The organism is Nonomuraea sp. NPDC050227 (genome assembly GCF_044459705.1).
Lineage (GTDB): Bacteria > Actinomycetota > Actinomycetes > Streptosporangiales > Streptosporangiaceae > Nonomuraea.
In genome coordinates this window covers 1-57,164 of the sequence record NZ_JBITJF010000015.1, presented here as the reverse complement: position 1 = coordinate 57,164, position 57,164 = coordinate 1, and the positions used below count along the sequence as shown (strand labels likewise).

Annotated in this window: 47 protein-coding genes and 1 pseudogene (1 of these 48 running past the window's edge); 31 read left to right on the top strand and 17 right to left on the bottom strand. The window is 73.6% G+C overall.

The features are described 5' to 3' along the window. A protein-coding gene (locus ACIBK9_RS43250; protein ID WP_397164783.1) for a TetR/AcrR family transcriptional regulator crosses the window boundary here: on the bottom strand, window positions 1–13 show its 5' end (the start). Its footprint begins 587 nt before the window's first position; only the first 13 of its 600 coding nucleotides appear in the window; it begins with the start codon at window positions 11–13; the stop codon falls past the left edge of the window. A gap of 72 nt (window positions 14–85) precedes the next feature. On the opposite strand from ACIBK9_RS43250, the gene ACIBK9_RS43245 reads away from it, so the two are divergent. Together ACIBK9_RS43245 and ACIBK9_RS43240 are read left to right on the top strand one after the other, a co-directional pair. Further along, on the top strand, window positions 86–889 hold the full coding sequence (locus tag ACIBK9_RS43245) for a class I SAM-dependent methyltransferase (RefSeq protein ID WP_397164781.1): 804 nt from the start codon (window positions 86–88) through the stop codon (window positions 887–889). 71 nt (window positions 890–960) lie between these two features. Then, window positions 961–4,122, top strand: coding sequence for a hypothetical protein (locus ACIBK9_RS43240; RefSeq protein ID WP_397164779.1), 3,162 nt, complete (start codon window positions 961–963; stop codon window positions 4,120–4,122). A gap of 77 nt (window positions 4,123–4,199) precedes the next feature. Here ACIBK9_RS43240 and ACIBK9_RS43235 read toward each other — a convergent pair whose 3' ends face one another. From ACIBK9_RS43235 to ACIBK9_RS43215, 5 genes are all read right to left on the bottom strand, one after another. Then, a complete protein-coding gene (locus ACIBK9_RS43235) occupies window positions 4,200–5,639 on the bottom strand; it encodes a cation:proton antiporter (RefSeq protein ID WP_397164777.1) in 1,440 nt (479 codons plus the stop codon). 50 nt (window positions 5,640–5,689) lie between these two features. Next, window positions 5,690–6,898, bottom strand: a complete 1,209-nt coding sequence (locus ACIBK9_RS43230; RefSeq protein WP_397164776.1) for a CynX/NimT family MFS transporter — start codon at window positions 6,896–6,898, stop codon at window positions 5,690–5,692. 71 nt (window positions 6,899–6,969) lie between these two features. Beyond that, window positions 6,970–7,857 carry an ATP phosphoribosyltransferase gene (gene hisG / locus ACIBK9_RS43225; RefSeq protein ID WP_397164774.1) on the bottom strand — a complete coding sequence of 296 codons (888 nt, stop codon included), beginning with the start codon at window positions 7,855–7,857 and terminating at the stop codon, window positions 6,970–6,972. A 43-nt stretch (window positions 7,858–7,900) separates the two neighbouring features. Further along, window positions 7,901–8,605, bottom strand: coding sequence for an SDR family NAD(P)-dependent oxidoreductase (locus ACIBK9_RS43220; RefSeq protein ID WP_352349610.1), 705 nt, complete (start codon window positions 8,603–8,605; stop codon window positions 7,901–7,903). Beyond that, a complete protein-coding gene (locus tag ACIBK9_RS43215) occupies window positions 8,592–9,311 on the bottom strand; it encodes a phosphoribosylaminoimidazolesuccinocarboxamide synthase (protein WP_352349612.1) in 720 nt (239 codons plus the stop codon). Before ACIBK9_RS43215 ends, ACIBK9_RS43220 begins: the two co-directional genes overlap by 14 nt. 225 nt (window positions 9,312–9,536) lie before the next feature. Here ACIBK9_RS43215 and ACIBK9_RS43210 point away from each other — a divergent pair, with 225 nt between their 5' ends. The 5 genes from ACIBK9_RS43210 to ACIBK9_RS43190 are packed head-to-tail and all read left to right on the top strand — an operon-like array spanning window position 9,537 to window position 15,996. Continuing rightward, on the top strand, window positions 9,537–10,814 hold the full coding sequence (locus ACIBK9_RS43210; RefSeq protein WP_397164772.1) for an aminotransferase class III-fold pyridoxal phosphate-dependent enzyme: 1,278 nt from the start codon (window positions 9,537–9,539) through the stop codon (window positions 10,812–10,814). Then, window positions 10,807–11,862 carry a Gfo/Idh/MocA family protein gene (locus tag ACIBK9_RS43205; RefSeq protein WP_397164770.1) on the top strand — a complete coding sequence of 352 codons (1,056 nt, stop codon included), beginning with the start codon at window positions 10,807–10,809 and terminating at the stop codon, window positions 11,860–11,862. Before ACIBK9_RS43210 ends, ACIBK9_RS43205 begins: the two co-directional genes overlap by 8 nt. Window positions 11,863–11,890: 28 nt before the next feature. Continuing rightward, window positions 11,891–13,714 (top strand): ABC transporter ATP-binding protein, encoded by a 1,824-nt coding sequence (locus ACIBK9_RS43200; RefSeq protein ID WP_397164768.1) that lies wholly within the window; start codon window positions 11,891–11,893, stop codon window positions 13,712–13,714. 21 nt (window positions 13,715–13,735) lie between these two features. Beyond that, window positions 13,736–15,514 (top strand): ABC transporter ATP-binding protein, encoded by a 1,779-nt coding sequence (locus tag ACIBK9_RS43195; protein ID WP_397164766.1) that lies wholly within the window; start codon window positions 13,736–13,738, stop codon window positions 15,512–15,514. Next, window positions 15,511–15,996 (top strand): NUDIX hydrolase, encoded by a 486-nt coding sequence (locus tag ACIBK9_RS43190; protein ID WP_397164765.1) that lies wholly within the window; start codon window positions 15,511–15,513, stop codon window positions 15,994–15,996. The genes ACIBK9_RS43195 and ACIBK9_RS43190 overlap by 4 nt, the downstream gene beginning before the upstream one ends. Here the strand turns inward: ACIBK9_RS43190 and priA are convergent. Then, window positions 15,993–16,730 carry a bifunctional 1-(5-phosphoribosyl)-5-((5-phosphoribosylamino)methylideneamino)imidazole-4-carboxamide isomerase/phosphoribosylanthranilate isomerase PriA gene (gene priA / locus ACIBK9_RS43185; protein WP_397164763.1) on the bottom strand — a complete coding sequence of 246 codons (738 nt, stop codon included), beginning with the start codon at window positions 16,728–16,730 and terminating at the stop codon, window positions 15,993–15,995. The genes ACIBK9_RS43190 and priA overlap by 4 nt on opposite strands. Window positions 16,731–16,914: 184 nt before the next feature. Here priA and hisG (ACIBK9_RS43180) point away from each other — a divergent pair, with 184 nt between their 5' ends. The 11 genes from hisG (ACIBK9_RS43180) (at window position 16,915) to ACIBK9_RS43130 (ending at window position 28,455) form a co-directional block, all read left to right on the top strand. Further along, window positions 16,915–17,781: an ATP phosphoribosyltransferase gene (gene hisG, locus ACIBK9_RS43180; protein WP_397164761.1), complete on the top strand. Its 867-nt coding sequence runs from the start codon at window positions 16,915–16,917 to the stop codon at window positions 17,779–17,781. Further along, window positions 17,778–18,584 carry an HAD family hydrolase gene (locus tag ACIBK9_RS43175; RefSeq protein ID WP_352349628.1) on the top strand — a complete coding sequence of 269 codons (807 nt, stop codon included), beginning with the start codon at window positions 17,778–17,780 and terminating at the stop codon, window positions 18,582–18,584. Before hisG (ACIBK9_RS43180) ends, ACIBK9_RS43175 begins: the two co-directional genes overlap by 4 nt. A gap of 148 nt (window positions 18,585–18,732) precedes the next feature. Further along, the gene (locus tag ACIBK9_RS43170) at window positions 18,733–19,752 is read left to right on the top strand and encodes a BMP family protein (protein WP_397164759.1); all 1,020 of its coding nucleotides are present in this window, start codon (window positions 18,733–18,735) and stop codon (window positions 19,750–19,752) included. After that, window positions 19,749–20,840, top strand: coding sequence for an ABC transporter permease (locus tag ACIBK9_RS43165; RefSeq protein ID WP_358283115.1), 1,092 nt, complete (start codon window positions 19,749–19,751; stop codon window positions 20,838–20,840). Before ACIBK9_RS43170 ends, ACIBK9_RS43165 begins: the two co-directional genes overlap by 4 nt. Continuing rightward, window positions 20,837–22,057 carry an ABC transporter permease gene (locus ACIBK9_RS43160; protein WP_397164757.1) on the top strand — a complete coding sequence of 407 codons (1,221 nt, stop codon included), beginning with the start codon at window positions 20,837–20,839 and terminating at the stop codon, window positions 22,055–22,057. The genes ACIBK9_RS43165 and ACIBK9_RS43160 overlap by 4 nt, the downstream gene beginning before the upstream one ends. Then, window positions 22,057–24,159: a N,N-dimethylformamidase beta subunit family domain-containing protein gene (locus ACIBK9_RS43155; RefSeq protein ID WP_397164755.1), complete on the top strand. Its 2,103-nt coding sequence runs from the start codon at window positions 22,057–22,059 to the stop codon at window positions 24,157–24,159. The genes ACIBK9_RS43160 and ACIBK9_RS43155 overlap by 1 nt, the downstream gene beginning before the upstream one ends. A gap of 1 nt (window position 24,160) precedes the next feature. Next, the gene (locus ACIBK9_RS43150) at window positions 24,161–25,072 is read left to right on the top strand and encodes a 6-phosphogluconolactonase (RefSeq protein ID WP_397164753.1); all 912 of its coding nucleotides are present in this window, start codon (window positions 24,161–24,163) and stop codon (window positions 25,070–25,072) included. Next, entirely contained in the window at window positions 25,069–25,998 is a 930-nt protein-coding gene (locus ACIBK9_RS43145) for a PfkB family carbohydrate kinase (protein ID WP_397164752.1), read from the top strand. Before ACIBK9_RS43150 ends, ACIBK9_RS43145 begins: the two co-directional genes overlap by 4 nt. After that, window positions 25,995–26,720, top strand: a complete 726-nt coding sequence (locus ACIBK9_RS43140) for a GntR family transcriptional regulator (RefSeq protein ID WP_387668394.1) — start codon at window positions 25,995–25,997, stop codon at window positions 26,718–26,720. The genes ACIBK9_RS43145 and ACIBK9_RS43140 overlap by 4 nt, the downstream gene beginning before the upstream one ends. A gap of 58 nt (window positions 26,721–26,778) precedes the next feature. Further along, window positions 26,779–27,474, top strand: coding sequence for a LuxR C-terminal-related transcriptional regulator (locus ACIBK9_RS43135; RefSeq protein ID WP_358283124.1), 696 nt, complete (start codon window positions 26,779–26,781; stop codon window positions 27,472–27,474). A gap of 48 nt (window positions 27,475–27,522) precedes the next feature. Then, complete coding sequence (locus tag ACIBK9_RS43130) at window positions 27,523–28,455, top strand: 2OG-Fe(II) oxygenase family protein (RefSeq protein WP_352349644.1); 933 nt, start codon at window positions 27,523–27,525, stop codon at window positions 28,453–28,455. A gap of 42 nt (window positions 28,456–28,497) precedes the next feature. Here the strand turns inward: ACIBK9_RS43130 and ACIBK9_RS43125 are convergent, their stop codons facing one another. Beyond that, entirely contained in the window at window positions 28,498–29,223 is a 726-nt protein-coding gene (locus ACIBK9_RS43125) for an alpha/beta fold hydrolase (RefSeq protein WP_397164751.1), read from the bottom strand. A gap of 185 nt (window positions 29,224–29,408) precedes the next feature. On the opposite strand from ACIBK9_RS43125, the gene ACIBK9_RS43120 reads away from it, so the two are divergent. Together ACIBK9_RS43120 and ACIBK9_RS43115 are read left to right on the top strand one after the other, a co-directional pair. After that, on the top strand, window positions 29,409–30,362 hold the full coding sequence (locus tag ACIBK9_RS43120; protein ID WP_397164749.1) for an alpha/beta hydrolase: 954 nt from the start codon (window positions 29,409–29,411) through the stop codon (window positions 30,360–30,362). 11 nt (window positions 30,363–30,373) lie between these two features. Then, window positions 30,374–31,060 (top strand): alpha/beta hydrolase, encoded by a 687-nt coding sequence (locus tag ACIBK9_RS43115; protein WP_397164747.1) that lies wholly within the window; start codon window positions 30,374–30,376, stop codon window positions 31,058–31,060. Window positions 31,061–31,069: 9 nt separating this feature from the next. Here the strand turns inward: ACIBK9_RS43115 and ACIBK9_RS43110 are convergent, their stop codons facing one another. Both ACIBK9_RS43110 and ACIBK9_RS43105 read right to left on the bottom strand, forming a co-directional pair. Then, window positions 31,070–33,418, bottom strand: a complete 2,349-nt coding sequence (locus ACIBK9_RS43110; protein ID WP_397164746.1) for an ATP-binding protein — start codon at window positions 33,416–33,418, stop codon at window positions 31,070–31,072. A 55-nt stretch (window positions 33,419–33,473) separates the two neighbouring features. Next, on the bottom strand, window positions 33,474–34,673 hold the full coding sequence (locus ACIBK9_RS43105) for a serine hydrolase domain-containing protein (RefSeq protein ID WP_397164744.1): 1,200 nt from the start codon (window positions 34,671–34,673) through the stop codon (window positions 33,474–33,476). A 144-nt stretch (window positions 34,674–34,817) separates the two neighbouring features. On the opposite strand from ACIBK9_RS43105, the gene ACIBK9_RS43100 reads away from it, so the two are divergent. Genes ACIBK9_RS43100 through ACIBK9_RS43090 form a run of 3 tightly spaced genes read left to right on the top strand, consistent with a single transcriptional unit; the run spans window position 34,818 to window position 38,241 of the window. Continuing rightward, window positions 34,818–35,159, top strand: coding sequence for a YciI family protein (locus ACIBK9_RS43100; RefSeq protein ID WP_352319589.1), 342 nt, complete (start codon window positions 34,818–34,820; stop codon window positions 35,157–35,159). After that, window positions 35,152–36,396, top strand: coding sequence for an RNA polymerase sigma factor (locus ACIBK9_RS43095; protein WP_397164743.1), 1,245 nt, complete (start codon window positions 35,152–35,154; stop codon window positions 36,394–36,396). The genes ACIBK9_RS43100 and ACIBK9_RS43095 overlap by 8 nt, the downstream gene beginning before the upstream one ends. Before the next feature lie 30 nt (window positions 36,397–36,426). Next, the gene (locus ACIBK9_RS43090) at window positions 36,427–38,241 is read left to right on the top strand and encodes a glycoside hydrolase family 15 protein (RefSeq protein WP_397164742.1); all 1,815 of its coding nucleotides are present in this window, start codon (window positions 36,427–36,429) and stop codon (window positions 38,239–38,241) included. 28 nt (window positions 38,242–38,269) lie between these two features. Here ACIBK9_RS43090 and ACIBK9_RS43085 read toward each other — a convergent pair whose 3' ends face one another. After that, window positions 38,270–38,848: a YbhB/YbcL family Raf kinase inhibitor-like protein gene (locus ACIBK9_RS43085; protein WP_397164740.1), complete on the bottom strand. Its 579-nt coding sequence runs from the start codon at window positions 38,846–38,848 to the stop codon at window positions 38,270–38,272. A 266-nt stretch (window positions 38,849–39,114) separates the two neighbouring features. Between ACIBK9_RS43085 and ACIBK9_RS43080 the strand changes: the two genes are divergently transcribed. The 3 genes from ACIBK9_RS43080 (at window position 39,115) to helR (ending at window position 42,970) form a co-directional block, all read left to right on the top strand. Beyond that, window positions 39,115–39,387, top strand: coding sequence for a GlsB/YeaQ/YmgE family stress response membrane protein (locus ACIBK9_RS43080; protein WP_387668368.1), 273 nt, complete (start codon window positions 39,115–39,117; stop codon window positions 39,385–39,387). A 171-nt stretch (window positions 39,388–39,558) separates the two neighbouring features. Continuing rightward, window positions 39,559–40,554, top strand: coding sequence for a sporulation protein (locus ACIBK9_RS43075; protein ID WP_387668365.1), 996 nt, complete (start codon window positions 39,559–39,561; stop codon window positions 40,552–40,554). 238 nt (window positions 40,555–40,792) lie between these two features. Then, window positions 40,793–42,970 (top strand): RNA polymerase recycling motor ATPase HelR, encoded by a 2,178-nt coding sequence (helR, locus tag ACIBK9_RS43070; protein WP_397164739.1) that lies wholly within the window; start codon window positions 40,793–40,795, stop codon window positions 42,968–42,970. A 37-nt stretch (window positions 42,971–43,007) separates the two neighbouring features. Here helR and ACIBK9_RS43065 read toward each other — a convergent pair whose 3' ends face one another. Together ACIBK9_RS43065 and ACIBK9_RS43060 are read right to left on the bottom strand one after the other, a co-directional pair. Continuing rightward, the gene (locus ACIBK9_RS43065; protein WP_397164737.1) at window positions 43,008–44,204 is read right to left on the bottom strand and encodes an NAD(P)/FAD-dependent oxidoreductase; all 1,197 of its coding nucleotides are present in this window, start codon (window positions 44,202–44,204) and stop codon (window positions 43,008–43,010) included. A gap of 103 nt (window positions 44,205–44,307) precedes the next feature. Next, window positions 44,308–45,252 (bottom strand): RNA polymerase sigma-70 factor, encoded by a 945-nt coding sequence (locus ACIBK9_RS43060; protein WP_397164735.1) that lies wholly within the window; start codon window positions 45,250–45,252, stop codon window positions 44,308–44,310. Between the two features lie 88 nt (window positions 45,253–45,340). On the opposite strand from ACIBK9_RS43060, the gene ACIBK9_RS43055 reads away from it, so the two are divergent. Beyond that, complete coding sequence (locus ACIBK9_RS43055) at window positions 45,341–46,201, top strand: alpha/beta fold hydrolase (RefSeq protein ID WP_397164733.1); 861 nt, start codon at window positions 45,341–45,343, stop codon at window positions 46,199–46,201. Window positions 46,202–46,344: 143 nt separating this feature from the next. Then, entirely contained in the window at window positions 46,345–46,905 is a 561-nt protein-coding gene (locus tag ACIBK9_RS43050) for a hypothetical protein (RefSeq protein ID WP_397164732.1), read from the top strand. A gap of 256 nt (window positions 46,906–47,161) precedes the next feature. On the opposite strand, the gene ACIBK9_RS43045 is transcribed toward ACIBK9_RS43050, so the two are convergent. Then, window positions 47,162–47,431, bottom strand: a complete 270-nt coding sequence (locus tag ACIBK9_RS43045; protein WP_397164730.1) for a hypothetical protein — start codon at window positions 47,429–47,431, stop codon at window positions 47,162–47,164. Here ACIBK9_RS43045 and ACIBK9_RS43040 point away from each other — a divergent pair. Beyond that, window positions 47,322–47,822 (top strand): annotated as a pseudogene (locus ACIBK9_RS43040) (M48 family metalloprotease); the annotation flags it as partial. The gene ACIBK9_RS43045 and the pseudogene ACIBK9_RS43040 overlap by 110 nt on opposite strands. Here ACIBK9_RS43040 and ACIBK9_RS43035 read toward each other — a convergent pair. After that, window positions 47,711–48,067, bottom strand: coding sequence for a hypothetical protein (locus tag ACIBK9_RS43035; RefSeq protein ID WP_397164728.1), 357 nt, complete (start codon window positions 48,065–48,067; stop codon window positions 47,711–47,713). The pseudogene ACIBK9_RS43040 and the gene ACIBK9_RS43035 overlap by 112 nt on opposite strands. A gap of 104 nt (window positions 48,068–48,171) precedes the next feature. On the opposite strand from ACIBK9_RS43035, the gene ACIBK9_RS43030 reads away from it, so the two are divergent. Continuing rightward, window positions 48,172–49,740 carry a hypothetical protein gene (locus ACIBK9_RS43030; RefSeq protein ID WP_397164727.1) on the top strand — a complete coding sequence of 523 codons (1,569 nt, stop codon included), beginning with the start codon at window positions 48,172–48,174 and terminating at the stop codon, window positions 49,738–49,740. Between the two features lie 18 nt (window positions 49,741–49,758). Here the strand turns inward: ACIBK9_RS43030 and ACIBK9_RS43025 are convergent, their stop codons facing one another. Then, window positions 49,759–52,905, bottom strand: a complete 3,147-nt coding sequence (locus tag ACIBK9_RS43025) for a BTAD domain-containing putative transcriptional regulator (RefSeq protein ID WP_397164725.1) — start codon at window positions 52,903–52,905, stop codon at window positions 49,759–49,761. A gap of 324 nt (window positions 52,906–53,229) precedes the next feature. Then, window positions 53,230–55,245 carry a CehA/McbA family metallohydrolase gene (locus tag ACIBK9_RS43020; protein WP_397164723.1) on the bottom strand — a complete coding sequence of 672 codons (2,016 nt, stop codon included), beginning with the start codon at window positions 55,243–55,245 and terminating at the stop codon, window positions 53,230–53,232. A gap of 961 nt (window positions 55,246–56,206) precedes the next feature. On the opposite strand from ACIBK9_RS43020, the gene ACIBK9_RS43015 reads away from it, so the two are divergent. Continuing rightward, window positions 56,207–56,392 carry a hypothetical protein gene (locus ACIBK9_RS43015; RefSeq protein ID WP_397164721.1) on the top strand — a complete coding sequence of 62 codons (186 nt, stop codon included), beginning with the start codon at window positions 56,207–56,209 and terminating at the stop codon, window positions 56,390–56,392. Window positions 56,393–57,164 lie beyond the last annotated feature (772 nt).

The following is a 57,164-nucleotide window of genomic DNA, read 5'->3' as shown; positions in this document are numbered from 1 at the left end:
TGCCGGTGGGCACCGGGCCGGTCTCCTTTCTCGGCGAATCCCGTTCAGGGTAGACGAGTGGGCACGTGCCCATTAGAGTGGGCGCATGCCCACTAACCCCTCCGAGAACGAGCCGCACCTGCACCGGCGGATGGCCGAGTCCTTCGGCGCCGACGCCGACCGCTACGACCGCACCCGCCCCCGCTACCCCGAGGAGATGGTGACCCGGATCGCCGGGTCGAGCCCCGGCCCCGACGTGCTCGACGTCGGCATCGGCACGGGCATCGCGGCCCGCCAGTTCCAGGCGGCCGGCTGCCGGGTCTCCGGCGTGGACGTGGACCCGCGCATGGCCGACCTGGCCCGGCGCGACGGCATCGAGGTGGACGTGTCCGCCTTCGAGTCCTGGGACCCGGCCGGGCGCACGTTCGACGCGGTCGTCGCCGGCCAGACCTGGCACTGGATCGACCCGGTCGCGGGCGCGGCCAAGGCGGCCCAGGTGCTGCGGCCCGCGGGCAGGCTGGCGCTGTTCTGGAACGTCTTCCAGACGCCGGACGCCCTGGCCGAGCCCTTCGCCGAGGTCTACCGCCGGGTGCTGCCCGACCTGCCGGCGCTCGGCCAGGCCGGCCCGGCCGTGGGCATGTACACGTCGCTGCTCGACAAGATCGCCGACGGCGTCCGGGCCTCGGGCGCGTTCGGCGAGCCCGAGCGGTGGGACTACGCGTGGGAGCGCGACTACACCCGCGACGAGTGGCTGGCGCAGGTGCCCACGCACGGCCCGGTCACCGGGTTGCCGCCGGAGCGGCGCAGCGCGCTGCTGGCGGGCATCGGGGCCGCGATCGACGCGGCGGGCGGCGCCTTCACCGTCCACTACGACGTCCTGGTGCTCACCGCCGTCCGGCGGGCTGAGTAGCCGTTACTCATGCGGTCATGGGAGCGCGCGCGGACGATCCTCCTCAGAGCGACACCCCAGGAGGAACCACCGTGAGCGTCACACATGGCATGAGAACCGGGCGGAAAGGGCCGGCGCGGTGGCGCGGGCGGCTCTCGTTCGCCGCGATCGGCGTGCTGGTCGCCGCCCTGATCCCGGCGCTGGCCACGCCGGCGTCGGCCGCGGTCCCCGGCTTCTCGCTGACCTTCTCCATCGACTATCTCCGCCAGATCGAGGACCCGGACAGCGGAGGCGTCGGCGACGGCGACTACTACCCGAAGGTCAGGATCGCCGACGGCCCGCTCGAAACGGGCCCGCGCATCGAGGACGACGAGTTCGAGCCCCTCGGCCTGCCCGAGGCACCCAACGGCTGGGTCTTCACCAAGTCCGACCTGCCCGGCGACCAGCCGACCGTGAACATCACCGTCGCCCTCTGGGACTATGACGGCGGCCTCAACACCAACGACGACCGCATGGACATCAGCCCCCAGAACGACGACCTCGACCTCGACCTCGTCTACGACGTGCGCTCGGGCACCCTGTCGGGCGACGGCGTGCAGTTCGGCACGCCGTGCGTCGACTCCCAGGGGCGGCAGAAGGGCCAGACGTGCGCCGAGGGCGACGGCGACCACGGCTTCCCCAGGGACAACGACGGCAGGAAGACCAGGATCGGCTTCACCGTCTCCACCGTGATGCCCGACACCGACCACGACGGCATCCCCGACCTCGTCGAGCTGTCCGGGATCCGCGACCGGAACGGCGGGGTCATCGCCGACCTCCCGGCGCTCGGCGCGGACCCGTGCCGCAAGACGATCGTGCTGCAGGCCGACTACATGGCCGACACCAGGCACTCCCACCGGCCCAAGCCGGACGCGATCACCCTGGTCCGGAACGCCTTCGACGCCGCGCCGGTCAAGGCCGAGAACCCGTGCCCGTACCCCGGGACGCACCGGGACGGCGTCGACTTCGTCTACCTCCAGGGCACGCAACTGCCCGAGCAGGCCGCCATGGGCCTGGCCGACGACAGCGACTTCCGCGACGCGCGCACCGCCGACTTCCCCGCCGAGCTGGCCAGGTACGCCCATTACGCGATCTTCGCCCACGACCTCGTCGTCACCACCGCGACCGGGAGCTCGACGTCGCCGGGCACGTCGGGGCAGTGCTGCGAGCCCACCAGGGACAACAACAAGGACTTCATCGTCACCTTCGGCTCGTGGCGGACGATGTGCGTGGCCGACTTCGGCGTGGACTACGGCGGCGACGGCCGGCTCCAGACCACCGCGGCGGGCGACGACGTGGTGATCGGCACCCAGATCCACGTGGGCCCGGATCGTACGTGCGACACCACCAGCGCGGACCCGACCGACCGGCAGGTGCTCACCGTCGGGACCGGCCGCGACGACGCCGAGGTCGGCACCGTCCAGGACCAGGCCGGGACCATCATGCACGAGCTCGGGCACGCTCTGGGCCTGCGGCACGGCGGCGACGTCAACGACCAGTGGAAGCCCAACTACCTCAGCGTCATGAACTACTTCTTCCAGTCGGGCATCCCCACCGGCCCGCCGCCGCTGCTGGTCAACCAGCTCAGGGACTGGAAGATCGGCGCGATCCGGGTCGGCTACTCCAGCGGCCGCCTGCCCCCGCTCACCGAGGGCACGCTGAACGAGTCCGCAGGCATCGGCGACGGCACCGACCACACCTTCTGGTGGACCGACAACCTCGCCAACCCCACCAGCACGTTCCGGCCGCTGCGCTCGGCCACAGGCAACGCGCCGATCAACTGGAACGACAACACCGCCCCCGGCACCGGCGCCCCGCTCATCGACACCGGGACGGTGAACGTGGACGTCAACGCCAGCGGCGGCAGCACGACCCTGCGCGACCACGACGACTGGGCCGCCGTCAAGTACCGGGCCGCGCTCTCGCCCGACGCCAAGGGCTGGGCCTGCAGCAGCTTCCCCGTCTCCGCGCCCACCTGCAGCGGCTCGGGCGGCGAGCCGGAGAAGGAGCTCGACTTCACCGCCGCCGTACGGCAGGAGATGTCGTTCTTCAACCTCTACGACCCCGACATCGTCACCGCCAAGAGCGTCGACAAGCGCGACGCCGAACCCGGCGACACCCTCACCTACCAGGTGAAGCTGGACAACGCCGGCACCGGCCCGGCGGCCTCCGTCGGCGTGACCGACACCCCGCCCACCGGGCCGGCCCAGGCCCGTCAGGTTCCCTACCTGGGCGCCGGGCGGTCCACGACCGAGACGTTCACGTACACGGTGCCGTGCGACACGGCCGACGCGGCCGTCCTGACCAACACGGCCACCGCCACCGCGACGGACACCGCCGGCGGCCCCGAGGCCGACACGGGCGACAACACCGCCAAGGCCGCCACCACCGTGCACGCGCCGCGGCTCACCCTGACCAAGACCGCCCCGGCCACGGTGAACGCCGGCGAGGCGATGACCGTCGGGCTGCGGGCGGCCAACGTCGGCAGCGGCAGGGCCACCGGCGTCGTCCTCACCGACACGCTGCCCAAGGAGGTCTACTACAGCGGCGCGCTCGACCGCGGCACCGGCCCCCGGCCCGGGACGGTCACCCGCAACCCGGACGGCACCACCACCCTGACCTGGACGCTCGGCCCCCTCGACCCCGGCGCGGACGTGTCCTTGGGGTTCACGGCCAGGCCCGGCCTGCTGTTCACGAAGGGCGCCGAGCTGCCCGACACGGCGGCCGCCGCGTACCGGAACGCCAACGGCTGCGTCTACGAGCCCGCCACGGCGTCCGCCACGACGACCGTCACCGAGGTCGCCCCGACCCGCGACCCGCGCTCGCACGGCTACTGGAAGACGCACCAGGAGGCTCGCACCGCCGAGTTCCTGGCCCGCGTCCAGGCCACCGACCAGCGCTTCGACAGCCAGGCGGACGGCGAGCTGGCCGACGCCGAGGCCGTCGCCGCGCTGTCGGCCGGCGGCCCGCAACCGGGGCCCGTCCGGTTCCAGCTGCTGGCCACGCTGCTCGACCTGGCGGCCCGGCAGGTCAACGCGAGCACCCGGCTCGACTCGCCGCTCGTCCGGCGGCTCGGGGTGCGCACGGTCGGCGAGGCGGTCAGGTACGCCTTCGCCACCCTCGCCCTGCCGCCCGGCGGCGCGGCGGCCGGGCGCTACTCCGACACCACCTCGATGCTCGACGAGCTCGTGAACAACCGGAGCGAGGCCTACTGACCCCGCCATGAGGGCCCCATGAGGACGCCGCCATGAGGGCCCCGCCACGACGCCGCCATGAGGACGCCGCGGCCGGCTCAGGCCGGTTGCGGCGTCCGCGGCTCGGCCCTGGCCGGGGCGTAGAGGCCGAGGCGGCGCAGGGCCGGCGCGGTCATCATGGTGGTGATCAGGGCCATCAGCACGAGCACCGTGAACGTGCCGGGCGCGATCAGTCCCATGCCGAGCCCGGTGCTGAGCACGACGATCTCGGTGACGCCACGGGCGTTCATGAGCACGCCGAGCCCGAGCGCGAGTCGCCCCGGCATGCCGCCCGCCCAGGCGATCACCCCGGCCGCGCCCAGCTTGCCGAGGACGGCGGCCACCAGCAGCACCGCCCCGCCCAGCAGCACCACCGGATGGCCGAACGCCAGATGCACGTCGGTGCGCAGCCCGATCGAGGCGAAGAACACCGGCAGCAACATCGCGCGGTTGAGCGAGCCCAGGCGTTCGGGCACCGCGCCGAGCACGGGGGCGTCGCGGGGGAAGGCCACCCCGGCCAGCAGGGCGCCGAAGATGGCGTGCACGCCGATGGCGTCGGTCGCCGCAGCCAGGGCGAAGATCAGGCCCAGGACCAGCGCGAGCGCGGCCGGAGCGGGCAGCCGGCGGGCGGCGTGCCGGGCCGCCAGGGCGGCGAGCGCGGGGCGTACGACGAGGGTCACGCCGAGGACCAGGGCGGCGGCCAGCCCCAGCGAGGTCAGCACGCCCGCCGGGGAGCCGGCGTGCGCGAGGGCGATCACCGCGGCCAGCGCGCACCAGGCGAGCACGTCGGCCAGCCCCGCGCACAGGATCGCCAGCGAGCCCAGCCGGGTGACGGTCAGCCCGGCCTCCTGGAGGATCCTGGCCAGCACGGGGAACGCGGTGACGCTCAACGCCGTCCCGGCGAACAGGACGAACGCCGTGCCCGACGCCGACGGCCCGGCGAGCGCGCCGGCGAACGGGACCGCCGCGACCGCTCCCAGGGCGAACGGCACGGCCGTCATCGCCAGCGCGGCGACCCCCACCACCACGCGCTGCCGGCCGAGGGCGGCCGGGTCGAACTCCCGCCCCACCGTGAACATGAAGACCGCCAGCCCGGCCTGGGCCAGCAGTTCGAGCTGCGGCGCGACCCAGCCGGGCAGGATCAGCGCGGACACCCCCGGCGCCAGCGAGCCCAGCGCGGACGGCCCGAGCAGCAGCCCGGCCACCATCTGCCCCACCACGGACGGCTGGCCCGCCCGGCGTGCCAGGACGCCGCCCAGCGAGGCCAGCCCGCCGATGACCGCCACGGCGAGGAACAGCCGCAGGATCGACTGGGCGGGCGGCACTCCGGCGGGCGCGGCCGGCGCCGCCGGATGCCCCGGCTGCTGCGCGCCAGGCCCGAACACCAGCACCATCGACACGCCCGCCACGGCGATCAGCAGCAGCGCGACCGCCAGGCCCCGGGCCGGGGCGGGCAGCAGGGCCTGTTCGGTGTCGTCGAGCGGGTCGTGTCCGCGCATGGTCGCACCTTCCTGCGTATCCCGCGATGGGCTCCCGGCCCTTCGCCGGGTCAGTCGGCGGCTGGGAGCGGCCGGGCCGCCCGCCGGCCGATCAGCAGCAGGGCGCCGACGGCGGCGACGATGCCGACGGCGATGACGGGGATCAGGGCCCGATAGCCGAGCTCGCTCGCCACCAGGCCGAACAGCGGGGGACCCAGCAGGGAGCCGAGGCTGCCGGCCTGGGCGATGACGCCGTTGCCGACGTCGGCGTGGTCGAGGCGCTCCAGGATGAGGGGGAGCGCGGCGAAGACCAGGGCGCCGAGGAAGCCGTTCTCCATGGAGATGACGCCCGCGCCGGTGAGCGCGCCCCCGGCGGAGCCGCCGGCGTACAGGATCCAGGCGGCCGGCACGACGAGGAAGCCGGACAGGGCCAGCACGCCGACCCGTACGCCCCTGCGCAGCAGGACGCCCACCGCCAGCCCGCCGGCCACGCCGAGCAGCGAGATCACCGAGGTGAGCGCGCCCGCGGCGGCGGCCGAGCGGCCGTACTGCTCGATGAGCAGCGTGGGCAGCAGCACGATCACCGGGATGGTCACCAGCGCGGTCAGGCAGAAGGCCGCGGCCAGCACGCCCGGCCAGGTCAGCGCCCGCGCCCGGGGCACCGGCCCGGCCGCCTGCGCCGCGCCGCCGCGCGGCAGCCGCGCCCACGTCACCGCGGCGACCAGCAGCGTCAGCCCGGCGATCAGGCCGGTCCAGCCGCGCCACCCCAGCGCGTCGCCGGCCGCGCCGCCGGCCAGCGTGCTGGCCCCCAGCCCGACCGGGACGAACGTCGCCCAGACCGACAGGGCGGTGCCCCGGTCGCGCTCGTGGGCCAGGCGCAGGATCAGGGCCGGGCAGGAGATGGTGACCAGGACGTAGCCGACGCCCTCGACGCCGCGGGCGACGAGCAGCCAGGCGAAGTCGTTGGCCGCCATGCTCGCCGCGCCCGCCGCCGCGATCAGGACCAGCCCGGTGACCAGCGACCGCCCGGTGCCGAAGCGGCGGACGAGATAGCCCGCCGGCAGGCCGACCGCGGCCCCGACGCCGACCACCGCCGAGATCACCCAGCCCAGCTCCGACAGCGACAGCCCGAGCTGGGCCGCCATCCCGGGCCCGACCGAGGAGAACTTGCCGAGGCTCATCGCGCCGACGACCCCGCCGACGTAGACGAGCAGGATCGTCAGCCAGGGGGAGCGCCGCGGGGACGCCTCCGTGATCTTCGCCGCCGACCGGGGGTCCATGAGTCTCCTTCGCACTGCGCTCCGCGGGCCAGGGTTCCCACGTCCGATCTTCGCCATGCCGGCGGCGCCGATCAACCCGCTTCCCCCGTGGCGAAGATGCCGATGCCCGACTCGGTGACGTTGACGGCCCCGGCCGACAGCAGCGCGTCGATCGTCTGGGGCACCTCCCGCCTGGGCAGGACGCCCTGGAGCACGACCATGGTCCCGTCCGCGAGGTCGGCGCCCGCGCGCCACGACCGGTCCGGCATCGCGGGCACCACCTCGGCCAGCCGGTCGGCGGGGGCGCGCACGGTCAGCAGCACGTGGGCCGGGCCCACCCAGGCGGCGCGCAGCAGCAGGGCGAGGTTCCTGATCACGCCGCGCCTGGCCGGGTCGGCGTAGGCGGCCGGGTTGGCGACGAGCTGCGCGCCGCAGGTCCGCACGGTCTCGATGACGCGCAGGTCGTTCTGGCGCAGCGAGTGGCCGGTCTCCACGACGTCCATCATGGCGTCGGCCAGCTCGGGGATCTTGGCCTCGGTCGCGCCGTAGGACACGACCACCTCGGCCCGGCGTCCCGCCTCGCGGAAGAAGCGGCGGCCGATGTTCGGGTACTCGGTGGCCACTCTGACGCCGTCGTCGAGGTCGGCGGCGCTGCGGGCCGGATGGCCGGACGGCACCGCGAGCACCAGCCGCCACGGCCGTTCGGTGTTCCTGGAGTAGTCGAACGACTCCACCACCTCGACCTCGGCCCCGGTCTCCTCCACCCAGTCGGCGCCGGTCAGCCCGAGGTCGAAGGTGCCGTCGCCGACGACCAGGGGGATCTCGCGCGGCTTGTAGAAGGCCACGTGCGACACGCCGGAGTGGTCCACCGTGCCGCGGTAGGAGCGGTCCGAGCGCCGCCGCACGGGCAGCCCCGCGGTCGCGAACAGCTCCAGGGCCCGCCGCTCCAGCGAGCCCTTCGGCAGGGCGAGCGAGATCATGATTCCTCCTGACGGGCGCGGCGGGGACGGCGGGGCGGCGGGGTCACACGTGCAGCAGCCGGTCGATGCCGACGACGGGCGGCTCGGGCAGGGAGGACGGCCGCACCTCGATCTCGCCCACCACGAGGTCGTCCGGCCATGAGTCGACGATGGTGGCCACGCAGCGGGCCACCGACCGGGTGCTCATCTTGTGCGGCGAGCCGTCGCCGTCGAGGTTGGCGATGGCGCCCGGCGAGACCAGGCAGGCGCGCACCCCGTTGCGGCGCTCCTCCAGCAGCAGCGTCTCGACCAGCGCCTTCAGCCCGGCCTTGGTGGCGCTGTAGGCGGCCCCGCCCTCGAAGTACCGCGTCCCGGCGTGGCTGCCCATGGCGACGAACATCCCGCCGGCGGCCCGCAACGCCGGCAGGACGGCTTTGAGCAGGTGGAAGCAGGCGCTCAGGTTGATCGCGACCAGCCGCTCCCAGTCCTCGGCGCGCAGGTCGGCGATCGGGTCGAGCACCCGGTCCACCGCGTTGGACACGCAGACGTCGAGCCGGCCGGCCGCGCCGAGCACCTGGGCGGTCGCCTCCGCGATCTGCGCCGGGTCCGCCAGGTCGCACCTGTGCTCGCCGAGCCAGTCCTCGCCCGCGAGCGAGCGGTTCAGGGAGAAGACGCGGTAGCCGCGCTCGCGCAGCTCCTCGGCGATGGCCCGCCCGCTGCCCCGGTTGCTGCCGGTGACCAGCGCGGCCGGGGTCTCATGTGATGACATCAAGGACGCGGCTCCACTGGTTCACGATCTCCTCGCCCGCCACGCCGTCCCGGAACAGGTCCTTGTCCAGCGGGGAGCCGTCCTGGTGGCGCAGGCGCATGCAGTCCTGGGAGATCTCGGAGATGACGGTCAGCCCGCCGTCGGCCGTCCGGCCGAAGATGAGGCAGAAGTCCCACACCTCCAGCGGGCGCAGCCAGGACCGCAGCACGTCGTTGACGGCGAGGGACAGCTCGCGCATCTCCTCCACCGGCAGGCCGAGCGCGCGCAGGTAGTCCTCGCCGATCGGCTGGTCCTCGGGGTCGGTCCGGTAGTCGAACTTCACGACCGGGCGCGGCAGCGGGGCGCCGTCCTCGAACAGGCCGGGGTACTTGCGGGTGGTCGATCCGGTGGCCCGGTTCTTCACGATCACCTCGAACGGCGGCGCCGGGCAGTAGTCGGCCACGTACGAGTCGGCCGAGACGCGTTCCCGGAACGCGCACGGCACGCCGGCGTCGGCCAGCCGGGCCGCCGCCCTTTCGTAGAAATCGAGCCGGAGCGGCCCGGTGCGCTCGACGATTTCATCGCGGTGGTACGTGAAACTGCGCAGGCTGGGGATTATCTGCACCAGGCACCGCCCCTCGGGCAGCAGCCACAGACGCTTACTGCGCCCGACGATATCCGGCTCGCCCCGGCCGGCCGGAGTTCCCGGATCTGATCCGTTATCCACGTCGCCTCCATCCGCCGACAATGGCCCACACAACTTGATATTGCGGGCACCTCGCTGTCAAGGCGGCGTGACCCTGGGAAAAGGAGCACTTGACGTGGCTCTCGCGGTCTTGATATGTCGTCCGCCCTTGCCTGGAGCACTGGAAGAAAGAGTACTTGACGGGTCCCGGCGACCGGACGGTACTGTCTTCAGAAATTGAAATTCCCGAGCCTAATTAGAATCCCAATGGGGGGAGGATCGTTGTCGGAATATGAGCGCATAGCTCACTCGAAGATCACGCGTAAGTTCAGGTCCGCGGGGCAGCAGCTCTTGTTCTCGCGGGGGCGGCGGGGCGAGGTGTCCGACGCGAACGGCGTACCGTACATCGATTTCGTCATGGGTTATGGCCCAGTGATAATCGGTCACGCGGACGCCCAGTTCAACGAAATTCTCTGTGGTTATCTCGGCAACGGAGTCATGCTGCCGGGCTACACCACGTTCCACCAGGAATACCTCGACCGGCTGCTCGGCGAGCGGCCCGGCGACCGCGGCGCGTTCTTCAAGACCGCCTCCGAGGCGGTCACCGCCGCCTTCCGGCTGGCCGCGATGCGCACCGGGCGGCTCGGCATCATCCGCAGCGGCTACGTCGGCTGGCACGACTCCCAGATCGCCGACTCGCTCAAGTGGCACGAGCCGCTGCACTCCCCGCTGCGGGAGAAGCTGCGCTACACCGACGGCATGCGCGGCGTCGGCGAGTCCGAGCCGGTGGCCAACTGGGTGGACCTGCGCCTGGAATCCCTCGCCGAGCTGCTGGAACGGCACCGCGGCCGGCTGGGCTGCTTCGTCTTCGACGCCTACCTGGCCTCCTTCACCACGGCCGACGTGCTGCGCCAGGCCGTCGCCATGTGCCGCGAGGCCGGCCTGCTCACCGTCTTCGACGAGACCAAGACCGGCGGCCGGATCTCGCCCCTCGGCTACGACCACGACAACGCCCTCGGCTCCGACCTGATCGTGATCGGCAAGGCGCTGGCCAACGGCGCCCCGCTGAGCATCCTGGCCGGTGACGCCGACCTGCTCGCGCTGGCCGAGAAGGCCCGGCTGAGCGGCACGTTCTCCAAGGAGATGATCGCCGTCTACGCGGCGCTGGCCACCCGCGACATCCTGGAGAAGCCCGTCGGCGACTCGCCGGACGGCTGGGCCGAGCTCGGCCGGATCGGCACGCAGGTGGCCGCCGCCTTCACCGCGGCCGCCGCGGACGCCGGGGTCGAGGCCCTGGTGGGCGCCCGTCCGGTGCTCGGCGGCGGCATGTTCGAGCTCGTCTACCACGACGTGGGGCTGCTGGGCGACAAGGAGCGGCGCGAGTCGCTGCTGGCCGAGCTGGCCGGGGTCGGCATCCTGCTGCTCGAAGGGCACCCGTCCTTCGTGTGCCTGGCCCACCGCGACATCGACTGGGGTGACCTGCGCGACCGGGTGCGGCAGGCGTTCGAGGCGTGGAGCGCGCCCGCGGGGGCCGGCCGTGGCTGACCTCCTGCGCCTCGCCCTGGTCGGCTGCGGCCGCCAGATGCAGCAGAACCTGTTCCCGTTCCTGCAACGCATCCGCGGCCACCAGGTCGTGGCCTGCGTCGACCCCGACCTGTCGCTGGCCGCCGACGTGCAGTCGCTGGCCGGCGGCGCGACCTGCGTCTCCTCGGTGGACGAGCTCGACCTGGAGATGGTGGACGCCGCCGTGCTGGCGGTCCCGCCGGAGCCGTCGTACCTGCTGGTCCGGCAGCTCGCCGAGCGCGGGGTGGACTGCTTCGTCGAGAAGCCGGCCGGGCCGTCCACGCCCGCGCTCCAGGACCTGGAGCACGTGGTGCGGCGCAGCGGGCGGCACGTCCAGGTGGGCTTCAACTTCCGCTACGCCGAGACCCTGCAGCGGCTGCACGAGCTGAGCGAGGGGATCCGGGCCACGCCGTGCTCGGTGACCATCGACTTCTACAGCCGCCACCCGTCCGCGCCGCAATGGGGGGTGGACACCACCCTGGAGGCGTGGATCCGGCACAACGGGGTGCACGCCCTCGACCTGGCCCGCTGGTTCGTGCCGTCGCCGGTCGTCCAGGTGGACGCGCACGCCATCGCCAGTGACGCCGACCGGTTCCAGATCAACCTGTTCCTGCGCCACCACGACGGCTCGCTGTCCACGCTGCGCATGGGCAACCACGTCAAGCGGTTCATGGTGGGCGTCACCGTCCAGGGCATGGACGGCAGCCGGTACAGCGCGCCGTCGCTGGAACGGGTGACGCTCGAACTGTCTGACGGCGTGCCGTACGGCCAGGAGCTGCACGCCACCCGCAACCTGGACCACGGGTGGGGGCGCAGCGGCTTCGGGCCGGAGCTGCAGGCGTTCGTGGACGCCTGCGCGCAGCGGTCGGCCGAGCCCCAGACGGGCGGCCGTCCTCCGGTCAAGGGCGTGCCGTCGGTCTCCGACGCGCTGGCCGCCTCCGCCCTGTGCGACCGGGTGATGGCCGAGCTCAACACCGCCGCGACGAACGGCCTCGGCCTGCTGACCGGGTCCGTCCGGGCCTCGGCCTAGGCCGGGCCGCCGACGAGGAGGGGGAGGAATGACCGAGCGGGCGCGACCGGCCGCGGGCGGGCGGCCGGTCGCGTCGCGGGATCCGGCCGGGTCGCCTGATCCGGCGGCCACGCGGGATCAGGCCGCCGCACGGGATCGGGCCGGGTCGCGGGGGGTGGGCCGGTGGATCGCCGGTCACCTGCGCCGGCACCGGCCGTCGCTGCTGCTGTTCACCGTGGCCGCCGCGGCGGCGAGCCTGTGCTCCACGCTCGTCCCCGTGCAGATCGGCGCGGCGTTCGCCGAGGCCACCGGCCCCCGCCACGACCTCGGCGCGGTCGGGGTGGCGGCGCTGGCGGCCGCGCTGCTGGCGGCCGGCCGGTTCGTCGCCGACCTGCTGTCGAACGGCTCGATGGAGGTCGTCGCCCAGCGCGTCAAGCGGGACGTGCGCGACGAGCTGTACCGCAGCCTGCTCACCAAGCGCATGGCCTTCCACGACCAGCAGCGCATCGGCGACATCCTGGCCCGCGCCATCAACGACGCCAGGCTCGTCGACTACATGCTCAGCCCCGGGGCCGCCACCGCCGCCAACGGCGTGCTGGCCCTGCTGGTGCCGATCCTGTTCATCGCCTCGCTGGACCCGCGGCTGCTGCTGGCCCCCGGCGTGCTGGTCCTGGTCTTCGCCTACGCGCTGCGCTACCACCTGCGCCGGCTCTACCCGCTGGTCATGCGCACCCGCGAGACCTTCGCCGACCTCAACGAACGCTTCTCCACCACGCTGTCGGGCATCGCCACCGTCAAGGCCGCCACGCAGGAGGACTTCGAGCGGCACGCCCTGAGATCGGCCGCCGCCGCCTACCGGGACGCCTTCGTCCGGCGCGGCCGGGCGCAGGCGGTCTACCTGCCCGCGCTGAGCTTCGCCCTGGCCATGGTGACCGGCTCCCTGCACTCGCTCTACCTCTACTCGCAGGGCGAGCTGGCGCTGTCCCAGGTGGTGACCTACCTCGGCTGGCTGCTGCTGTTCGCGCAGCCCGTCACCATGTCCGAGCAGGCCGTGCCGGTCATCCAGGAGGGCTTCGCGGCCGCCGCGCGCATGCGGCAGATCATCGACGGCGCCCCCGGTGAGCGCGAGGACACCCGCGGCGACACGGCCGCCGTCGAGGGCACGATCACCTTCGACCGGGTGTCGCTGCGCCACGAGGGCCGCGACATCCTGCGCGAGGTCTCCTTCCACCTGCCCGCCGGCCGCACCCTCGCCGTCGTCGGCCCCACCGGCAGCGGCAAGAGCATGCTGATCAAACTGGTCAACCGCATGTACGACGCCACCGAGGGCCGGGTGCTGATCGACGGACGTGACGTGCGCGAGTGGGAGCCCGGCGCGCTGCGCCGCCAGATCGGCCACGTGGACCAGGAGATCTTCCTGTTCTCCAAGAGCGTGCTGGACAACATCGCCTTCGGCGCCCCGCACGCCGCCGGGTACGAGGACGTCCTGCGCGTCGCCAAGCAGGCGTGCGCGGACGAGTTCGTCCAGGGCATGGCCGACGGTTACGCCACCGTGCTCAACGAGGGCGGCACGACGTTGTCCGGCGGGCAGCGGCAGCGGCTGGCCATCGCCAGGGCCCTGCTGACCGAGCCGCGCATCCTCACCCTCGACGACGCGACCAGCGCCGTGGACGCCCGTACCGAATCGGCGATCACCGAGGCGATCGAGCGCGCGACGGCGGGCCGCACGACGGTGCTGGTCTCGCACCGCCCCGGCCAGATCCGCCGCGCCGACCTCATCCTGCTGCTGGACGGCGGCCGGGTCGTCGACCAGGGCTCGCACGACGAACTGATGGCGCGCTGCGCGCTCTACCGGGAGATCTACAGTGGCTGACGCCCAGGATCGGCGGCGCCCGTGAGCGACCTGTTCGCGGGCCTGCACGCCGACGCCTACGACCGCGTGTACGGCAACCGCCGCCTGCTGGCCCGCATCCTGCGGCAGCTGCGCGCCCACCGCGCCGGCATGATCGGCTCGGCCCTCCTCGTCGCGGGCTCGGTGCTGCTGACCGCCTCCGTGCCGATCGTCGTCTCCCGCCTGATCGACCAGGCCGGCGGCGGCAGCGGCCCCGGCCTGCTGCTGTGCCTGTTCGTGGTCGCGGCGGCGGTGCTGGCCTGGGCGATGAACTGGGCCCGCCAGGCGATCACCGCGCGGCTGGTGGGCGGCATGGTCTACCAGTTGCAGTGCGAGGCCGCCGACGCCGCGCTCGCCAAGGACGTCGCCTTCTACGACGAGAACTCGGTCGGCAAGGTGCTCAGCCGGGTCACCGGCGACACCGAGGGCTTCGGCTCGGTGCTCACCCTCACCCTCAACCTGATCAGCCAGCTCTTCCTGGTGGTGCTGCTCGGCGGCGTGGTGTTCTGGATCGACCCCGGCCTCGGCCTGGTCATCCTGGCGGCACTGCCGTTCCTGCTGGGCACCGCCCTGGCCTTCCGCCGGGTGGCCCGCACGGCGGCGGCCGCCACGCGGCGGGTGATGGCCAAGGTCAACGCCAACGTGCACGAGACCATGCTCGGCATCGCGGTCGCCAAGAGCTTCGGCCGCGAGCGGGCCGTCCACGACGACTTCGACGACGTCAACCGGCTGTCGTACCGGGTCTACGTCCGGCAGGGGCTCATCTACGCGGTCATCCTGCCGGTCCTGACGCTGCTGGCGGGCCTGGCCACGGCGGTCGTGCTGTACCAGGGCGGGCGGTTCGCGGCGATCGGCAGGCTCTCGGCGGGCGAGTGGTACTTCGCCCTCCAGGCGCTCGGCATGCTCTGGCAGCCGGTCACCCAGGCCGCCTCGTTCTGGAGCCTGTTCCAGCAGGGGCTGGCCGCCGCCGAGCGGGTGTTCGCGCTGATCGACAGCGACCACGCCGTCGTCCAGAGCGGCAACGCGCCGGTGACCGAGCTGACCGGCGCGATCGAGGCGCGCGGCCTGCACTTCCGGTACGGCTCCGGCGCCGCCGTGTTCCGCGACTTCGACGTGCGCCTCGCCGCCCGCGAGACGGTGGCGGTCGTCGGGCACACCGGCGGCGGCAAGTCCACGCTGGCCAAGCTGATCGCCCGCGCCTACGACTTCCAGGGCGGCGAGCTGCTGGTGGACGGCCGCGACATCCGCACCCTCGACCTGCGGGCCTACCGGCGGCGGGTGGGCGTCGTCCCGCAGCACCCGTTCATCTTCGCCGGCACGCTCGCCGAGAACATCGCCTACGGCCGCCCCGGCGCCGGCCGCGACGACGTCGTCCGGGCCGTCGAGCGGATCGGCCACCGCGTGTGGGACCGCAGCATGCCGATGTCCCTGGACGACCGCCTGGCCGCCGGCGGGCAGGGCGTGTCGGTCGGGCAGCGGCAGCTCATCGCCCTGGCCAGGATGTTCGTCCGCGAGCCGGACATCCTGCTGCTGGACGAGCCGACCGCCAGCGTCGACCCGCTGACCGAGCGCGGCATCCAGGACGCGCTGGCCCGGCTGTGCGCCGGCCGCACGGTCGTGGTGATCGCCCACCGGCTGTCCACCATCCGGCGCGCCGACCGCGTCCTCGTGCTGCACGGCGGCGAGATCGCCGAGCAAGGCCGGTTCGACGAGCTGCTGCGCCGCGACGGCCCGTTCGCCGAGCTCTACGCCACCTACTACGCGCACCAGGAGACCGCATGACCTGCGCCCCCCATCCGGCGGAGTTCGAGCCGATCCAGCGGGAGGCGTCCGCCACGGGCGTGCGCTGCGTGGTCGGCGCCGTGCTGATCAACCCGCTCGGCGAGGTGTTCCTGCAACGGCGGGCGGCCCACGTGCGGCTCTTCCCCGGCTGCTGGGACATCGTCGGCGGGCACGTCGAGCGGGGCGAGACGCTGTGCGCGGCGCTGGCCAGGGAGATCGCGGAGGAGACCGGCTGGCGGCTGCTGCGGGTGGGCGGCCTGGTGGACGTCTTCGACTGGACCGGCGGCGACGGCGGCCTGCGCCGCGAGATCGACGTGCTGGCCACGGTCGAGGGCGACCTGACCCGGCCCACGATCGAGCAGGACAAGTTCGACGAGGCCCGCTGGCTGGACGGCGACGCCCTGCGCCGCCTGGCCGCCGAGTCGCCCGGCTCGGGCATGGTCGAGCTGGCCCTGCGCGCGCTGGCCATGCGGCCGGTCTAGGACTCCGGTTTGCGTACCGCGTCCAGGGCCTGTCGCAGGGTGAACCGGCCGGCGTACAGCGCCTTGCCCACGACCACGCCCTCGACGCCGAGCGGGGTCAGGGAGGAGACGGCGCGCAGGTCGTCCAGGCTGGAGATGCCGCCGGAGGCCACGACGGGCCGGCCGGTGGCGGCGCAGACGTCGCGCAGCAGCTTCAGGTTGGGGCCGCCGAGGGTGCCGTCCCTGGCGATGTCGGTGACGACGTACCGGGCGCAGCCGGCCGCGTCGAGGCGGGCCAGGGTCTCGTACAGCTCGCCGGCGTCGCGGGTCCAGCCGTGGCTGCGTACGGTGGTGCCCCAGACGTCCAGCTCGACGGCCACCCGGTCGCCGTGCCGGGCGATGACCTGCGCCACCCACGCCGGACGCTCCAGCGCGCCGGTGCCGAGCACCACCCGGCCGCAGCCGGTGGCCAGCGCCGCCGCCAGGCTCGCGTCGTCGCGCACGCCGCCGCACAGCTCGACCGGGATGTCCAGGGCGCCGACGACCTCGGCGATCCGCGCCCGGTTGGAGCCGGTGCCGAAGGCGGCGTCCAGGTCCACCAGGTGCACCCAGTCGGCGCCCGCGTCCTGCCAGGCCAGCGCCGCGTCGAGCGGGTCGCCGTACCAGGTCTCGGATCCGGACTCGCCGCGCAGCAGGCGGACGGCCCGGCCGCCGCGCACGTCGACGGCGGGCAGGAGGGTCAGGTGTGTGGACACTCGTCGTTTCCTCTCCCGTGAACCCCCCTTTTCCATCATCGCGAACACTGGTCAGGAAGCGAAGTCAACCTTCGGCCACCACCATGGTTCACTTGCCGCCCGCCCGCCCGGACGGGAACGCTTGCCGGTGCGCGCCGCACGCCCAGTCGCCGGGGGCCGGTCCCCCTGTTCCGAGGAGGACTGCATGGTCTCGCTCGCGCTGCCCAAGGGCACGTTCCTGGAGCGTCCCGTCCTCGACCTGTTCGCCGCGGCCGGGCTGGAGGTGCGCCGGCCGTCCGAGCGCAGCTACCGGGCGAGCATCGCCTACGACGGCGGCGTCGAGGTGGCCTTCCACAAGCCGCGCGAGATCCCGCTCGCCGTGGAGCGAGGCGTCTTCGACTTCGGCGTGACCGGCACCGACTGGATCGAGGAGACCGGCGCGAAGGTCGAGCTGGTCGAGGCGAGCGGGTGCGTGCCGCCCTGGCGGCTGGTGCTCGCCGTCCCCTTCGGGCATCCCGCCGTGGACGCCGCCGGCCTGCCCGCCGGGGCCCGGGTCGCGACCGGCTTCCCGAAGATCTCCCGGCAGTTCTTCCAGAGCGTGCCGCTGCCGGTACGGATCGTCCCGTCGTTCGGCGCCACGGAGGCCAAGGTCCCCGAGCTGGCCGACGCCGTCATCGAGACCGACGGCCCCGGCTCCGCCCTGGACGAGCACGACCTGCGGGTCGTCGCCACGTTGCGCACCTGCTTCCCGCAGGTCGTCGCGAGCCCCGCCGCCTGGCGGGACGCCCGCAGGCGCGCCGCGATCCAGCGGGTCGCGCGGCTGCTGACCTCGGTCGACGGGGGAGCGGCCCACGTGCTGCTGACCGTGCGCACCACCACGCGCGACCTCCCGCGGGTGGCGGGGTCTATGCCGGCACGGTCCTGGCGGGCCGGCACCGGCCTGACCGAGAGCCTGGTGGTCGTGCAGGGGCTGGCCGCCCGGCGCGGCCTGGCCGAGACCATCGGCGGCATCCTGGCCGCCGGGGCGCTCGACGTCATCGAGTCGCGCGTCGGGAAGGACGTCACGCCGTGAGCCGCCGGATGATCGTGTGCGACCTCGACGGGACGCTCCTGGACTCCCGCGGCCAGGTCTCCGAGCGCACCAGGACCGCCGTGCGCCGGGCCCGCGCCGCCGGGCACGTGTTCGTCATCGCGACCGCGCGGCCGGTCCGCGACACCCGTCCGGTGGCCGCGGCCCTGGACCACGCGGCCGTCGCCGTCTGCGGGAACGGCTCGATCACCTACGACTTCGGCGGCGAGGAGGTGGTCGACTACCGCCCGCTGGACCGGCAGCCGCTCGCCGCGACGCTGGCGCTGCTGCGCGACCGGTTCCCCGGCGTGCGCCTGGGCGCCGAGTGCCGCCTCGAACTCCTCCTGGAGGACGCCTTCCACCTGCCCGAGCCGCTGGCCCGCGACGCGCGCCGGGTGCCCCGCCTGGAGCACGAGATCGACCGGCACGACGTCGGCAAGCTGATGGTCCAGCTCGAAGGCGCCGCCCGCCAGTACTACGAGACCGTGCGCGGCCTGCTGACCGGCTGCGAGGTCACCATCTCGGCCGACGTGTTCTGCGAGGTCATGCGGTCCGGCGTGACCAAGGCCGCGGCCCTGGAGTCGATGGCGTCCCGGCTCGGCCTGGGCAGCGCCGACGTGATCGCCTTCGGCGACATGCCGAACGACCTGCCCATGCTGACCTGGGCAGGAACCGCGGTGGCGGTGGCCAACGCCCATCCCGCCGTGCTCGGCGCGGTGGGCGAGGTGACCGCCTCCAACGACGACGACGGGGTGGCCGCGTGGCTGGAACGGCACGCCACGGCCGATTTCTCAGAGAAGTATTGACGCTTGTCTGACGACTATTCATGATGGTCGCTGGAGCCGGGAACGCACCGGCCAGGATCGGCCTGCGGAGGCAGGCCGCCAGGGCCCGCGCCGGGCGCGGGCGTCCCGTCTGAGAGGTGCCCCAGTGCCCCGATTAGCCGTTGCCCCTGTGCTCGTCCGCGTCCTCGCCGTCCTCGCGGCGCTGTGCTCGCTGGCCGCCTGCGGCGCCGTCAGTCCCGCCGCCGGGAAGAAGGGCGCCACCTCGGTCGGCGTGGCCTTCAGCCGCGGCGGGCGCGGCGACAGATCCTTCAACGACTCGGTGGGGGCCGGCGTCGACCGCGCGAAGGCCGAGCTGGGCGTCGCGGCCAAGGAGCTCAGCCCCAACGCCGCCGGGTCCGACCTGGAGGAGATCCTGCGGCTGCTGGCCCAGACCGGCCACAACCCGGTGCTGGCCGTCGGCTTCTTCTACGCCCAGCCGCTGGCCAAGGTCGCCCCCGCCTTCCCCCGCACCCAGTTCGTCATCATCGACGACGCCACCGTGAAGCTGCCCAACGTCACCAACGTGGTGTTCCGCGAGGAGCAGGCCAGCTACCTGGTCGGCGCGGCGGCCGCGCTCAAGTCCGCCAGCGGGAAGATCGGCTTCGTCGGCGGGGTGCAGACGCCGCCGCAGGAGAAGTTCCTCGCCGGGTACGCGGCCGGCGCCCGCGCGGTGAAACCCGGCATCCAGCTCTCCAGCGTGTTCATGTCCCAGCCGCCCGACTTCAGCGGCTTCTCCGCCCCCGACAAGGCCCAGGAGGCGGCCCGCGGCATGTACGACGGCGGCGCCGACGTCGTCTACCACGCCGCAGGGGCGTCCGGGCTCGGCGTCTTCCAGGCGGCCAAGGCGGCCGGCAAGTGGGCGATCGGCGTCGACGTCGACCAGCGCAAGACGGTCGATCCCGGGCTCGCCGGGGTGATCCTGACCAGCGCCACCAAGCAGCTCGACGTCGCGGTGCTGAGCATCGTCCGGGACGCGGTGGCGGGGCGGCCGATCGCCGGCGTGCGCGAGTTCGGGCTCAAGGAGGGCGGGGTCGGCTACGCCACCAGCGGCGGCGAGCTCGCCGACATCCAGCCGCGGCTGGAGGAGCTGCGCAAGCGGATCGTCTCGGGCGAGATCAAGGTGCCCGCCAGGCCGGCGGAGAGCCGGTGAGCCGGGCGCGGGCGGCGGGCCGGGAAGCGCTGGGCGTGCTCGCCGTCCCGGCGCTCGCGCTGCTGATCGCGCTCACGGTCGCCACCGCGCTGCTGGCCGCGGTGGGGGCCGCGCCGGGGCGGACGTACCTGACGATGCTGGAGTTCGGGGTCCGGCCGGACTCGCTCGTCTCCGCGGTGAACCGGGCGGCCGTCTACTTCTTCGCCGCCCTCGCCGTGGCCGTCACCTTCCGGATGAAGCTGTTCAACATCGGGGTCGAGGGCCAGTACCACGTGGCCGCGCTGTTCGCGGCGGTCGCCGGGGCGGCCGTGCGGCTGCCGGGCCCGCTGCACCTGGCGTTCGTCTGCCTGGTCGCGGTGCTGGCCGGAGCCCTGTGGGCGGGGATCGCCGCGGTGCTCAAGGTGTGGCGCGGGGTCTCCGAGGTGTTGTCCACGCTGCTGCTGAACTACGTCGCCACCGCCGTCGTCGCCTACCTGCTGGCCGAGGTCTTCGCCGCCGGCAGCACCTCGGGCTCGACGCGGGAGCTGCCGCCGTCGGCCCGGCTGCCGCAGCTCACGCTGCCGTCGGGCGACCAGCTCGGCTCGGCCACGCTGGGCGCGGTCGTGCTCGGGGTGGCGGTGCACGTGCTGCTCACCCGCACCCGCTACGGCTACGAGCTGAGGGCCGGCGGCCTGAACCCGGTGGCGGCGCGCGTCCAGGGCATCGACCCGCGCCGGATGATCCTCGTCACGATGGTGCTGTCCGGCGGCCTGGCGGGCCTGGCCGGGCTGCCCGACCTGCTGGGCCAGACCTACCGGTACGGCATGGACTTCCCCTCCGGCGCGGGCTTCACCGGGATCGCCGTGGCCCTGCTCGGCCGCAACACGCCCGCGGGCATCGCGCTGGCCGCCCTGCTCTTCGGGTTCCTGGAACGGTCGGCGCTGATCCTCGACATCGAGGGCATCCCCAAGGAGATCGTCACGATCATGCAGGGCGTCATCGTGCTCAGCGTCGTGGTGGCCTACGAGGTGGCGCGGCGGATGGAACGCCGGCGGGCCGAGCGGCTCGTACGGGAGCAGGCGTCCCCGGCGCTGGAGCCGACCGCATGAGCGCGGGACGGTACCGATGGTGGCGGGCCGCGCTCGTCCTGCTGCTGGCGATGTCGGTGGTCAGGGTGTTCACCGGCGCCGACGAGCTCACCGGGTCGGGCGTCGTGGGGGCGGCGCTGCGGCTGGCGGTCCCGATCGGGCTCGCCGGGCTGAGCGGCCTGTGGAGCGAGCGCGCGGGCGTCGCCAACCTCGGCATCGAGGGCATGATGATCATCGGCACGGTCTGCGGAGCGTGGGCCGGGTACGGGTTCGGCGTCTGGGCCGGGGTGCTGGCCGGCACGCTCGGCGGGGTCGCGGCCGGGCTGCTGCACGCGGTCGTCACCGTCACCTTCGGGGTCGACCAGGTGGTGTGCGGCATCGCGATCAACATCCTGGCGGTGGGCGTGGCCCGGTTCATGTCGGTCATCGCCTTCAGCGGCCTGCCGGGGGCGGGGGCCACCCAGTCGCCGCCGGTGAGCGGGTCGATCGGCACGGTCAGCGTGCCCGTCCTGGCGGGCGGCGGGGGCACGGCCGACCTGCTCGGCGCGCTGGAGCGCGGCCGGTTCTTCCTGGTGTCCGACCTCGCCAGGATCGTGCGGGGCTTCCTGCACGAGGTCTCGCTGCTCACCGTGGTCGCCGTCGCGCTGGTCCCGGTCAGCTTCGTGCTGCTCTGGCGGACCGCGTTCGGGCTGCGGCTGCGGTCGGCGGGCGAGCACCCGGCGGCGGCGGACTCGCTCGGGGTCCCGGTGCTGCGGATGCGGTACTACGGCGTGCTGGTCTCCGGCGGGCTGGCCGGGCTCGGCGGGGCCTACCTGGTCACCGTCTCCTCGACGGTCTACCGCGAGGGCCAGACCGGCGGCCGGGGCTTCATCGGGCTGGCCGCCATGATCTTCGGCAACTGGCGGCCGTCCGGCACGGCGGCGGGGGCGCTGCTGTTCGGTTACGCCGACGCGCTGCAACTGCGCCAGGCGAGCGCGGTGCACGTGCTGCTGCTGCTCGGGGCCGTGCTGGCCTGGGTCGCGGCGGTCGCGCTCGTCCGCACGCGGCTGCGCCCGGCCGCGACGCTGGCGCTGCTCGGCGCCGCCGCCTTCGCGGTCTTCCAGGGCACCGACTCGGTCCCCACCCAGCTCGTGTACGCCACGCCGTACCTCACCACGCTGCTGGTGCTGGTCACGGTCGCCCAACGGCTCCGCATGCCGGCCTACGTCGGCATCCCCTACCGGCGAGGAGACGCGTGATGGCCGTCGACCGGGAACCCCGCCTGATGGGGTACGCCGACCGCTGGTCCGCGGCGCCCGGGGAGCCGCTGGCCGTGCACGCCTCCGGCCCGGACGGGGACGCCGACGTCACCCTCGTGGACCTCGTCCGGGAGGGCGACCTGACCCCGGCCGTGCCGGTGACGATCGCGCCGCGGCCCCTGCGGCCCGGCTCCCGGCTGGAGGCGGCCTCGGTGCCGACGCCCGCCAGGGGCGGCCTCGCCCTCTGGATCCGGCCGAAGCGGCTCGGGCCGCGCCAGGTCGTGGCCCGGCTGGGGGCCGCCGGATGGCGGCTGCTGCTCGCGCTCGACGAGGAGGGCCGGCCCAAGGCGACCGTGCTGACGCCGTCGGGGAGCATGGGCTGCCGGCTGCGCTCGGCCGTCCCGGCGGGGGAGTGGTCGCTGCTGGCCGTGGCGTGGGAGGCGGCGCCGCTGATGACCGTGCTGCATCTGAACGACTTCCGCACCACGGGCGTGAGCGCCGGGCGGGCGCGCCTGCCGCTGCCGTCCCCGTCGGGCGAGCTGCTGATCGGGGCGGGCGACGAGCATCCGTACGCGGGCCGGATCGCCCTGCCCATGCTGACCGAAGGCCCGCTCGCCATGCCCGGCCGCGTTCCGCTGACCGACCTGACCACCGGTCCCGAACTGGTCAAGCACCTCGGCCCCGAGCTGCTGGCCCTGTGGGACCCGTCCGCCGGCCCCGGCGCGCCCGTCGTCCCGGACGTCAGCGGCAACGGCCACCACGCGAGCGCCGTCAACCGGCCGCTGGCCGGGCTCCTCGGGCCGGGCGGCGACGCCCGCACCGCGCTCCAGGTCAGCCCGGAGGACCTCGACGACGCCCGCTGGCCGGTGACGTGCGAGCTGACCGTCCCGCAGGACGCCGGCTCCACCGTGCTCGGCGTCCGCCTGCGGACCCGGGGGCAGTCGTGCGTGCTGCCGGTGGTGGCGCGCCCGGACGCGACGCGCAGGAGCCCGGTCGCGGTCGTCCTGCCCACCTTCACCTACCTCGCCTACGCCAACCACCGGCAGTCCAGCGAGGCCGAGTACTTCGGCGACTACCGGCACGTCACCGACCGCGTGATCACGCTCTCCCCGGTGGACGCCTACCTCAACGAGCACCGCGAGCTCGGCCTGTCCCTGTACGACCAGCGGCGCGAGGGCGGCCACGTCACCCACTCCTCCAGACGCCGCCCGGTGCTCAACCTCACCCCCGACTACCGCTGGTGGATGACCGGCGCGCCGCGCCACTTCGCCGCCGACCTGCTGCTGCTGCGCTGGCTGCGCTCGGCGGGCTTCGCCTTCGACGTGCTGGCCGACGAGGACGTGCACGAAGGCGGCGCCGACCTGCTGTCCGCCTACCGCGTCGTCCTGACCGGCAGCCACCCCGAGTACGTCACCGCCCCCGAACGCGCCGCCTTCGCCGCGTACGTGTCCGGCGGCGGCCGGCTCATGTACCTGGGCGGCAACGGGTTCTACTGGGTGACCGGCGTCGACCCCCGGCACCCGCACGCCATCGAGGTCCGCCGCGGCCACGTCGGCGACTGGTGGGACGACGAGCCCGGCGAGGACGTGCTGACCTCCACCGGCGAGCCCGGCGGCCTCTGGCGGCACCGCGGCCTGGCGCCGCAGGAGCTGCTCGGCGTCGGCTTCGCCGCCCAGGGCTGGGGGCCCGCCCCCGGCTACACCCGCCTGCCCGACAGCCACCGGGAGGAGGCGTCCTGGGTGTTCGAGGGCGTCGGCACCGACCCGGTGGGCTGCTGCGGCCTCGCGCTCGGCGGGGCGGCGGGGGACGAGATCGACCGGGCCGCGCCCGAGCTCGGCACCCCGCCGGACACCCTGGTGCTCGCGACCTCCGCGGGCGGCCACGGCCACCACTACCGGCCTCCCACCGAGGAGGCCGGTTCGGGCGCGCAGGCCGTACGCGCCGACATGACCCTGCGACTGCTCGGATCCGGCGGCGCGGTGTTCGCCGCCGGATCCGTCAACTGGGTGACCAGCCTCGCCTGCTGTGACGGTGACATCAGGCGAATCACCCGGAACGTCCTGTCCCGATTCCTGCAACCCGCAGCTTGTGAGGAGGAGTGACGTGACCACCGCGAGCGCGAGGCACCTCGACTACCCCTATCCCCGCACGTCGGCCGAGCTGACCGACGAGATGTTGTCCATGCCGGCCGAGGAACTGGCGGCCATCGCCCGCCACCCGCTGACCGTCTACCCCGACACCACCGAGCTCTACTACCGGCTGGCCCGGGAGATGGCCGACGAGTTACGCGCCCGCAACATGCGCGGCGAGCCCACCCGCTGGATCCTGCCCGTGGGCCCGAAGGCGCAGTACCCGATCCTGGCGCGCATCTGCAACGAGGAGCGCATCAGCTGGGCCGACGTGTACGCCTTCCACATGGACGAGTTCCTCGACTGGCAGGGCCGGCCGGTGGACCCCTCGCACCCCTTCAGCTTCCGCGGCTACTGCGACCGCAACCTCTACCAGCTCCTCGACCCCGACCTGCGGCCCCACCCCGGCAACGTCGTCTTCCCCGACGTGTTCGACCCCGACGCGTTCGGCGCGCGCCTGCGCGGCGAGGGCGGGGCCGACACCTGCTACGCGGGCTTCGGCTACCGGGGGCACCTGGCCTTCAACGAGCCGCCGTCCACGCGCTGGCACCAGTACACCGCCGCGGAGTTCGCCGCCTCGACCACGCGCGTCGTCCCGCTGCTCGACGACACGATCGTGGCCCACTCGCACCGGGTGACCGGCGGCTACACGCAGGCGATCCCGCGGATGGCGATCACCGTCGGCATGTCGGAGATCCTCTCCGCCCGCCGGCTGCACCTGATCACCGACGGCGGCGCCTGGAAGCGGTACATCGTCCGGGTGCTGCTGCTCACCACCGAGCCGGACGTGCTGCTCCCGGTGACCTTCGCGCACCACCACCCCGACGTGCGGGTGACCGTCGACGCCGACAGCATCGCGCCCTGCGCCCTGGGGCTGGGCTCGTGACCGTCGTCGCGGTCGGGGCCTACATCGTCGACCTCTACATGTTCGGCGACCGCCTGCCGGAGCCGGGCGAGAGCGTCAACGCCGCCGACTACGCCACCGCGCACGGCGGCAAGGCCGCGAACGTGGCGGTCGCCGCGGCGCGGCTGGGCGCCGCCGCCCGGTTCGTCGGCTGCCTCGGCGACGACGCCGCCCGGCCGGTGGCGCTGGCCGAGCTGCGCGCCGAGGGGATCGAGGTCGGCGAGTGCACCACGGCCGTCGGCGTCGCGACCGGGCGCAGCTTCGTCTACGTCGACGCGGCCGGCGGGCAGCTGGTCATGACCTGGCCGGGGGCCGCCGACCTGCTGCCGCCCGCCCAGGCGGCCGCCGTCGCCGCCGGCCTGCCCGCCGGATCCGTGCTCGTGCTGCAGGGGGAGATCCCGCTGGAGATCTCGTACGCCGCCGCGACGGCGGCCCCGCCGGGCGTGCGCGTCCTGCTCAATCCGAGCCCGGCGGGACCGTTCCTGGAGGGGACAGGCAAGGAGCTGCTGGCCCGCGCCGACGTGCTGGTGCTCAACGAGGGCGAGCTGGCCGCGCTGGCCGGCGAGACCCCCGGCGACCTGGACGACCTGCGCGGCAGGACCAGGGGACGCATCGTCGTCGTCACCCGCGGCGAGCACGGCGCCGAGATCGCCGACGACGGCGGCACTATGCTGATCGACGTCCCCAGCGTGCGCGTTGTGGACACCACCGGCGCGGGTGACGCCTTCACCGGCGCCCTGGCGGCCGCCCTCTGCGCCGGCACGGGCCTGGTGCGCGGCGTCCGGCTCGCCTGCCAGGTGGCGACCGTCTCGGTCACGCGCCGGTTCTGTGCCCCCAGCTACCCATCGGCCGCCGAGCTCGGCATCGCCCCGCTCCGCGGTCCGTCCGTGCAGGAGAGACCCGCGTGACACGACGTCATCCCACCCTGGCCATCCAGATCCGTGACCGGCTGCACGCCCTGATCGTCGAGCAGGGGCTGCGCCCCGGTGACAGGCTGCCGTCCGAGAACGAGCTCATGACCCTGTTCGACGTCGGGCGCACCAGCATCAGGGAGGCGTTCAAGCTCCTGGAGCAGGAAGGGCTCATCCAGGCCAGGCACGGCGACGGCCGCTACCTCACCTCGCAGCCCAGCCTGGACCGGCCGCTGACCCGCCTCGAAGGCGTCACCGAGATGCTGGCCAGCCGCGGGTTCACCGCCGACAACACCGTCCTCGACGTCATGGCCACCGAGCCGGACCGCCACCAGCGCGAGCTGCTGCAACTGCCGCCCGGCGAGGCCATCGTCCGGCTGGAACGCCTGCGCCGGCACCGGGACGACGCGCTGCTGTACTCGATCGACCTGTTCCCGCGCTCGCTCATCGGCCGCCCCATGGACGAGGTGGACTGGACCGGCTCGCTGTTCCAGCTCCTCACCGAGCACGGCCACACCATCGCCTACGCCGTCGCCCAGGTGCGGGCGGTGACCCTCAGCCACGCCCAGGCCGAGCGCATCGGCACCCACGAGGACGGCGGCGCCTGGCTGCTGCTCCTCCAGACCCACCACGACAGCGCCGGACGGCCGGTGCTGTATTCGCAGGACTACCACAGGGGCACCGACTTCTCCTTCCACCTGGTGAGACGCCGCGACTGAGTGAGCCGCCGCCGCGTACCGACCGACCGCCGTTCGCCGACGCAGAGAGGATCATGCGATGAGTGCCATCACGCTGGAGGCCGGCCACCCCATCCCGGCCTCCCCTTCCAGCCTCCGGGCGAGGTGCACCAGGCTGTCCGTCTTCTGGCTCGCCGAGGACGAGGTCTCCTTCTACGGGCTCCCGCCGCTGCTGATGAAGGTGTCGAACGTGGCCGGGGTCGCGGTCGTGCGCAGCTGCGCGGAGGCCCGGCTGCTGCTGGCCGGCGAGGACTTCGACGTGGCGGTGATCCCGCTCGCGGTCCTGCCGGACGTGCTCGGCGGACGCCCCCGCCGGGCCCGCCCGCAGATCCTGGCCATGGTGCGTCAGGGGGAGGAGCTCGCCCCCTGCGTCGCCCAGCGGTACGGGCTGGCCGGTTGCCTGCTGTGGGACGAGATCAATGTCGCCGGCTTGTCGGGCACCTTCGATCGGCTGCTGCGCGGCGACGCGCCCGTCCCGTCCAGGGGCGGGCCCGACCTGCTCGGCCGCCTGACCGAGCGCGAGCACATGGTGCTGGCGCTGCTGCTGCGCGGCATGAGCAACCACCAGATCGCCCGCTCGATGGGCATCTCCATCCACGGCGTCAAGCGCCACATCTCGAACCTGCTCGTCAAGTTCAACTGCTCCAACCGCACCGAGGTCGCCCTGGTCGCCCAGCGGCTCGGCCTCGACCCCGCCGCCCGCACCCCGCGCCACCTGAGCAGCACCGGCACGTAGCACGTACGACGAACCATCCCCGAACGGTCATCGAGAAACGGAGTGACAATGGACGTCCCTCTCATGGAACTCAGCGGCCGCGCCCCCGTCGTCAGGCTGCATGACATCGAGGCCGACATGGCCGCCGCCACCGACGCCATCAGGTCGCAGCTGACCGGATGGGGCTTCATGGCCGCGGAGGTGCCCGGCATCGGCGAGCGCGTCGAGGCCATGATGAACGAGTTCGCCGCGGCCTGCCGGGCGACCGGGCCGAGCCTGTCCGACTACGCCTACGACGTCGTCCCGCAGCTCGCCGTCGGCGGCACGCACGGGTTCTTCCCGTACAACTCGGAGATCCCGCGCCTGGCCAACGGCGTGCCCGACCCGAAGGAGTTCATCCACGTCAGCGGCGCCATGATCGGCGACCAGCCGCCCGGGGCGGGTGACGTGCTGCGGGCCTTCCCGGCGTTCGGCGCCCGCGCCGCCGAGGTGTTCGACATCGCCTTCCGGCTGATCTCGCTCTTCGGCGAGGTCGTCCGGGGGATGATGCCGCCCGGCACGCCCGAGCTGGACCTCTCGCACGACGCGACGAACCTGCGGGTGATCCACTACCGGGACGTCGGCGACCGCGAGGTGCTGGCCCACGAGCACTCCGGCATCCAGATGCTCGGCCTCCAGCTTCCCCCGTCCGACCAGGGCCTGCAGTACGTGCTGCACGACGGCACCTGGGTCGAGCCGGTGATCGCCGGGACCGACGTCGTGCTGTGCAACATCGGCCGGATGCTCACCAGCGCCTCCGACGGGCGGTTCCGGCCGTCCACGCACCGGGTGCACACCAAGCCGATGCCCGCCGGCTACGAGCGCCTGTCGTCGGTGCTCTTCGCCTATCCGCAGCACAAGGCCCGCCAGTGGAAGATGGTGGACGGCGAGCTGATGTCGCTGAACGCCACCTGGGGCGACTTCATCGACAGCCGCTTCCAGGGCCTCGGCAAGCAGTCCTGACCGCCCGGCCTCCTGGCGGCCGGGCCGGCCGTCAGGAGGCGATCAGGAGGCGGTGGCCCGGACGGCCGCCCGGATCACGTCGGCGACCTCCTTCGGCCGCGACACCGCGACCGCGTGCGAGGCGCCGGCGACCTCCACGGCGGTCGCGCCGGCCCGCTCGGCCCCGAACCGCTGCACGTCGGGGTTGATGGCCTGGTCGGCGTCGGCGATGACGGCCCACGACGGCTTGGCCCGCCAGGCCGCCGTGGCCGCGCCCTCGGTGAACGCCCCGGCCGCCAGCGGCCGCTGCGCCACGGCGAGGACCCGGGTGACCTCGGCCGGCACGTCGGCGGCGAAGACCTGGGGGAAGGCGTCGGCGGCGATGGTGAACTCGACGGCGGCACCGCCGTCCGCCAGCGGGTAGGACGCCTGCCGCAGGCTCGCGCCGAGCGGCGGCTCGGGGAAGCGGCCCTGGAGCTCGCCCAGGCTCTCGCCCTCGTCCGGGACGTACGCGGCGACGTAGACGAGGCCGACGACGTTGTCCGCCGCGCCGGCCACGGTGATGATCGCGCCGCCGTACGAGTGGCCTGCCAGCACGACCGGGCCGTCGATCTGGGCCGCGACGGAGGCGACGTACGCCGCGTCCGAGGCCAGGCCGCGCAGCGGGTTCGGCGGGGCCACCACGGGGATGCCGTCCCGCTGCAGCTCGGCGATGACGCCGGACCAGCTCGCCGCGTCGGCGAACGCGCCGTGCACGAGGACGACTGTCGGGGTGGTGCTCTCCGTCATGGGAAAAACTCCTTCTCGGGGCGAAAGGGACCGGTCGGCCCCGGTAGCGATCCAACAGCCGGGCCGCTCGCGCGCACGAGGCGGAAACGTACTTCTGCCTGTGGTTCCGCCTCGTCTTTCCGCGGGCCGGTCGTTTGGATGGGTGACGGCCCCCCTGCTTCCCACCCCTTCTTCCTGGAGCGATCATGATCAAGCCCGTCCTGGAACCCGCCGCTCAGGCGTTCGCCGAGGCCACCGCCGAGCCGCCGTACCTCTTCCAGCTCCCGCCGGAGGAGGGCCGCAAGGCCGTGAACGAGGTGCAGTCCGGCCCGGCCGAGCTGCCCGCCGTGGACGAGGAGTGGGTGACGGTCCCCGGCGGACCCACCGGCGAGGTCAGGGCCCGCATCGTGCGGCCCGCCGGCAGCACCGGCGCCCTGCCCGTGATCATCTACATCCACGGCGCCGGCTGGGTCTTCGGCAACGCCCACACCCACGACCGGCTGGTCCGCGAGCTGGCGACCGGCGCCGGCGCCGCCGTGGTCTTCCCCGAGTACGACCTGTCGCCCGAGCACCGCTACCCGGTCGCCATCGAGCAGAACTGGACGGTCGCCCGCTGGATCGTCACCGACGGCGCCGCCAAGGGCCTGGACGCCACGCGCGTCGCGGTGGCCGGCGACTCCGTCGGCGGCAACATGACCGCCGCGCTGACCATCATGGCCAAGCAGCGCGGCGGGCTGTCGCTGCGCCGCCAGGTGCTGTTCTACCCGGTGACCGACGCGTCCTTCGACACCGAGTCCTACCGGCAGTTCGCCGAGGGCTACTTCCTGCGCCGGGACGGCATGCAGTGGTTCTGGGACCAGTACACGACCTCGGAGGCCGAACGCGCCGAGATCACCGCGTCCCCGCTGCGGGCCACCGTCGAGGAGCTGGCCGGCCTGCCGCCGGCGCTGGTCATCACCGGCGAGGCGGACGTGCTGCGCGACGAGGGCGAGGCGTACGCCGCCAAGCTGCGCGCCGCCGGGGTGCCGGTGACCGCCGTGCGTTACCAGGGCATCATCCACGACTTCGTCATGCTCAACGCGCTGCGCGGCACGTACGCGGCCGAGTCGGCGATCGAGCTGGCCGCCGGCACGCTGCGCCGGGCCCTGCACGAGAGCTGACCTCCCGCGCCATGCCCTCCGCCTACGACCTCGACCAGGTGCGGCACGCCAACGCCACCGGGCGGGTCCCGGTCGTCTTCGTCCACGACCCGTGGTTGCTGGCCGAGAGCTGGGAGCCCTGGGCCGAGGTGTTCGGGCAGGCGGGGTTCGTCCCCGTCATCCCGGCCTGGCCCGAGGACGGCGAGGCCGCCGGGCATCCCGCAGGCCACTTCGCCGGGTTGATCGGCGGGCTGGCGCGCCGGCCCGCCCTGGTCGGCCACGCGGCCGGCGGCCTGGTCGCGCAGATCCTGGCCGGCCGCGGGCTGGCCTGCGCCTGCGTGGCGATCAGCCCGGCGCCGTTCCGCGGGGCGCTCACGTACGGGCGCTTCCGGCACGCCGTGGCCAACGCCGTCGGCGAGGAGGAGGCCAGGCGGCTGTACGAGACGTACGCCGTCCCGGCGGCGGAGGCGGGCGACCCCACGGGCCTCGACGGCGCCGCGCCGGACCGGGGGCCGCTGCTGCTGGTTGCCGGCGAGATGGACCGCACGGTCCCGTGGGCCGCCGCGCACGCCGCCTACCTGTGGCAGGCCCGCAACCGGCACCACCTGACCGAGATCGTCGAGCTGCCGGGGCGCGGGCACTCGATGACCGTGGACAGCGGCTGGCGCGAGGTCTGCGGCACCGCCCTGACCTTCATCGAACGGTTCGTGGACCCCTGACCGGCCCGCTCAGCGAGCGCCTTCCGGGGGCGTCACAGTGGTCTCGACCGGGGCCAGGCGGGTGAGCTCGGCGGTCACGCGGGCCGCCCGGACGGCGTCGGCGGAGGCTTCGTACAGCTCCAGGGCCTCCTGGAACGCCTCGCGCGCCGCCTCCCGCCGTCCCAGCTCGACCAGCGCCCGGCCCAGGTTCGTCAGCGTCTGGGCCGTGGCCCGGTTGATCGGGCGCTTGCGCAGCTCGACCAGCGCCTCGCGATAGTGGTCGGCGGCCTCCTGCCAGCGGCCGAGCGCGAAGTAGCCGTCGCTCAGCAGGTCCAGCGCCGCCCCGACGGCGTGGGCGACGATGACCGGCGTGCCGCCGAACGCCGGGTCGCGCAGCCGTTCCAGCAGCTCCAGCCCGTGCCGTACGGCCTCCTCGATCCGGCCCAGCCGGCGCAGGCCGTTGCCGACGCTGAGCATCGCCTGGGCGTAGCCCTCGGGGTCGCCGGCCTGCCGGAAGCACTCCGCCGCCCGCCGCGCGTGCTCCAGGCCGGTCTCCGTGGCGCGCCGGTCGTCGCGCCCCCACAGCGCCCAGGTGGCGTAGGTCAGGGCCCAGCCCTGCTGGCGCACGTCCCCGACCTCGCGGGCCAGCTCCAGCGCGCGCAGCGCGGTCCGCTCGCCCTCGTCGTAGCGGCCCTGGCAGTACGTGCGCGCCCAGGACAGGTAGTTGAGGTGCACCGCCTCCTGCAGGCGGTCGCCCGTCTCGCGGGCCGCGCCGGACGACAGCTCGAACACCTCGGGCCAGTGCCCCCAGTGCATCCACAGGTCGGAGAACCAGTGCATGGCCTCGGCCACCTCGACGACCCGCGCGTGCTCGCCGGCGCGGGCCGCCTGCCGCAGCGCGGCCAGCCACGCCGCGCCCTCGGCCTGGAGCCATTCCTGCGCCTGCCGCGCGCTGTCCAGCTCGACCAGCGAGCTCCACCCGGACGGCGGAGCGCCGTAGCCGGGCTCGAACCAGCGCCCGGCGACGGTCGCGACCTCCAGCAGCCAGTCGTCCATCCGCCGCCGCGCCTGCCGCTGCGCCGTCATGGGCTCCTCGTCGGACAGCCGGGCGCGGGCGAACAGCCGGACCAGGTCGTGGAAGCGGTAGCGGCCGGGGTACGGCGACTGCAGCAGCCCGAGATCGACCAGCTCCTCCAGGGCGTCCTCGGCCTCGTCCGGGCCGAGCTCGGCGAGGACGGCCGTCATCGGCGCCCCGAAGTCCGGCGCGGCGGCCAGCGCCAGCCGCCGGAAGCCGCGCCGCGCGGGCGCCGACAGCTGCCGGTACGACAGCGCGAAGGCCGCTGCCACCGACAGGTCGCCGGCGGCCAGCGACTCCACCCGGCGTCCCTCGTCGCCGAGGCGGGCGGCCAGGTGCCCGGCGGTCCAGCCGGGCCTGCTCTGCAGCCGGTTCCCGGCGATGCGCAGCGCCAGCGGCAGGTTCCCGCACAGGTCGGCGACCTGGGCGACCCCGTCCGGGTCGGCGTCGGCGCGCTCGGCGCCGACGATCGCGCGCAGCAGCGCGGCCGACTCCCCGGCCGCCAGGTGCGCCAGCGGCACCTGGTGCACGCCCTCCAGCCCGGCCAGCGGGCGGCGGCTGGTGACCAGCGTCATGGACGGGCCCTCGGCGGGCAGCAGCGGGCGCACCTGGGCCTCGTGCGCGGCGTTGTCCAGGATGACCAGGCAGCGCCGGCCGCGCAGCAGGGCGCGGTACTGGCCGGCGCGGTCCTCCTCGTCGGCCGGGATGCGCCGCTCGGCCACGCCCAGGGCGTTGAGCAGCCGGGACAGCGCCGTGCCCGGGTCCAGCGGGACCGGGTCCATGCCGCGCAGGTCCAGGTAGAAGCGGCCGTCGGGGAACAGGTCGGCCAGGTGGGCGGCGGCGCGCACGGCCAGGGCGGTCTTGCCGATGCCGGCGGCCCCGGAGACGGCCGCGACGACGGCGGGCGCGTCCTCGGCCCCGGAGACGGCCCCGGAGACGGCCCCGGAGACGGCGGCGGGCGCGTCCTCGGCCGTGCGGGCGGCCAGGTCGCGCAGCAGGCGCAGCTCCCGTTCGCGGCCGGTGAAGTCGCCCACGCCGCGGGGCGGCTCGCAGGCGCCGGGCGCGGCCTCCTGGCGCGGGCGGCCGGCGCGGGCGGCGTCGGACAGCGCCGTGCGCCGCGGCCCGTCCAGCCGCAGCGCCTCGGCCAGGGCCTCGACGGTGCGCCGCTGCGGGCCCCTGCTGGCCCCGCGTTCCATGTCGCCGATGGCGCGCACGCTGACGCCGGAGGCGTGGGAGAGCTCCTCGATGGTCAGCCCGGCGGCGTGTCTCAGGCTCCGCAGCATCGTGCCGAACGACTCCGCCACCCGTCCCCCTCAGCGCTGTGAGCGGCGAAATCCCCCGAAACGCCGCCTACCCACCTTATCTGCCGGAAATCGGGGTGAGGTGCTGGTCGATCGAGGTGTACGTCACGGTCCAGAAGTCCTCGAAGACCTCGGGCGCCACCGGCGACGTCATCGCCACCTGGGTGAACAGCACGCCCACCAGCCCCTCCGACGGATCGGCGTAGGCCGTGGTGCCGAGCCCGCCGGTCCAGCCGAACCGGCCCGGCCGGGTGTACAGGCGATCGGCCCGGGTGTCCACCTGCATCCCGAACCCCCAGCCGCCCGACCCGAGGAACGTCTCGGCGCCCGCCTTCTGGGCCGGCGACAGATGGTCGGCCGTCATCAGCTCGACCGAGGCCCGCGACAGGATCCGGCCGCCGTCGTGCCGCCCCTTCTCCAGCAGCATCCGGAGGAAGGCGGCGTAGTCGAGGGCGGTCGAGAGCAGGCCGGGGCCGCCGCCGCCGGACGGGAAGGCCGGCGGCTCGTGCCACACGCGCGGGTCGGGCCTCGGCGTCACGCCGCCCGAGCCGTCCGGCCGGTAGGAGGCCGCCAGGCGGTGGAGCTTGTCCGCGGGCAGGTGGTAGCCGGTGTCGCGCATGCCCAGGGGCTCGAAGACGCGCTCGGTCATGAAGTCGTGCAGCGGTTTCCCGGCGGCCCGCGCGACCAGCACGCCCAGGACGTCGGCGCTCGTGTGGTAGGTCCACCGCTCGCCCGGCTGGAACATCAGCGGCAGCGCGCCCAGCCGGGCGAGCCACTCGTCAGGGCCGCTGCCGGGGCCGTCGGGGCCGCGGTCGATCCGCGGGTCGCGCATCGCGCGCACGATGGGCAGCTCGTCGCCCTCCACCAGGAGCTGTCCCGTGCCCAGCCGGAAGGTCAGCAGGTCGCGTACGGTGATCGGCCGCGTGGCGGGCACCGTGTCGTCCAGCGGCGCGTCCAGGGCGCGCAACACCCGGCGACCGGCCAGCTCGGGGACGAGGTCGTCGATCGGGTCGTCGATCCGCAGGACGCACTCCTCCACCAGGATCATCGCCGCCGCCGCGGTGACGGCCTTGGTCAGCGACGCGATCCGGAAGATCGAGTCCGCCGCGACGGCCGCCCCGCCGCCGCGCTCCAGCGTGCCCATCGGCACGACGTGCGTCTCGCCCCGATGATGGACGAGCCCGACCAGCCCCGGCACCTCGCCCCGCGCCACGAACCCGCCCAGCACGCCCCGCATCCGCTGTTCCAGTACGCTCATCGGTCCTCCTGAAGTGACGTGTCGTGACAATGACCGGACGGACCCGGAAAACTCATCGTCATGGCGTGTCCATCCGGGCGGGTCCCGTTCGTGGTGAAGGCGTACGGCGGCCCCGCCGTACGCCGACCGCGAAGGGGAACACCGATGAAGTACATGCTGCTGATCAACGCCGGCACCTCCGACGAGCAGGAGCCGGGCGACTTCCAGGAGTGGATGGCCTACGACAAGTCCGTCCGGGAGGCGGGCATCCTGGTCTCCGGCGAGTCGCTGGCCGACCTGGTGACCGCCACCACCGTACGGGTGAGCGCCGACGGCACGCCGACCGTCACCGACGGCCCGTACGCCGAGACGCGCGAGGTGCTGGGCGGCTTCTACGTGATCGACGTGCCGGACCTCGACGCCGCCCTCGACTGGGCCGTGCGCTGCCCGGGTGCGCGCGGCGGCGGCTCGGTGGTGGTCCGCCCGGTCGCCGACTTCGATGCGTGAGATCGAGGCCGTCTTCCGTGAGGAGCGCGGCCGGCTGCTGGCCGCGCTCGTCCGCCGCTTCGGCGACCTCGACCTCGCCGAGGAGGTCACCTCCGACGCCGTCGAGGCGGCGCTGAGGCACTGGCCCGCCGAGGGCGTGCCGCCCAATCCGGGCGCGTGGCTGATGACCACCGCAAGGCGCAAGGCGGTCGACCGGCTCAGACGCGAGCAGGCGCTGGCCACCCGGCTGGCCGTCCTGGCGGCCGAGGCCGAGCGGGCCGCCCCCGAAGCGCCCCCCGGCGAGGACGGCGGCCTGCCCGACGAACGGCTGCGGCTCTTCTTCACCTGCGCCCACCCCGCGCTGCCGGCCGAGGACCGCGGGGCGCTGACGTTGCGCTGCCTGGCCGGCCTGACCACCCCCGAGGTGGCGCGGGCCTACCTGGTGCCGGCCCAGACGATGGCCAAGCGCATCGTCCGGGCCAAGAAGAAGATCAGGGAGGCGCGCGTGCCGTTCCGCGTGCCCGAGGCCCACGAGCTGCCGGAACGGGTGCCCGGCGTGCTCCAGGTGATCTACTCGATCTTCACCGAGGGCTACGCGGCCAGCTCCGGGCCCTTCCTCCAGCGGCTCGACCTGGCCGAGGAGGCGATCAGGCTGGCCCGGATCCTGCGCCGGCTGCTGCCCGCCGAGCGGGAGGTCGCCGGGCTGCTGGCGTTGCTGCTGCTGGTGCACGCCCGGCGCGACGCCCGTGCCGGGCCCGAGGGGGAGCCGGTGCTGCTCGGCGAGCAGGACCGCGGCCTCTGGGACCGGGCCATGATCGAGGAGGGCTCGGCGCTGGTGGTGACCGCGCTCACCGGCGGCCCGCCCGGCCCGTACGCCGTCCAGGCCGCGATCGCGGCGCTGCACGACGAGGCCCCGGACCTGGCCGCGACCGACTGGCCGCAGGTCGTGGCCCTGTACGACGTGCTGCTCGTGCTCGACCCCTCTCCGGTGGTGGCGCTGAACCGGGCGGCGGCCGTGGCCATGCGCGACGGGCCCGAGGCCGGCCTGGCGCTGCTGGAGGAGCTGGCCGGGGCGCGGCGGCTGCGCGACTACCACCCGTACCTGCTGGCCCGCGCCGATCTGCTGCACCGGCTCGGCCGGCTGCCCGAGGCCGCCGAGGCGTACCGCGCCGCGCTCGGGGCGGCCGGGAGCGAGCCCGAGCGCACTCACCTCCGCCGCCGCCTGGCCGCGCTGGAGGAGGCCGGGCACGAGGTTTGAGCACCGCCCTGACCAGGGAGAACTGCTGCGATGGGTGGAGCAGACGGTGACCGCTACCTGCCGATCGCCGAGCACGGCCTCATCGGCGATCTGCGCAGCGTGGCCCTGGTCGGCACCGACGGCACCATCGACTGGTACTGCTGCCCGGCCTTCGACTCGCCCAGCGTGTTCGCCTCGATCCTCGACGCCGACCGGGGCGGGGCGTTCGAGCTGGGCACCGACGTGCCGGCGCGGACCAAGCAGTTCTACTTCCCCGACACCAACGTGCTCATCACCCGCTTCTTCACCGAGAGCGGGGTGGGCGAGATCCAGGACTTCATGCCGATCATCGGCGAGCCGGGCGGCCGCGGCCGGCAGCGGCTGATCCGCCGGGTGCTCTGCGTGCGCGGCTCGCTGCCGTTCCACGCGCGGGTGGCCCCCCGCTTCGGCTACGGGGCCGACCCGCACGTCGTGCGCGAGGTCGACGGCCTGACCGTCTTCGAGTCCGCCCAGCTGACGCTCGGGCTGAGCGCCACCGTGCCGGTCGAGTGCGACGGACGCGACGTGCGGGCGTGCTTCACCCTCGTGGAGGGCGAGTCGGAGGTGTTCGCGCTCGACCGGATCGAGGCCGAGATCCCGCCCCTCGGCTGCCCGCACGTCGAGGCGGAGGAGGCGCTGACCGCCACGGTCGCGTTCTGGCGCAGATGGCTGTCGGCCTCCCGCTACCGGGGCAGGTGGCGGGAGATGGTCCACCGCTCGGCCCTGACGCTCAAGCTGCTGACGTACGCGCCGACCGGCGCGATCGTCGCCGCCCCGACCACCAGCCTGCCCGAGCTGATCGGCGGCGAGCGCAACTGGGACTACCGCTACCTGTGGGTCCGCGACGCCGCCTTCTGCGTCTACGCCCTGCTCCGGCTGGGCTTCACCGGCGAGGCCGAGGCGTTCATGTCGTTCCTGACCCGGCACGTCAGCCTGCGCCCCGCCGGCCCCAACGGCCCCCTCCAGATCATGTACGGCATCGACGGCCGCACCGACCTGCCCGAACGGCAGCTCGACCACCTGGAGGGCTACCGCGGCTCGGCCCCGGTACGCGTCGGCAACGCCGCCGCCGGTCAGCTCCAGCTCGACATCTACGGCGCCCTGCTCGACTCCGTCTACCTCTACGACAAATGGGGCAAGCCCATCTCCAGCGACCACTGGGACGCCGTCTGCGCCCTGGTCGACTGGGTCTGCGACAACTGGGACCAGCCCGACGAGGGCGTCTGGGAGACCAGGGGCGGACGCAAGAAGTTCCTGTACTCCCGGCTGATGTGCTGGGTCGCCATCGAACGCGCCATGCGCATGGCCGCCCGCCGCGGCCTGCCCGCCGACATCCCCCACTGGCGCGGGGCGCGCGACGACCTCTACCGGCAGATCATGGCCCACGGCTGGTCCGACGCGCGGCAGGCGTTCGTCCAGCACGAGGACGGCGACGTGCTCGACGCGGCGCTGCTGATGATGCCGCTGGCCAAGTTCGTCTCGCCCACCGACCCGAAGTGGCTGTCCACGCTCGACGCGCTCACCGCCGACCTGGTGTCCGACTCGCTGGTCTACCGCTACGACCCGGACGCCAGCCCCGACGGCCTGCGCGGCCAGGAGGGCACGTTCTCCATCTGCTCCTTCTGGTACGTCGAGGCGCTGGTCCGCGCCGGCCGGGTGGAGGAGGCCCGCCTGGCCTTCGAGAAGATGCTGACCTACGCCAACCACCTCGGCCTGTACGCCGAGGAGATCGGCCGGACGGGCGAGCAGCAGGGCAACTTCCCGCAGGCGTTCACCCACCTGGCCCTGATCAGCGCCGCCTTCAACCTCGACCGCGCCCTCGGCTGACCGCCGGAATCCCGGCGCTCCTGAGCGTTCAGGACTCGCCGGACAGCACGGCCGTCCCCAGGGACGCGCCGGAGATCACCCTCGCCGCGGTCGTCGTGGACGAACCGGAGCCCAGTTCGGTCAGGGCGGCCCGGTCGAGGGCGTGCACGGTGAACTGGTAGGTGTTGACCGACCAGGGGGAGCACGGCCCCTGGTAGCCGTACAGGCTGGCGCTGCCGCGGTAGTAGATCTGCCGGGCCCCGGCCGGGGCCGTCGGACGGTAGGCGTGCTCGACGTTCTGCGGCAGCGAGGTCACGTCCGCCGGGATGTCGTAGATCACCCAGTGGATGAGGTTGTTGTTGTCCAGGTCCCGCATCACCAGGGCGTAGCCGCGGGTGCCGGCCGGGCCGCCGCTCCAGGTCAGGGGCGGTGACTCGTTGCGCCGGCCGGGGTCGCTCTGGCCGCCGCTGGTGCACTCGTGCACCTTCGGGATGATCCCGCCCTGGGTGAAGGCGGTGCTGGTGAGGGTGAAGGCGGTGGCGTTCGCCGGCGCCGCGGCGGTGACGGCGGCGGTCGTCGCGGTCGTCGCCGCGAGCAGGGCGTGCAGCACGATTCGTCTGACGGTCACAAAGGGCTCCTGAGAGGGGTTCGGTGCGCCGTTCGTTCGCGTCTGCTGTCGTGGGGTGTGCCCGCAGTGTAGGCACCGCGGGGTCGCCTCCGCCACCACCGCGAACGGCACACCCGCATGGAACCTGTCCGCCATGAACCGATATCAGGCTGAGTGGTCCGGTTTCTTTGTGATGCTGCTGGGAAGCAATGGCGCTGTCAGGCCGGGGGCACTCCTCCCCCACGAGGGGTGGCGACATCCGGCGCGGCAGAACGGGAGTGTGAAGCGTGGCAGTCACCGGCATCATCTCCGCCCTCATCATCGGGCTCGTCATCGGCGTCCTCGGCCGGCTGGTCGTGCCGGGCCGTCAGAGCATCCCCATCTGGCTCACCATCGTGATCGGCATCGTCGCGGCCCTCATCGGCACCGCGATCGCCGCCGCGGTCGGCGTCGCGGACACCCGCGGCATCGACTGGATAGAACTGGTCATCCAGGTGGTGCTCGCCGGTCTGGGGGTGGCCCTGGCGGCGGGCCTCTACGGCAGACGCAGCGTCCGGTAGAGCGGAACGCGCCGGGATCCCGGAGTGCGGCGAACGCGCCGCACTCCGGGATCCCGCCGTTCCCGCCCCTTTGTACGGCAGACGTTTTCGGCATGGCCGGAACCGGGGCCGGACGGAGATCGTTGTGCGGGTCGGCTGCACACATTCGATCTTCGACAGGGAGAACAAGCCGTGGTCTTCAAACGCATGCTGGGTGCCTTCGGCGTCGGCGCGCCCTCGGTGGACACCGTTCTGGCGACGCCGCGCGTCCAGCCGGGCGGCACGCTGTCCGGCGAGGTGCGGCTCAAGGGCGGCGACTTCGACGCCGAGATCGAGCACGTCACCCTCGGCCTGGTCGCCCGCGTGGAGTTCGAGCACGGCGACGGCGAGCACGCGGGGGCCGGGGAGTTCTCCCGCGTCCAGGTGTCGGGGCCGTTCGTGCTGCGCCAGGGCGAGGAGCGCACGATCCCGTTCCAGATCGGCGTGCCGTGGGAGGCGCCGATCAGCCAGATCGGCGGGCAGCCGCTGCACGGCATGGCGCTGGGCGTGCGCACCGAGCTCGCCATCGCCAAGGCGGTCGACAAGGGCGACCTCGACGAGGTCGCGGTCGAGCCGCTGCCCTCGCAGCTGCGCATCCTGGAGGCGCTGCTGCAGCTCGGCTTCGCGTTCAAGTCCGCCGACCTGGAGGCCGGCCGCCTGTACGGCGTGCGCCAGGAGCTGCCGTTCTACCAGGAGATCGAGTTCTACCCGGCCGGCCGGTACGCCGGCGTGCTCGGCGAGCTCGAAGTGACCTTCGTGGCCGACCCGGCGGGGCTGGAGGTGGTCCTGGAGGCCGACAAGCGCGCCGGCCGCTACTCCGGCGACGCGATCGGCCGCTTCACCGTCAGTCACGCCGACGCCCTGCAGACCGACTGGGCCGCCGAGCTCGACCGCTGGCTGTCCGGCCTGGCCGCGCACGCCCACGGCGGCTTCGGGCACGGCGACCACCACGGCCACGGCGACCACGGGTACGGTGACCACCACGGTCACCACGGCTACGGCCATCACGAGCAGCACCACGGCGGGCCGGGCTGGGGCGCGGTGGCCGCGGCCGGCGCCGCCGGCGTGGTCGGCGGCCTGGTGGCCGGGGAGATCGTCGAGGAGATCTTCGAAGGCGACGACGACGAGGGCGGCGACGGCGACTGGTGACCCTCGGCCGGTGACCCGCCCGTCACGGGCGGGTCACCCCGGTTCCGCTGTGCTGTGAAGCGAAGCAGGGCCTGTGTCGCGGAGCAAAGTGGCAGAAAAAGGAGCTTCTACTCCTTTCCACTCTTAACGTATAGCGCACCGGGGGGCTTGCGGCAAGACCCCCGTCGTGCCGCAGAATCGTCCGCCGAGGCCAGAAGCCTTGCCACGCGAAGACCGACCTCGTAGCGGAGCCACATACATGAATCCCCTGACCACCGGCGTGTTCGACCTGCCCGGCAACCTCGCCGCCAAGGCCGACCCGGCGCTGATCGCCGTCGACGAGCGACACTTCGCGACCCTCGCCGAGAGCCTGGAGCAGTCGATCGCCGACCTGTCCGCCCGCCTCGACGCCGAACGCATGGCCCCCGGCGGCAAGGGCCGGCAGGCGCTCGACCGCGACCTGGAGATCCACCGCCTGTCCGCCCGCCTGCGGACGCTGCGCCGCTTCGGCCTCGACCTGTGCCTCGGCCACATGGTCACCGCCGACCACCCCGAACCGGTGTACATCGGACGGCTCGGCCTCACCGACAAAGACGGCCGCCGCCTGCTGCTCGACTGGCGTTCGCCCGCGGCCGAGCCGTTCTTCGGCGCCACCCACGCCAACCCCATGGGCCTGGCCAGCCGCCGCCGCTACCGCTGGACCCGCGGCCGGATCAGCGACTACTGGGACGAGGTGTTCACCGCCGACGGCTTCGAAGGGCACGCCGCGCTCGACGACCAGTCCGCCTTCATCGCCAGCCTGGGCGGCAACCGTTCGTCCAGGATGCGCGACGTGCTCGGCACCATCCAGGCCGACCAGGACGCCATCATCCGGGCCGGCTCCCGCGGCGCCCTCGTCGTGGACGGCGGCCCCGGCACCGGCAAGACCGTCGTCGCCCTCCACCGCTCGGCCTACCTGCTCTACTCCGACCCCCGGCTCGGCCACAACAAGGGCGGCGTGCTGTTCGTCGGCCCGCACCAGCCCTACCTGGCCTACGTCGCCGACGTGCTGCCCAGCCTGGGGGAGGACGGCGTGCGCACCTGCACCCTGCGCGACCTCGTGCCCGAGGGGGCGGCGGCGGTCCCCGAGCGGGACCCGGAGGTGGCGCGGCTGAAGGCGTCCGCGGACATGGTGAAGGCGATCGAGCCGGCCGTCAGGTTCTACGAGAACCCGCCCGCCAAGGGCATGACGGTCACCACGCACTGGTCGGACGTCTGGCTGAGCGCCGAGGACTGGGCCGAGGCGTTCCAGGCCGCCGACCCCGGCACCCCGCACAACGAGGCCCGCGACCAGATCTGGGAGGAACTGCTCACGATCCTCATCGACAAGCACGACCCGCATGACCAGCACGGCGACCAGGAGGTGTCGCCGGAGCTGCTGCGCAGGTCGCTGCGCGCGAACCGGGAGCTGCTGGCCGCCTTCAACCGCGCCTGGCCGCTGATCGAGCCCACCGACCTCGTCGGCGACCTGTGGACGGTCCCCGCCTACCTGCGGCTCTGCGCCCCCTGGCTCGCCCCGGACGAGATCCGGCGGCTCCAGCGCGCGGACGCCCAGTCCTGGACGGTCTCCGACCTGCCGCTCCTGGACGCGGCCCGCCAGCGCCTCGGCGACCCGGAGGCGTCCCGCCGGCAGCGCAGGCAGGAGGCCGCCCTGGCCGTCCAGCGCGAGCGCATGGCCCAGGTCGTGGACAACCTGATCGAGGCCGACGACGACGGCGAGGGCCTGGTGACCCAGCTTCGCCGGGCGGACCTCCAGCGCAACCTGGTGGACGAGTCGGAGCTGCCCACCGTGGAGCCGGACCTGCTCGCCGGGCCGTTCGCGCACGTCGTCGTGGACGAGGCCCAGGAGCTGACCGACGCCGAATGGCAGATGTTGCTGCTGCGCTGCCCGTCCAGGAGCTTCACCATCGTCGGGGACCGCGCCCAGGCCAGGCACGGGTTCACCGAGTCGTGGGCGGAACGGCTGGGCCGGGTCGGCATCGACCGCGTCGAGCTGGCCGGCCTGAGCGTCAACTACCGGACCCCGGCGGAGATCATGGCCGAGGCCGAGCCGGTCATCAGGGCCGCCCTGCCGGACGCCAACGTGCCGGTCTCCATCCGGGAGAGCGGCGTCCCGGTCACCCGCGGGCCGGTCGCCGAGCTGGACGCGATCCTCGACGCCTGGCTCGCCGCGAACCCCGAGGGGATCGCCTGCGTGATCGGGGACCCGGCCTTCCGGGAGCGGCCCCGGGTCCGGTCGCTGACGCCGGAGCTGTCGAAGGGGCTGGAGTTCGACCTGGTCGTCCTCGTCGATCCGGACCGGTTCGGCGAGGGCGTCGAGGGGGTCGAGGGCGCGGTCGACCGTTACGTGGCGATGACCCGGGCGACCCGGCAGCTCGTGGTCCTCACGACCCCCTGACGGGGGCGCGCCGCCGGGTGCGCCACGCCGGCCGTCGTCATGCACGCGCCCTGGCGGCGGCGGGGCCGGCCGGGGCGTTCGCGCGGGTGACGCGGCGCCGCCGGGCCGGCTTGCCCATCATCGGGTTGGCGACGCCCCAGGCGGCGCTCTTGCAGATCAGCTCCTTGTAGACGGCGGCGACCCGCCCGGTCAGCACCCTGGGCAGAGCGCGGTCGTCGGCGGTGACGAACTGGATCAGGCCGTTGCCCCGGCCCAGCGAGACGCACTGGTTGAAGTAGCGCGGCGTGGTGTTCGGCAGTTTCCCGCCGGTCAGCCGGGCCGCGATCGAGTCGGCGGCCTGACAGGCGGTCGGGATGCCCGACGCGCACGACATGCGCAGCGGCTTGCCGCCGGGGCCCATCGCCATGGCGGCGTCGCCGACGGCGTACACGTTCGGGTGCGAGACCGAGCGCATGGTCCCGTCGACCACGATCTGGCCGGTGCCGCTGACCTCCAGGGTGGTCGCCCGCGCGATCGGGTGCACCGCGAAGCCGGCCGTCCAGACGGTCACCTCGGCCGGGATGGGCTCGCCGTCGGTGGTGACGCGGTCAGCCTCGACGCCGGTGACGGCCGTGTGCTCGTGCACGCTCACCCCGAGCCCGGCGAGGACCTTCCGCACGTGCGCGCGGCCCTTCGGCGAGAGCCAGTCGCCGAGACCGCCGCGGGCGGCGAGGGCGACGTCGAGGTCGGGACGGGCCTCGGCGATCTCGGCCGCGGCCTCCAGCCCGGTGAGCCCGCCGCCGACGACGACCACGCGCTGACCGGCGTCGAGCCGGGCCAGGCGTTCACGCAGCCGCAGCGCCCCCGGACGGCCGGCGACGTCGTAGGCGTGCTCGGCGGTCCCGGGCACGCCCTCGGCGTTCCAGCCGCTGCCGAGCGCGTAGACCAGCGTGTCGTAGGCCAGCTCCTCGGCGCCGCCCGCGCCGGTGACGGTGACGGTCCCGCGGTCGGCGTCGAGGCCGGTGACCGTCCCGAGCCGCAGCTCGACGCCGGTGCCGGCGAACATCTCGCGGAACGGCCGGGGCCTGAGGTCCTGCCCGGTCGCCACCTGGTGCAGGCGGACGCGCTCCACGAAGTCGGGCTCGGCGTTGACGAGGGTGATGGCGACGTCCTCGCGGCTCAGCCGCCTGGCCAGGCGGCCGGCGACGACGGCTCCGGTGTAGCCGGCTCCGAGGACGATGATGCGGTGCTGCATTTCCTCGCTCCTGTCTGACGCGGGTTCGCCACCTGAACCGGACGGCCCGCGTTTTCCTGACAGGATCACGGTGTGAAGCGCGTCACACCGTGTCTCAGAAGGCTCAGAAGGCTCTGAACACTGGCTCCCCGTGGTCGCTGGCCGCCCAGCGCGCGGTCGCGCGGTCCAGCTTGTCGGGGTTGACCTGGTTGCGGAACGCGGCGATGCCCTCGGCGGTGACCTCCAGGCACATGACGCCGACGACCCGGCCGTCCAGGACCGCCACGACGGCCGGCTCCCCGTTGGCCGTCCAGGGGTAGATCTCGGGCGAGCCGCCGATGATGGCCCGCTTGGCCTTGCCGGGCTTGACCAGGCCCCACAGGAACTTCGCGACCGCGACGGCGCCCTCGAACGCCTTGGCGCGGGCCGGGACCTTCCCGCCGCCGTCGCCGACCGCGATGGCGTCCTGGGTGAGCAGGCGGACGAGCGGCTCGGTCTGCCCGCTGGTGGCGGCGGCCAGGAACTCCTCGACGATCCGCCGGGCGGCGGCCTCGTCGACCTCGGTGCGGGCCCGGCCGTCGGCGACGTGCCTCTTGGCGCGGTGGAAGATCTGCTGGCTGGCCGACTCGGTGATGTCGAGGATCTCGGCGATCTCCCGGTGGGAGTGGTCGAAGGCGGCCCGCAGCACGTAGACCGCCCGCTCGTTCGGGGACAGGCGCTCCATCAGCGTGAGGACGGCGTACGAGACCGACTCGCGCTGCTCGGCGGTCTCGGCCGGGCCGAGCATCGGGTCGCCGGCGAGCAGCGGCTCGGGCAGCCACTCCCCGACGTACGTCTCGCGACGGGCCCGCGCGGAGCCGAGCTGGTTGAGGCACAGGTTGGTGAGCACCTTCGTCAGCCACGCCTCGGGCACCTCGACGCGGTCCACGTCGGCGGACTGCCAGCGCAGGAACGTCTCCTGCACGGCGTCCTCGGCCTCCGCGGCGGAGCCGAGCAGGCGGTAGGCGATGGCCTCCAGGCGGGGTCTGGCGGCCACGAACCGGTCGACGTCGTCCGCGGTCAAAGGCATGGCCCGATCCTAGAACGTCCCCTTATGCGGCGGAACTCCGGTTCTTGGGCAGGTGTTGATCCATGACGGTCCCGGGTAGAGGCGGCCGATGTTCGACGACTTCGCGACCGACGTGATCGACGTCGGCGAGACCGAGCTGTTCGTCCGGTACGGCGGCTCCGGCACGCCCCTCCTGCTGCTCCACGGCCACCCCCGCACCCACGCGACCTGGCACCGCGTCGCACCCCTCCTGGCCCCCCACCACACGGTGGTCTGCCCCGATCTGCGCGGGTACGGCCGCTCGGGCAAGCCGCCCACCACCCCCGACCACGCCCCCTACTCCAAGCGGGCCATGGCCCGCGACATGGTCGCCCTCATGCGCTCGCTGGGCCACGAACGGTTCGCCGTCGCCGGCCACGACCGCGGCGCCTACGTCGCCCACCGCCTGGCCGCCGACCACCCGGCCGCCGTCACCCGCCTGGTCGTGATGGACGGCATCCCCATCGGCGAGGCGCTGGCCAGGGCCGACGCCCGCTTCGCGGCGTCCTGGTGGCACTGGTTCTTCCTCGGCCAGACCGCCAAACCCGCCGAACGCGTCATCAACGCCGACCCTGACGCCTGGTACCAGGGCAGCCCCGAGCAGATGGGCCAGGAGGCGTACGAGGACTACCGCCGGGCCATCCACGACCCGGACACCGTCCACGCGATGTGCGAGGACTACCGCGCCGGCCTGACCGTGGACCGCGCGGCCGACGACGCCGACCGCGCCGCCTCCCGCCGCCTCACCTGCCCCACCCTGTTCCTCTGGACGTCCAAGGACGACATGGAGGACCTGTACGGCGACCCGCTGGCGATCTGGCGCACCTGGGCCGACGACGTGACCGGCCACCCCATCGACAGCGGCCACCACGTGGCCGAAGAGGCCCCGGACGAACTCGCCGCCTCCCTGCTGGCCTTCCTGCGCGAATGACGCCCTGACGGGGGCGGCCGTGCCGGACACGTGATTCATGCCGTTTTCCGCGTTCACCTCCATCGCCGGGCCCCTTCCGTGAGGATGGAGATCCTGCACAGCGTGGCGGGTGCGTCACAGAACGCGATGCGGAGAGGGGCGTCATGAGTTCCGGAGCAGCTTCGCCCAGCGGCGGCGGTCCTGCGAGCAGGGCGGCGACGACCAGGGTCCGCGACGTCGTGCGCGATGTGGTGGCGGCGACCGCGCCGGAGGAGCTCCTGCTCGTGGACGGGCTGGCCGGGCTCGGCGACGACGTCGTGATCCGGCGGCTGGGCCGGCGGGGCACCAGGCGTGAGCCGTTGGGGTTCGGCCTGGGCGAGATCGCGGCCCTGGTGACGCCGGTGGTGTGGCTCATGGTCGACGAGGCCGCACGGCGGGTGGGGACCGCCGCCGTGGACGGCGCGGCGGCGCGCACGAAGGCCGCGTTGCGCAAGGTCTTCCGGAGGCCGGCGGCGGCCGTCCTCGTCCCTGACCTGACCCGGGACGAGCTCGCCGAGGTCCACCGCAGGGTGCTGGAGACCGCTGTGGAGCACGGGCTCGGCGACAGCCGCGCCCGGCTCATCGCCGACGCCGTGGTGGGCCGGCTCGCACTGGCCGCACCGGAACCCGACGCGCGTGAACCGGACGGCCCGGCCGACGGCGTCCCCCTGACGAAGAACCAGTGATGACGGCCACGGCCTCCGCCCCGCGGATCGACGAGCGGGCGATGGGCGCGGGCACGACCGTGCGCTTCGTGCTGCTGCTCACTCTGCTGCTGGTGAGCAGCGGTTCGATGATGCAGGTCGTGGCCCGCGGATACCACGGCGGCTACGGATACGGCTGCCTGCTCGCCGCCGGCGGCGATCCCACCCAGGGCACCGACCGGGCCGTCTCCGCGCGGATCATCGCCAACCACGACGCCTACTGGGCCTGCGTGGACCGCTACGAGCCCGCGGCGCCCTGGTGGCTGCCCCTCCTGGGGCTCGTCCTGGTGGCGGCGGCGGCCGTGGCGCTGTTCCTGGCCCTGCCGCACTGGAAGGTCCGGCGGGGCCGCCTCGTACCGCTGGACGCGATCGACCACGACGGCGAGATCGGCCGCAGGATGGCGGAGCTCGCCGCCGTGGCCGGCCTGGCCCGCCTGCCCAGGATCGTCGTGGACCCGACGGCGGTCACGACCGACGCCGTGGTGTTCGGCAGCGACCGCCGCCCCATCGTGTGCCTGCACGGTGGCCTGGTCGCCCGCAGGACCGCCGATCCCGACGGCTTTCGCGCGCGGGCGATGCACGAGTTCGCCCACATCCGCAACCGCGACCTCACCATCACCTACGCCACCGTCGTCGTGTGGCGGGTGTTCGTCGTCCTCGTGCTCCTCCCGTACGTCGTCTGGTACCTCACCGCGATCCCCACCTCCGCGCGGTCGCCGTTCTGGCCCGGCGAGACGGCGTTCACCACGCGGGGCCTGCTGCTTCCGATCTGCATGATCCTCCTGGTCTATCTCGCCCGCTCGGACGTCCTGCGCAGCCGGGAGATCCACGCCGACCTCGCCGCGACGCGCTGGGGCGCCGACCTGCGCTCTCTGGCGTTCACGATGCCCGCCCCGGTCACGGGCCGGCTGCGGCGCGCTCTCGGCTCCTTCGTCGAGCTGTGGCGCATGCACCCGCGCTGGACGCTGCGCCGGGACGCCGTCACCGACCCGGCGGCGCTGTTCGGCGTGCAGGCGCTGCCCATGTTCCTGACCGGGGCCGCCGCTCCGCTCATCGACGTCCAGGTGGCGGAGTACCTGCCTCCCGTCGCGAGCGGCACCTGGCTGGGCCGGCTGCCGGCCCTGCTGGTGGCAGGTCTGGTCACCGGCGTGGCCGGGATCGCGCTGTGGCGTGCCGTGGTCCATGCGGTGCTGACCGGGCGTCGGGCGCCGTCCGGCGTGCGCGGGGCTGTGGCTGGGAGCCGGCGCGGTGGCCGGCGAACTGGTGCTGAACCGGGTGACGGTCCTGCGGTGGTTCCCGGACCACCCGGTGGTGCTGGCGCTGGTGCTGTTCGCCGGGGTGGCCTTCGCCTGGTGGACCGCGCAGTGCGCCGAACTGTGGGTCAGAGCCTGGCCGGGGCGTACGATCCGGCCGGCCATGCTGCTGGGGCTCGCGGCCGCGTGGCTGGTGCTGTTCTCCTGGTTCGTGTGGTGGCAGAGCGAAGGCGCGCTGCTGGCGAGCACCGGAACGGTCGACCCCGCCGGGATGCAGGTGATCCTGCGGGAGCTGTACGGCGCCTCACCAGAGGAGCATCCGGCCATGCAGTCCGCGATCGGCGCGGTGTGGCCGTTCCTGACCAGCCTCGACACGCCGCTCGTCCTCTCCGCGGTCATGGCCCTGTGGGTGGTGCCACTGCTCACCTGGACGTTCCGCCCGACCACCGCTCCGCCCTCGTGGACGCTCGGCTCCTTGACCGAGCCCGGCCGGTGGGAGGCCCTGGGCAAGGGGGTGCCGCTGCAGCGGCGGGTGCTGCCGGCCGTGTTGCTGGGGATACCGGCGAGCTGGGCCGCCGTCGCCGTCGTGATGGGCTACATGCACACCTGGCAGCCCCCGCCCGCGGATCGAGCAGGCTTCTACGCCCTGGTCTACCAGGCGTGGACGCTCGTGGCCCTGGTGGCGGCGGCCGCGGCGGCAGCCGCCGTCGCGAGCGTGCCGGCGAGCCGTCACCGGCTGCTCGTCGCGCTGATCGCCGCCGAGGTCGTGGCGTTGGGCGGCCTGGCCGGCCGCTTCGTGTTCGCCGCCGCGGACGGCTGCTTCCAGCCGCTCAACACCTTGGCGGTTCGCTGCCACTGGCTGCCGGATCCGGCGTGGACGCTCGTGCAGAGCATCATGGGCTACGTTCTCGTGCTCGCCGCGGTCGCCGCCGTCATGGCGGCCGGCATCGTGTCGGCGGCCCGGAGGCTGCGGCCCACGACCCGAAGCGCGACCCGCGACCTCCCTCCCGGCCCGCGGCCGACCGGCCGGCTCGCCGCGCGGCGAGCCGCCACGGCCGTGCTCTGCGCGGCGGCGGTGGCGGCGCCCCTCGTGGCGGCCGCACAGCAGGAATCGCCCGGACCCGCCACCCTCTCCCAGGTCCAGCGGGTGGTGGGCCTCGAAGGTGCGGTGGTGTCCGCCGAGATCAGGCAGCTGCAGGTGAAGGCCTGGTGGGCACACGGCGGGTGGGATCTGCGCGAACGGTACAGGACCGATGTCGTACGTCTCTCCAAAAGCCTGAACGACGCCGCGCGGGCCGGGCGCGGCTCCGTCGAGCCGGCGATCTTCGGCCCCCTGTGCACCCACATGGGGGAGATCGCCCGGGACGCGGGCCGCTACTTCGACGCCCCCGACCAGGAGACCCGGGCCTTCTGGCGGACGTTCGTCACCCAGGCCGGCAACGGCGGCCGAAACTGCCGGAAAAGCCTGACGGACGAGAACGGCGACCTCTTCATCACGTCCATGAACGAGCTCATCGAGGCCGGGAAGGCGCTCGAAGCGGTCACCGCCAGGATGCCGAGGTGACCGCCGCGCCTTGCCCGGTCAACTCCGCCCGGGACGCGGAAGGCCACCCGGGGGAGCGGACCCGGCCGGATCGGCGCAGTGGGTCATGAGCCGGTCGATCGCCTCCTGCCGCGGCAGGTCCGCGCCACGCCGGTACGCCTCCCGGTAACCCGCGTCGCCGAGCCGCCCGGCCAGGACGGGCACCAGCCGCCGCAGATCGGGGTCGCCCTCGTCGAAGACGCCCCGGATCACGTGGCTCATGCCGAGCGCCGTCGCGGCCCCCGCCGGGTCGCCCTCCAGCCCGAGCAGCCTGGCCAGCAGCTCCGCGGCGCGGGCCAGGGCATTGGCGTTGGTGTGCCCGAGCACGCCGCGCATCGCGCGGGGCAGCAGTTCGCGCGCCCGTTCCGCCGCCCCCTCGGTCACCAGGACGGCCATCCGGGAGGACACGATCACGTCGCCGTTCAGCTCGGGCGGGCCGGGCAGCCGGTGGACGACCGTCTCCAGCTCGTCCACGACCTCATGGGCCCGGCCCAGGTCGCCGGCGTGGCGGTGCACCTCGGCGAGCGGGAACAGCATGCTGGCCGCCAGCCGCCGGTGGCCGTGTTCGCGGCCCACGCGTCGCGCGGCGTGGATGTCGTGCAGCGCGCCGTCCAGGTCGCCGCCGCGCATGCGGTTCTGGGCGAGATGCGACTTGGTGATGAACAGGTGTTCCTCGGTGCCCAGCTCGGCGGCGATCGCGACGGCGCGCTCGCAGGCCGCGACCGCGTGTTCGTGCTCGCCGCGCAGGCCGTGGACGCGGCTGCGCCGTACCAGGCTCATCACCAGGCCCCAGCGGTCACCGACCTGCTCGAACAGGCGCAGCGCCTCGTCCCTGTGGCGGGCGCCGGTCTCCTGGTCGCCCTGTTCCGTGAGCAGGAAGTCGTAGGCCCAGCGGGCGCTGGCGCGCACCCACGGGTCGGGGGAGTCCAGGGCCTCCAGGTCTCCGGCGTCCTGGGTGGTGAGCCTGGACAGGCGGAGCAACGGCAGCGCGTTGTGGAACTTCGTCACCCCGGGACGGCTGAGGTTCTCCCGGACCTCCGGCCCGCCCCGCCGGCCCGCCGTCGCCCGTACCACCTCGAAGGCGGCACGGACGTCGTCGGGCAACTCGTCGCCGAAGGCCAGCACCTCGCTCAGGAACGCGTCGGACTCGGTGGACATCCCGCGCATGCCCCAGTACCAGATCATGGACCTGACGAACCGGGCGGCCGTGGCCGCGTCGCCCGCTCCGATGGCGGCCCGCAGCGCGGCGACCAGGTTGTCGTGCTCGGCGTCGAAGACCTCGACGGCGCGCAGCTGGTCCCGGGTGCGCAGCAGCGGCTCGTTCTCCTCGGCCAACGCCAGGAAGTACCCGCGGAAACGGTCGCCGACCGGCGGCTCGGCGAGCTGGGCCGCCGCGTAGGCGCGGACGGTCTCCAGCATCCGGTACCTGTCGCCGACCTGCTGGATCATGGACTTCTCGACCAGCGCGCCCGCGACGTACACCATGTCCTCGGCGGGCAGGGACGCGTCGGAGCAGACCGCCTCCAGCGCGGCCAGGTCGGCTCCGCCGGGGAAGGCGGCCAGGCGCGCGGCCAGCGCCCGCTCGGGCTCCTCCAGCAGGTCCCAGCTCCACTCCACCAGCGCGAGCAGCGTGCGCTGGCGCGGCAGCGCGGTCCTGCTGCCCGAGGTGAGCAGACGGAACCGATCGTCCAGGCGCTGGGCGATCTGCGTCACGGTCATCGCCCGCAGCTTGGCCGCGGCCAGTTCGAGCGCCAGCGGCATGCCGTCCAACCGGCGGCAGATCTCCACCGTGGGCCCCAGCGTGGCCCGGTCGAGCGCGAACCCCTGGCGCACCCTGCCCGCCCGCTCGACGAACAGCCGCACGGCGTCCGACTCGGCGGCCTCGGCCAGGTCCGCGTCCGGCACGGGCAGGCCGAGCGGGCCGAGGTGGCACAGGGCCTCGCCGTCGATCGCCAGAGCCTCCCTGCCGGTGGCCAGGACGCGCAGCTGCGGAAGCCGGCCGAGCAGCTGCTCGGCGAGCTCGGCGGCCGCCTCCACCAGGTGCTCGCAGTTGTCCAGCACCAGCACGGCGGGGCCGACGTCGAGCTGGGCGGCCAACCGGGCGGGCGCGGGAGCCTGCGGCTTGAACCCGCCCTCGAACAGGCCGCCGCAGGCGCTGAGCACCGCGTCGGCGATCTGGTCCGGACGGGTCACCCCGGCGAGCGAGACGAACCACGCCCGGTCCCCGACCTGCTCGGCGGCCTCCAGCGCCAGCCTGGTCTTGCCCGCGCCCCCCGGCCCGACGATCGTCACCAGCCGCGCTTCGGCAAGCAGCAGGGCCAGCTCGCCGAGCTCACGCTCCCGGCCGACGAAGGTGGTCAGCCTGGCCGGGAGCCGGTTGGACGCGGCCTGCGGCCGTACGGCGGGTCGGCTCAGCTCCCCGCGCAGGAGGGCGAGGTGGACCGCGCGGAGCTCGGGCGACGGGTCGATGCCCAGCTCGTCGCCGAGCCTGCCGCGGACCTCGTCGTACACGGCCAGCGCCTCCGACTGGCGGCCGGCGGCCGACAGAGCCCGGATCCGCAGTTCGGCCAGGCGCTCGCTCAGCGGGCGCGCGACGGCCGCGACCCGCAGGTCGGCCAGCACCTCGGAGTGGCGGCCGAGCCGCACCTCCGCGTCGAAGAAGTCCTCGGCGACGGTGGCGCGCAACTCCTCCAGCCGCGCCGCCACGTTACGGGCGAACGCCGCCTCCAGCACGTCCGCCAGCGCGTCGCCGCGCCACTGCTCCAGGGCGGCGCGGAGCAGGGAGGAGGCCTCCCGCGGCCGGCCGGCCGCGAGCTCCCGCCTGGCCTGCCCGGCGAGCTGCTCGAACCGGTGGGTGTCCACGTCCTCGGGACGCAGCGGCAGCCGGTAGCCGCCGGCCACCAGCTCCACGGACTCCGGCCCGCCCAGCGTCCTGCGCAACCGGGAGACCAGCCCGTGCAGCGCGTTGACGGCCCCGGCCGGCGGCTCCTCGCCCCAGACGCAGTCGATCAGCGCGTCCGCCGACACCGGCCGGCCGGCCTCCAGCGCGAGCCGCGCCAGCAGCACCCGCAGACGTACGCCGGGAATGTCGATGGGGGAGGCGTCGTCGGACGCGGCCGCGACCGGGCCGAGGAGGGAGATCTGCACCCAGACACCTTCCCACCCACCCCTCCACACACCACCACCGCACCCCGCCACCCCGGTCGCCCCTGCCTGCTTTGCGCACCGCTGCGGGACCCGCCAGTCCGTCGCCCCCGCCCCCCCGGGTACCACCGCCGGGCCCCGCCACCCCGTTGTCCCGCCCCTCCGCACACCATCGCCGGGCCCCGCCACCCCGCCCCTCCGCACACCATCGCCGGGCCCCGCCACCCCGCCCCTCCGCACACCATCGCCGGGCCCCGCCACCCCGTTGTCCCCTCCCCCCGCTGCGCGACCGGCCCTGGGGGCCGGTCGCGTTCATGCGGGCCGGGGTCAGGGCAGGCGGGTGCGGTAGATCTGGCTGGCCTGCTCGTACAGGGCCAGGTGGTCGTCCACCTGGGCGGGGGTGTCGAAGCGGCCGGACTCGCGCAGGATCGATGCCAGCCGGTCCAGCCAGGCCAGGCACCAGCGCACGTCCGCCTCCCTGGCTACATGGCCGCCCGCGACGTCGAGGTACACGGGGCTGGTGTGGGCGTAGGCGCCGCGCCGGTGCTGGGAGCGCGGGTGTGGCCCGCCGGTCGCCACCGCCACCACGTACGTCGGTTCGTCCGCCCTCATCGTGGCCACCAGCCGCCCGGGAGGCCCCTGCGCGACCACGCCCGCAGCGGTACGGATCTCCAGTTCCTCGACCTCCGGCCCGATCGTGGAGACAACGATCTCCACCTCCTGGCCCGGCAGCAGCTCCAGCGTGTCGCCGGGGCCGTGCCCGTTCACCGTGAGCTCCAGCCACGGCCCGGTGGTGGCGAACGTACGACCGTGCAGGATCGCCGCGGCGTAGGACTCGGCGGTGAGGGGGCCGGCGACGTTGGCGTACACACGCTCCCAGCCGGGCGGGGCGGAGGCGGTGCCGCGGCGGCAGAACGACAGCACGGCGTCGGTCCCCGCCGTCACCGCCAGCCTGTTGCCCGCGCCGATGAGACGGCGGTACACGGCCGCCGTGGCCAGGACGGAGGAGTGGTTGAGCACATCGAGCGAGTCGATCAGACCCAGTGCGGCGTCGGCCACGATCTCCCTGGCCGCGCAGGACCGTCCGCGATCGAGCACGACGTCCGGCGGGTCGTCGTCGCCGAACGCGGTGTGGAACGGGTGACCGTAGGAGACGATCCCGCCGAGCGCCCTCAGCTCCTCGCACGCCGCCGCGTTGGGCGGCCAGTCCGCCGTGCCGCCGAAGCCCGTGTGGTAGCGGCTCGGCAGCCCGCGCAGCCCGAACGCCGTGCAGTGGCCGAGCACGTCGTTGCGGTACTCGACGCCGATCCTGGCCAGATGCCGGTCGTCGGACCAGGGCAGGTCCTTGCCCACCCACTGCTCCAGCGCCTCCGCGTCGTAGACGCGCTCGCTCGCCACGTTGCCCGCCACCAGGTTGAGCACGTGGAGGTCCTCGCCGTGCTGCGCGGCGGCGGCCAGCTCGGGCGCGGCGGGCTCCTCGCCCATCCAGTTGAGGTGGACGTGCAGGTCGCCGCCGTACCAGCCGCGGGCGGCCGCGTCGTACAGCCGTTCGGGCGTCAGCTCCACCAGCGTCTCCGCGCCGGCCTGCGGAGTAACGGTCACTTCGGCGGTGCCGTACTCCATCCCCCTGGCCACGGTCACGGTGACGGGCTCGGCAGGCACGGCGACCACGAGGTCGTCGCCGTGGAAGAACGGCCGGCGGTGCGCGTCCAGCTTGGGCGGCGCCCCTTCGGGGTACCAGCCCTGGCCGCTCGCGCTCGTCACGCTCCACCGGCACGGGAACCCCGCGCGCAACCGCACGCCGGCCGCCGCCACCCGCCTGCTCAGCGGCGTCAGGTCGACCGGCTGCCCGTCGACGACGACGGACTCGGCGACCTCGACCACCTTGGCCCCGTGCGCCTCCACCGTGTAAGGGGTGCCGTCCACGAGCACGGTGACCGGTTCGTCCCTGCTGGAGTCGAGCAGCAACGCCGTACGAAACGGCTCGCCCTCCAGCACGATTCGCGTGACGGCCGCCACCGCGTGACCGCCGGGCGTCAGGCGCAGCACGGGCAGGTTGTCCACGACGTCGCCGGCGAGCGCGTCACGTACCACCCGGTCGGGATCCACCTCGCCGAGGTGATCCTCCAGCTCGGCGGCGGGCAGGTCGGGGTGGCGCTCGGCCAGTTGGCGCAGTCCGGTGGTGTAGAAGTTGTAACGGCGGTCGAGGAAGACGGTCGCCCATGCCTGGACGACATAGGACAGAGACGGTTCGCCCCAACAGGGACCGTGCCCGTCACGGAGCGCACGGTAATCGGCCAGGGCAGCGGATACGGGACCAGGAAGTAACACATCGTCACACATCGGACACTCCTCGGAGGGGACCCATGGTCATACTGACACGGCCCTCCCGCTGTGTCCCGCTTCGCGGCAAAGGGAGAAAGTCATCCCCAAACCGACCGCCGCGCCGAATCCAGCATGTCCACGCGTCTGGTCCCTGATCCACATGCTTGCCGTCGGTGACATCGAGTGGCGGGCGGCCTCGGCAAGACCTCGACTTGCGCTCCCATCTCCGGAGCGCATGCGGGAACGCAACCGCCTCACCGAAGGCGACGGCGCCGCCTGGACCTACAACCCACGCGGCACCTTGGCCACCCAGGCCAAGCCCGCACTCAGCTCACCTTCGACGCCTTCGACCAGTCCACCGCCAACGCCGGCAGCCTGTACGCCTACAGACGGGGAGCCCAGCCACCTTCTGCCATCAGGGCGAGTAAACCGATCCGGACACCAGCAGGGTCAACATGCACGCCCGCTGGTACCAGCCCGGCACTGGCGCCATCACCACCCACGCCACCGCCCAGAACGGCCCTCGATTTTTGCGCGGGGTTCACGCCAAGTCCGGACTGGCAATCGGTTACGCCGATCCATGAGATTGATGAGGACAGCATGTCGGACACGATGGACGGACCTGGCGAGATATAGGAATCTCTCCGCTCCGCAGATCTCAAAGCAGTATGGGCCTGCATATCTGCTTGCCCGGCATTCTCTACGCCGAAGTCGGCGGGGACCCGCCGCGTTCTGTGCTTATATGTGGGCTGTGGCGTGCATGGCGCTCGGGTCGAAATGCGAGGAAGAGACTTGGAGTCATTCGGCGGCCTGTCCGACCCGGTCGTTCGGCGGACGCAAGAAGAGCAGCGCCGCTTGGCGGCGGCACACGAGAAATCCCGGGTAGCGCGTAACGCCATGGGCGTACTGACGGTGTCGCTTGGGTCGCTTGCATCTCTGGCCAGCCCTGGTGCCTACCAACCATAATTGGGATCCGGCCATGCCGGACTACAGCGATCCCGACCTGGTGATGATAGCGACGACCGCATCTGGCTTCGCCATCCTCCTGTTCGTGCTGAGCCTGATATTTCTCTGGCGCAGCAAAACGGCGGTTGCCTTCTCGCTCCTCTTTCTCATCGGCGATATTTATCGATTCGTTGCCGTGGTCCCTCATTACACAGGTTGATGTTCGCCACGGGCGAGGGTGTCGAACTGGTCAGCCATCTCAAGACGGAGCGGGAACAGCCCGGTGGGAAACAGGTCGCCTGTAAAGATCCCATTGCAGGCGCAGTGGGCCGGGCGATGGCTGGTGCCCATGATCTTTGCCTACTGGTCTGTGCCCCGGTCGCCTTCGAGGGCTGGACGTCGTCTGCGAGCGACCGGGCGGCCCGGCTAAGCGCCATCGAGATCGACCAGCGAGATGGCCGTGCCCTCATTGCCAGTCACTGACCGGGGGCGTCCTCAAAGCGGCGTACTGGGCACTTGCGCTCCGGCGCGCCAGGCGACAGCACCAGTGTGGGCGTGATCCCCTCGCTCGTCATACCGCACGGCATGGCCAGGAGCGAAGTCGATACTCACGTTCGTTGACGTGACGGCGCCCGAGACGGTTAGGCCGTCGCCGCCCAGACGCCGCACTCTGTATGCCTGGCGCTGATGTCTTCGTGGACGCTGCTGTCGCGTCGTTGGTCAACCAGGGGGCGTTGCGAATGGTGGGTGGAGCAGGCCGCACACGGATCATCGTCCACAACCAGCGAGCTACAACGAGAACGGGCGGGACTCCATGAGACTGGAGGCCCGCCCGTTCCTGTGATGTTTGCGCTGGTCAGCGGCTGGAGCCGCCGGTCAAGATTGTGTGCCCCCTGTAGTGTGCTGGTTCAGGACATAGGAAACCCGTGTCGCAGGACATAGGAAACTTCAACAGAGTGTGTCTCGGGACATAGGCAACCACCGCGATCAAC

What these genes read in the sequence shown, in the direction of transcription:
- ACIBK9_RS43245 (WP_397164781.1), top strand. Translation starts at nt 86, where the DNA reads ATGCCCACTAACCCCTCCGAGAACGAGCCGCACCTGCACCGGCGGATG.
- ACIBK9_RS43235 (WP_397164777.1), bottom strand. Translation starts at nt 5,639, where the DNA reads ATGCGCGGACACGACCCGCTCGACGACACCGAACAGGCCCTGCTGCCC.
- ACIBK9_RS43230 (WP_397164776.1), bottom strand. Translation starts at nt 6,898, where the DNA reads ATGGACCCCCGGTCGGCGGCGAAGATCACGGAGGCGTCCCCGCGGCGC.
- hisG (WP_397164774.1), bottom strand. Translation starts at nt 7,857, where the DNA reads ATGATCTCGCTCGCCCTGCCGAAGGGCTCGCTGGAGCGGCGGGCCCTG.
- ACIBK9_RS43220 (WP_352349610.1), bottom strand. Translation starts at nt 8,605, where the DNA reads ATGTCATCACATGAGACCCCGGCCGCGCTGGTCACCGGCAGCAACCGG.
- ACIBK9_RS43210 (WP_397164772.1), top strand. Translation starts at nt 9,537, where the DNA reads ATGGGGGGAGGATCGTTGTCGGAATATGAGCGCATAGCTCACTCGAAG.
- ACIBK9_RS43200 (WP_397164768.1), top strand. Translation starts at nt 11,891, where the DNA reads ATGACCGAGCGGGCGCGACCGGCCGCGGGCGGGCGGCCGGTCGCGTCG.
- ACIBK9_RS43190 (WP_397164765.1), top strand. Translation starts at nt 15,511, where the DNA reads ATGACCTGCGCCCCCCATCCGGCGGAGTTCGAGCCGATCCAGCGGGAG.
- hisG (WP_397164761.1), top strand. Translation starts at nt 16,915, where the DNA reads ATGGTCTCGCTCGCGCTGCCCAAGGGCACGTTCCTGGAGCGTCCCGTC.
- ACIBK9_RS43160 (WP_397164757.1), top strand. Translation starts at nt 20,837, where the DNA reads ATGAGCGCGGGACGGTACCGATGGTGGCGGGCCGCGCTCGTCCTGCTG.
- ACIBK9_RS43155 (WP_397164755.1), top strand. Translation starts at nt 22,057, where the DNA reads ATGGCCGTCGACCGGGAACCCCGCCTGATGGGGTACGCCGACCGCTGG.
- ACIBK9_RS43135 (WP_358283124.1), top strand. Translation starts at nt 26,779, where the DNA reads ATGAGTGCCATCACGCTGGAGGCCGGCCACCCCATCCCGGCCTCCCCT.
- ACIBK9_RS43130 (WP_352349644.1), top strand. Translation starts at nt 27,523, where the DNA reads ATGGACGTCCCTCTCATGGAACTCAGCGGCCGCGCCCCCGTCGTCAGG.
- ACIBK9_RS43125 (WP_397164751.1), bottom strand. Translation starts at nt 29,223, where the DNA reads ATGACGGAGAGCACCACCCCGACAGTCGTCCTCGTGCACGGCGCGTTC.
- ACIBK9_RS43120 (WP_397164749.1), top strand. Translation starts at nt 29,409, where the DNA reads ATGATCAAGCCCGTCCTGGAACCCGCCGCTCAGGCGTTCGCCGAGGCC.
- ACIBK9_RS43115 (WP_397164747.1), top strand. Translation starts at nt 30,374, where the DNA reads ATGCCCTCCGCCTACGACCTCGACCAGGTGCGGCACGCCAACGCCACC.
- ACIBK9_RS43105 (WP_397164744.1), bottom strand. Translation starts at nt 34,673, where the DNA reads ATGAGCGTACTGGAACAGCGGATGCGGGGCGTGCTGGGCGGGTTCGTG.
- ACIBK9_RS43100 (WP_352319589.1), top strand. Translation starts at nt 34,818, where the DNA reads ATGAAGTACATGCTGCTGATCAACGCCGGCACCTCCGACGAGCAGGAG.
- ACIBK9_RS43095 (WP_397164743.1), top strand. Translation starts at nt 35,152, where the DNA reads ATGCGTGAGATCGAGGCCGTCTTCCGTGAGGAGCGCGGCCGGCTGCTG.
- ACIBK9_RS43090 (WP_397164742.1), top strand. Translation starts at nt 36,427, where the DNA reads ATGGGTGGAGCAGACGGTGACCGCTACCTGCCGATCGCCGAGCACGGC.
- helR (WP_397164739.1), top strand. Translation starts at nt 40,793, where the DNA reads ATGAATCCCCTGACCACCGGCGTGTTCGACCTGCCCGGCAACCTCGCC.
- ACIBK9_RS43065 (WP_397164737.1), bottom strand. Translation starts at nt 44,204, where the DNA reads ATGCAGCACCGCATCATCGTCCTCGGAGCCGGCTACACCGGAGCCGTC.
- ACIBK9_RS43060 (WP_397164735.1), bottom strand. Translation starts at nt 45,252, where the DNA reads ATGCCTTTGACCGCGGACGACGTCGACCGGTTCGTGGCCGCCAGACCC.
- ACIBK9_RS43055 (WP_397164733.1), top strand. Translation starts at nt 45,341, where the DNA reads ATGTTCGACGACTTCGCGACCGACGTGATCGACGTCGGCGAGACCGAG.
- ACIBK9_RS43050 (WP_397164732.1), top strand. Translation starts at nt 46,345, where the DNA reads ATGAGTTCCGGAGCAGCTTCGCCCAGCGGCGGCGGTCCTGCGAGCAGG.
- ACIBK9_RS43045 (WP_397164730.1), bottom strand. Translation starts at nt 47,431, where the DNA reads ATGGGGCGGCGGTCGCTGCCGAACACCACGGCGTCGGTCGTGACCGCC.
- ACIBK9_RS43020 (WP_397164723.1), bottom strand. Translation starts at nt 55,245, where the DNA reads ATGTGTGACGATGTGTTACTTCCTGGTCCCGTATCCGCTGCCCTGGCC.
- ACIBK9_RS43015 (WP_397164721.1), top strand. Translation starts at nt 56,207, where the DNA reads ATGCCGGACTACAGCGATCCCGACCTGGTGATGATAGCGACGACCGCA.